General features: G+C 71.6%; 57 protein-coding genes, 1 other RNA gene and 1 pseudogene (1 of these 59 cut by a window edge). 18 read left to right on the top strand and 41 right to left on the bottom strand.

Annotation, left to right across the window (positions count from 1 at the left end; all coding sequences use genetic code 11):
* Window positions 1–114: 114 nt before the first annotated feature.
* Window positions 115–462 (bottom strand): ArsR/SmtB family transcription factor, encoded by a 348-nt coding sequence (locus tag IT780_RS39615; protein WP_199517035.1) that lies wholly within the window; start codon window positions 460–462, stop codon window positions 115–117.
* A 530-nt stretch (window positions 463–992) separates the two neighbouring features.
* Between IT780_RS39615 and IT780_RS39620 the strand changes: the two genes are divergently transcribed.
* On the top strand, window positions 993–1,316 hold the full coding sequence (locus IT780_RS39620) for a MerR family transcriptional regulator (RefSeq protein WP_199517036.1): 324 nt from the start codon (window positions 993–995) through the stop codon (window positions 1,314–1,316).
* A gap of 43 nt (window positions 1,317–1,359) precedes the next feature.
* On the opposite strand, the gene IT780_RS39625 is transcribed toward IT780_RS39620, so the two are convergent.
* A complete protein-coding gene (locus IT780_RS39625; RefSeq protein ID WP_199517037.1) occupies window positions 1,360–1,917 on the bottom strand; it encodes a hypothetical protein in 558 nt (185 codons plus the stop codon).
* A 120-nt stretch (window positions 1,918–2,037) separates the two neighbouring features.
* Here IT780_RS39625 and IT780_RS39630 point away from each other — a divergent pair, with 120 nt between their 5' ends.
* Window positions 2,038–2,760, top strand: a complete 723-nt coding sequence (locus tag IT780_RS39630; protein ID WP_199517038.1) for a hypothetical protein — start codon at window positions 2,038–2,040, stop codon at window positions 2,758–2,760.
* Between the two features lie 27 nt (window positions 2,761–2,787).
* Here the strand turns inward: IT780_RS39630 and IT780_RS39635 are convergent, their stop codons facing one another.
* Genes IT780_RS39635 through IT780_RS39645 form a run of 3 tightly spaced genes read right to left on the bottom strand, consistent with a single transcriptional unit; the run spans window position 2,788 to window position 4,487 of the window.
* Window positions 2,788–3,072, bottom strand: coding sequence for a hypothetical protein (locus IT780_RS39635; protein WP_199517039.1), 285 nt, complete (start codon window positions 3,070–3,072; stop codon window positions 2,788–2,790).
* Entirely contained in the window at window positions 3,069–3,368 is a 300-nt protein-coding gene (locus IT780_RS39640) for a hypothetical protein (protein WP_199517040.1), read from the bottom strand. The genes IT780_RS39635 and IT780_RS39640 overlap by 4 nt, the downstream gene beginning before the upstream one ends.
* Window positions 3,369–3,392: 24 nt before the next feature.
* Window positions 3,393–4,487: a hypothetical protein gene (locus IT780_RS39645; protein ID WP_199517041.1), complete on the bottom strand. Its 1,095-nt coding sequence runs from the start codon at window positions 4,485–4,487 to the stop codon at window positions 3,393–3,395.
* Window positions 4,488–4,677: 190 nt separating this feature from the next.
* On the opposite strand from IT780_RS39645, the gene IT780_RS39650 reads away from it, so the two are divergent.
* On the top strand, window positions 4,678–5,115 hold the full coding sequence (locus IT780_RS39650; RefSeq protein WP_199517042.1) for a hypothetical protein: 438 nt from the start codon (window positions 4,678–4,680) through the stop codon (window positions 5,113–5,115).
* A gap of 602 nt (window positions 5,116–5,717) precedes the next feature.
* On the opposite strand, the gene glnA is transcribed toward IT780_RS39650, so the two are convergent.
* Complete coding sequence (gene glnA, locus IT780_RS39655) at window positions 5,718–7,142, bottom strand: type I glutamate--ammonia ligase (protein WP_199517043.1); 1,425 nt, start codon at window positions 7,140–7,142, stop codon at window positions 5,718–5,720.
* A gap of 223 nt (window positions 7,143–7,365) precedes the next feature.
* Here glnA and IT780_RS39660 point away from each other — a divergent pair, with 223 nt between their 5' ends.
* Entirely contained in the window at window positions 7,366–7,758 is a 393-nt protein-coding gene (locus tag IT780_RS39660; protein WP_199517044.1) for an RDD family protein, read from the top strand.
* On the opposite strand, the gene IT780_RS39665 is transcribed toward IT780_RS39660, so the two are convergent.
* From IT780_RS39665 to IT780_RS39705, 9 genes are all read right to left on the bottom strand, one after another.
* On the bottom strand, window positions 7,657–8,856 hold the full coding sequence (locus IT780_RS39665; protein WP_199517102.1) for a glycosyltransferase 87 family protein: 1,200 nt from the start codon (window positions 8,854–8,856) through the stop codon (window positions 7,657–7,659). The two genes, IT780_RS39660 and IT780_RS39665, sit on opposite strands and share 102 nt — an antisense overlap.
* Window positions 8,857–8,867: 11 nt before the next feature.
* Entirely contained in the window at window positions 8,868–10,304 is a 1,437-nt protein-coding gene (mptB, locus tag IT780_RS39670; RefSeq protein ID WP_199517103.1) for a polyprenol phosphomannose-dependent alpha 1,6 mannosyltransferase MptB, read from the bottom strand.
* Window positions 10,301–11,770: a polyprenol phosphomannose-dependent alpha 1,6 mannosyltransferase MptB gene (mptB, locus tag IT780_RS39675; RefSeq protein WP_199517045.1), complete on the bottom strand. Its 1,470-nt coding sequence runs from the start codon at window positions 11,768–11,770 to the stop codon at window positions 10,301–10,303. Before mptB (IT780_RS39675) ends, mptB (IT780_RS39670) begins: the two co-directional genes overlap by 4 nt.
* The gene (locus IT780_RS39680) at window positions 11,767–13,188 is read right to left on the bottom strand and encodes an ArnT family glycosyltransferase (protein WP_199517046.1); all 1,422 of its coding nucleotides are present in this window, start codon (window positions 13,186–13,188) and stop codon (window positions 11,767–11,769) included. Before IT780_RS39680 ends, mptB (IT780_RS39675) begins: the two co-directional genes overlap by 4 nt.
* The gene (locus tag IT780_RS39685) at window positions 13,181–16,216 is read right to left on the bottom strand and encodes a bifunctional [glutamine synthetase] adenylyltransferase/[glutamine synthetase]-adenylyl-L-tyrosine phosphorylase (RefSeq protein ID WP_199517047.1); all 3,036 of its coding nucleotides are present in this window, start codon (window positions 16,214–16,216) and stop codon (window positions 13,181–13,183) included. Before IT780_RS39685 ends, IT780_RS39680 begins: the two co-directional genes overlap by 8 nt.
* A gap of 1 nt (window position 16,217) precedes the next feature.
* Window positions 16,218–17,003: a type 1 glutamine amidotransferase gene (locus IT780_RS39690; protein ID WP_199517048.1), complete on the bottom strand. Its 786-nt coding sequence runs from the start codon at window positions 17,001–17,003 to the stop codon at window positions 16,218–16,220.
* A 49-nt stretch (window positions 17,004–17,052) separates the two neighbouring features.
* On the bottom strand, window positions 17,053–17,499 hold the full coding sequence (locus IT780_RS39695; RefSeq protein WP_199517049.1) for a GNAT family N-acetyltransferase: 447 nt from the start codon (window positions 17,497–17,499) through the stop codon (window positions 17,053–17,055).
* 13 nt (window positions 17,500–17,512) lie between these two features.
* Window positions 17,513–17,938, bottom strand: coding sequence for a DUF350 domain-containing protein (locus IT780_RS39700; RefSeq protein WP_199517050.1), 426 nt, complete (start codon window positions 17,936–17,938; stop codon window positions 17,513–17,515).
* A 77-nt stretch (window positions 17,939–18,015) separates the two neighbouring features.
* Window positions 18,016–19,368: a glutamine synthetase family protein gene (locus IT780_RS39705; RefSeq protein WP_199517051.1), complete on the bottom strand. Its 1,353-nt coding sequence runs from the start codon at window positions 19,366–19,368 to the stop codon at window positions 18,016–18,018.
* A gap of 129 nt (window positions 19,369–19,497) precedes the next feature.
* Between IT780_RS39705 and IT780_RS39710 the strand changes: the two genes are divergently transcribed.
* The 3 genes from IT780_RS39710 to IT780_RS39720 all read left to right on the top strand — a co-directional run bounded on the left by IT780_RS39710 (window position 19,498) and on the right by IT780_RS39720 (window position 22,761).
* On the top strand, window positions 19,498–21,297 hold the full coding sequence (locus IT780_RS39710) for an NAD+ synthase (protein WP_199517052.1): 1,800 nt from the start codon (window positions 19,498–19,500) through the stop codon (window positions 21,295–21,297).
* A 110-nt stretch (window positions 21,298–21,407) separates the two neighbouring features.
* Complete coding sequence (gene panB / locus IT780_RS39715) at window positions 21,408–22,250, top strand: 3-methyl-2-oxobutanoate hydroxymethyltransferase (RefSeq protein WP_199517053.1); 843 nt, start codon at window positions 21,408–21,410, stop codon at window positions 22,248–22,250.
* A gap of 61 nt (window positions 22,251–22,311) precedes the next feature.
* The gene (locus tag IT780_RS39720) at window positions 22,312–22,761 is read left to right on the top strand and encodes a VOC family protein (RefSeq protein ID WP_199517054.1); all 450 of its coding nucleotides are present in this window, start codon (window positions 22,312–22,314) and stop codon (window positions 22,759–22,761) included.
* On the opposite strand, the gene IT780_RS39725 is transcribed toward IT780_RS39720, so the two are convergent.
* The 4 genes from IT780_RS39725 to IT780_RS39740 all read right to left on the bottom strand — a co-directional run bounded on the left by IT780_RS39725 (window position 22,758) and on the right by IT780_RS39740 (window position 26,793).
* Window positions 22,758–24,182 carry an RNB domain-containing ribonuclease gene (locus tag IT780_RS39725; protein WP_199517055.1) on the bottom strand — a complete coding sequence of 475 codons (1,425 nt, stop codon included), beginning with the start codon at window positions 24,180–24,182 and terminating at the stop codon, window positions 22,758–22,760. The two genes, IT780_RS39720 and IT780_RS39725, sit on opposite strands and share 4 nt — an antisense overlap.
* 66 nt (window positions 24,183–24,248) lie before the next feature.
* Window positions 24,249–25,328, bottom strand: coding sequence for a hypothetical protein (locus tag IT780_RS39730; RefSeq protein ID WP_199517056.1), 1,080 nt, complete (start codon window positions 25,326–25,328; stop codon window positions 24,249–24,251).
* An 87-nt stretch (window positions 25,329–25,415) separates the two neighbouring features.
* Complete coding sequence (locus tag IT780_RS39735; protein WP_199517057.1) at window positions 25,416–25,622, bottom strand: hypothetical protein; 207 nt, start codon at window positions 25,620–25,622, stop codon at window positions 25,416–25,418.
* 148 nt (window positions 25,623–25,770) lie between these two features.
* Window positions 25,771–26,793: an aspartate-semialdehyde dehydrogenase gene (locus tag IT780_RS39740; protein WP_199517058.1), complete on the bottom strand. Its 1,023-nt coding sequence runs from the start codon at window positions 26,791–26,793 to the stop codon at window positions 25,771–25,773.
* Window positions 26,794–26,904: 111 nt separating this feature from the next.
* Between IT780_RS39740 and IT780_RS39745 the strand changes: the two genes are divergently transcribed.
* Entirely contained in the window at window positions 26,905–27,705 is an 801-nt protein-coding gene (locus tag IT780_RS39745; protein ID WP_199517059.1) for a class I SAM-dependent methyltransferase, read from the top strand.
* A 177-nt stretch (window positions 27,706–27,882) separates the two neighbouring features.
* Here IT780_RS39745 and IT780_RS39750 read toward each other — a convergent pair whose 3' ends face one another.
* From IT780_RS39750 to IT780_RS39765, 4 genes are all read right to left on the bottom strand, one after another.
* Complete coding sequence (locus IT780_RS39750; RefSeq protein ID WP_199517060.1) at window positions 27,883–28,500, bottom strand: M15 family metallopeptidase; 618 nt, start codon at window positions 28,498–28,500, stop codon at window positions 27,883–27,885.
* 80 nt (window positions 28,501–28,580) lie between these two features.
* The gene (locus IT780_RS39755; RefSeq protein ID WP_199517061.1) at window positions 28,581–29,195 is read right to left on the bottom strand and encodes a GTP cyclohydrolase II; all 615 of its coding nucleotides are present in this window, start codon (window positions 29,193–29,195) and stop codon (window positions 28,581–28,583) included.
* Window positions 29,196–29,286: 91 nt separating this feature from the next.
* The gene (locus IT780_RS39760; RefSeq protein WP_233414290.1) at window positions 29,287–30,435 is read right to left on the bottom strand and encodes an ABC transporter permease; all 1,149 of its coding nucleotides are present in this window, start codon (window positions 30,433–30,435) and stop codon (window positions 29,287–29,289) included.
* Between the two features lie 46 nt (window positions 30,436–30,481).
* Window positions 30,482–31,378 carry a LysR family transcriptional regulator gene (locus tag IT780_RS39765; RefSeq protein ID WP_199517063.1) on the bottom strand — a complete coding sequence of 299 codons (897 nt, stop codon included), beginning with the start codon at window positions 31,376–31,378 and terminating at the stop codon, window positions 30,482–30,484.
* Between the two features lie 81 nt (window positions 31,379–31,459).
* Between IT780_RS39765 and IT780_RS39770 the strand changes: the two genes are divergently transcribed.
* Window positions 31,460–32,686, top strand: a complete 1,227-nt coding sequence (locus IT780_RS39770) for an MFS transporter (RefSeq protein ID WP_199517064.1) — start codon at window positions 31,460–31,462, stop codon at window positions 32,684–32,686.
* Here the strand turns inward: IT780_RS39770 and IT780_RS39775 are convergent.
* The 5 genes from IT780_RS39775 to IT780_RS39795 all read right to left on the bottom strand — a co-directional run bounded on the left by IT780_RS39775 (window position 32,675) and on the right by IT780_RS39795 (window position 36,630).
* On the bottom strand, window positions 32,675–33,385 hold the full coding sequence (locus IT780_RS39775) for a nucleotidyltransferase family protein (RefSeq protein WP_199517065.1): 711 nt from the start codon (window positions 33,383–33,385) through the stop codon (window positions 32,675–32,677). The genes IT780_RS39770 and IT780_RS39775 overlap by 12 nt on opposite strands.
* Entirely contained in the window at window positions 33,378–34,292 is a 915-nt protein-coding gene (locus IT780_RS39780; protein ID WP_199517066.1) for a serine/threonine dehydratase, read from the bottom strand. The genes IT780_RS39775 and IT780_RS39780 overlap by 8 nt, the downstream gene beginning before the upstream one ends.
* A 10-nt stretch (window positions 34,293–34,302) precedes the next feature.
* Complete coding sequence (locus IT780_RS39785; RefSeq protein WP_199517067.1) at window positions 34,303–35,364, bottom strand: type I glyceraldehyde-3-phosphate dehydrogenase; 1,062 nt, start codon at window positions 35,362–35,364, stop codon at window positions 34,303–34,305.
* A gap of 586 nt (window positions 35,365–35,950) precedes the next feature.
* On the bottom strand, window positions 35,951–36,307 hold the full coding sequence (locus IT780_RS39790) for a hypothetical protein (protein WP_199517068.1): 357 nt from the start codon (window positions 36,305–36,307) through the stop codon (window positions 35,951–35,953).
* Window positions 36,308–36,396: 89 nt separating this feature from the next.
* The gene (locus IT780_RS39795) at window positions 36,397–36,630 is read right to left on the bottom strand and encodes a hypothetical protein (protein WP_199517069.1); all 234 of its coding nucleotides are present in this window, start codon (window positions 36,628–36,630) and stop codon (window positions 36,397–36,399) included.
* Between the two features lie 89 nt (window positions 36,631–36,719).
* On the opposite strand from IT780_RS39795, the gene IT780_RS39800 reads away from it, so the two are divergent.
* Window positions 36,720–37,163, top strand: coding sequence for a MarR family winged helix-turn-helix transcriptional regulator (locus IT780_RS39800; protein WP_199517070.1), 444 nt, complete (start codon window positions 36,720–36,722; stop codon window positions 37,161–37,163).
* 6 nt (window positions 37,164–37,169) lie between these two features.
* Here IT780_RS39800 and IT780_RS39805 read toward each other — a convergent pair whose 3' ends face one another.
* Window positions 37,170–38,204, bottom strand: coding sequence for a methyltransferase (locus IT780_RS39805; protein WP_199517071.1), 1,035 nt, complete (start codon window positions 38,202–38,204; stop codon window positions 37,170–37,172).
* Window positions 38,205–38,413: 209 nt separating this feature from the next.
* On the opposite strand from IT780_RS39805, the gene IT780_RS42425 reads away from it, so the two are divergent.
* The gene (locus tag IT780_RS42425) at window positions 38,414–39,895 is read left to right on the top strand and encodes a phosphotransferase family protein (protein ID WP_233414291.1); all 1,482 of its coding nucleotides are present in this window, start codon (window positions 38,414–38,416) and stop codon (window positions 39,893–39,895) included.
* A gap of 9 nt (window positions 39,896–39,904) precedes the next feature.
* Here IT780_RS42425 and IT780_RS39815 read toward each other — a convergent pair whose 3' ends face one another.
* Window positions 39,905–40,393: a GbsR/MarR family transcriptional regulator gene (locus IT780_RS39815; protein WP_199517072.1), complete on the bottom strand. Its 489-nt coding sequence runs from the start codon at window positions 40,391–40,393 to the stop codon at window positions 39,905–39,907.
* Window positions 40,394–40,581: 188 nt separating this feature from the next.
* On the opposite strand from IT780_RS39815, the pseudogene IT780_RS43590 reads away from it, so the two are divergent.
* Both IT780_RS43590 and IT780_RS43595 read left to right on the top strand, forming a co-directional pair.
* Window positions 40,582–41,303 (top strand): annotated as a pseudogene (locus tag IT780_RS43590) (CocE/NonD family hydrolase); the annotation flags it as partial.
* 27 nt (window positions 41,304–41,330) lie between these two features.
* Complete coding sequence (locus tag IT780_RS43595; RefSeq protein WP_372443917.1) at window positions 41,331–42,134, top strand: CocE/NonD family hydrolase; 804 nt, start codon at window positions 41,331–41,333, stop codon at window positions 42,132–42,134.
* Here the strand turns inward: IT780_RS43595 and IT780_RS39830 are convergent.
* Both IT780_RS39830 and rnpB read right to left on the bottom strand, forming a co-directional pair.
* Window positions 42,075–42,722 carry a DUF6082 family protein gene (locus IT780_RS39830; RefSeq protein WP_199517075.1) on the bottom strand — a complete coding sequence of 216 codons (648 nt, stop codon included), beginning with the start codon at window positions 42,720–42,722 and terminating at the stop codon, window positions 42,075–42,077. The two genes, IT780_RS43595 and IT780_RS39830, sit on opposite strands and share 60 nt — an antisense overlap.
* Before the next feature lie 95 nt (window positions 42,723–42,817).
* Window positions 42,818–43,220: RNase P RNA component class A (gene rnpB / locus IT780_RS39835), an RNA gene on the bottom strand.
* A gap of 247 nt (window positions 43,221–43,467) precedes the next feature.
* On the opposite strand from rnpB, the gene IT780_RS39840 reads away from it, so the two are divergent.
* Window positions 43,468–44,220, top strand: coding sequence for a sulfite exporter TauE/SafE family protein (locus IT780_RS39840; RefSeq protein ID WP_199517105.1), 753 nt, complete (start codon window positions 43,468–43,470; stop codon window positions 44,218–44,220).
* Between the two features lie 41 nt (window positions 44,221–44,261).
* A complete protein-coding gene (locus IT780_RS39845) occupies window positions 44,262–44,723 on the top strand; it encodes a MarR family winged helix-turn-helix transcriptional regulator (protein WP_199517076.1) in 462 nt (153 codons plus the stop codon).
* 33 nt (window positions 44,724–44,756) lie between these two features.
* On the opposite strand, the gene mctP is transcribed toward IT780_RS39845, so the two are convergent.
* From mctP to IT780_RS39885, 8 genes are all read right to left on the bottom strand, one after another.
* The gene (gene mctP, locus IT780_RS39850; RefSeq protein WP_199517077.1) at window positions 44,757–46,409 is read right to left on the bottom strand and encodes a monocarboxylate uptake permease MctP; all 1,653 of its coding nucleotides are present in this window, start codon (window positions 46,407–46,409) and stop codon (window positions 44,757–44,759) included.
* Window positions 46,402–46,656 carry a DUF3311 domain-containing protein gene (locus IT780_RS39855; RefSeq protein WP_199517078.1) on the bottom strand — a complete coding sequence of 85 codons (255 nt, stop codon included), beginning with the start codon at window positions 46,654–46,656 and terminating at the stop codon, window positions 46,402–46,404. The genes mctP and IT780_RS39855 overlap by 8 nt, the downstream gene beginning before the upstream one ends.
* Window positions 46,657–46,801: 145 nt before the next feature.
* Window positions 46,802–48,100, bottom strand: coding sequence for a glycoside hydrolase family 18 protein (locus IT780_RS39860; RefSeq protein ID WP_199517079.1), 1,299 nt, complete (start codon window positions 48,098–48,100; stop codon window positions 46,802–46,804).
* Between the two features lie 84 nt (window positions 48,101–48,184).
* Window positions 48,185–49,303, bottom strand: coding sequence for a bifunctional RNase H/acid phosphatase (locus IT780_RS39865; RefSeq protein ID WP_307831636.1), 1,119 nt, complete (start codon window positions 49,301–49,303; stop codon window positions 48,185–48,187).
* A complete protein-coding gene (locus IT780_RS39870; protein WP_199517080.1) occupies window positions 49,300–50,034 on the bottom strand; it encodes a zinc ribbon domain-containing protein in 735 nt (244 codons plus the stop codon). Before IT780_RS39870 ends, IT780_RS39865 begins: the two co-directional genes overlap by 4 nt.
* On the bottom strand, window positions 50,031–50,891 hold the full coding sequence (locus tag IT780_RS39875; protein WP_199517081.1) for a Nif3-like dinuclear metal center hexameric protein: 861 nt from the start codon (window positions 50,889–50,891) through the stop codon (window positions 50,031–50,033). Before IT780_RS39875 ends, IT780_RS39870 begins: the two co-directional genes overlap by 4 nt.
* Before the next feature lie 18 nt (window positions 50,892–50,909).
* A complete protein-coding gene (locus IT780_RS39880) occupies window positions 50,910–51,497 on the bottom strand; it encodes a flavoprotein (RefSeq protein ID WP_199517082.1) in 588 nt (195 codons plus the stop codon).
* Window positions 51,498–51,510: 13 nt separating this feature from the next.
* A complete protein-coding gene (locus IT780_RS39885; protein WP_199517083.1) occupies window positions 51,511–52,740 on the bottom strand; it encodes a helix-turn-helix domain-containing protein in 1,230 nt (409 codons plus the stop codon).
* Between the two features lie 245 nt (window positions 52,741–52,985).
* Between IT780_RS39885 and IT780_RS39890 the strand changes: the two genes are divergently transcribed.
* Window positions 52,986–53,681: a bifunctional DNA primase/polymerase gene (locus tag IT780_RS39890; RefSeq protein WP_199517084.1), complete on the top strand. Its 696-nt coding sequence runs from the start codon at window positions 52,986–52,988 to the stop codon at window positions 53,679–53,681.
* A gap of 266 nt (window positions 53,682–53,947) precedes the next feature.
* On the top strand, window positions 53,948–54,418 hold the full coding sequence (locus tag IT780_RS39895) for a GNAT family N-acetyltransferase (protein ID WP_307831637.1): 471 nt from the start codon (window positions 53,948–53,950) through the stop codon (window positions 54,416–54,418).
* An 87-nt stretch (window positions 54,419–54,505) separates the two neighbouring features.
* Here IT780_RS39895 and IT780_RS39900 read toward each other — a convergent pair whose 3' ends face one another.
* Window positions 54,506–55,084 (bottom strand): helix-turn-helix domain-containing protein, encoded by a 579-nt coding sequence (locus IT780_RS39900; protein WP_199517085.1) that lies wholly within the window; start codon window positions 55,082–55,084, stop codon window positions 54,506–54,508.
* Window positions 55,085–55,134: 50 nt separating this feature from the next.
* Here IT780_RS39900 and IT780_RS39905 point away from each other — a divergent pair, with 50 nt between their 5' ends.
* Window positions 55,135–55,525 carry the start of an NAD(P)/FAD-dependent oxidoreductase gene (locus tag IT780_RS39905; protein WP_199517086.1) on the top strand. The gene runs 650 nt beyond the window's last position, so the window shows 391 of its 1,041 coding nt (coding positions 1–391); the start codon lies at window positions 55,135–55,137; its stop codon lies off the right edge, out of view.

Consider the following 55,525-nt stretch of genomic DNA (forward strand, 5'->3'; position numbering starts at 1 on the left):
CCAAGCGGTGATCGCCCTGGCCCGCCGCCTGATCGACGTTATTTGGGCCCTGCTGCGCGACGGCCGTGAGTTCCATCCCTCACCACCGCTCACCGCGAACGCGGCTTGACATGGTCATTGAAACTCCTCGTTCGGTGATTCGTTCGCTGATTCGGCCGGTTGCTCGGCGACGTCGCGGTAGTTGTCGAGCGCGCGGCTCCAGAAGGTGTCCAGCTGGTCGCGCAGGGCGGCCACGCCGGCCGGGTTGAGCCGGTAGACCCGCCGGGTGCCGGTCGCGTGATCCGTGACCAGGCCCGCCTCCTTGAGCACCTTCAGGTGCTGGGAGACGGCGGGGCGGCTGATGGGCAGCTCGTCGGCGAGCTCACCGACGGCGCGGGGGCGTTCGGCGAGGCAGGCGACGATGGCCCGGCGCGTGGGATCCCCGAGCGCGTTCCACCCGTCGTCGGATTGGTAAGTTGCCACGAACGGTAAGCTACGACTTACCGAGCACGGCGTCAAGGGGCATCCGGCGTCTCACCCGCGACTCGCAGAAAATCTTGTCGGCGGTTACTAGATTTCCTGCCCGTCGTCGACTAACGTTCCTCAGGTCGAGAACGAAGAACAAAGACGCGGACGGACCGCCCGAAAGTGGCGAAGGATCGGGGCCGAGCACGTTGCGGCCCCGGTCGCACCACCATCAGCAGGCCGGGCCGAGGTGATTTCCGGGGCTCGACCTGAAGCAGTGCGCAAACGATGAGAACGCAGAGGAAAGGGAGGGCCGTACACCGTTGGATCGCCCGCTCGCGACCGGGAGACCGGCCGGGCGGATACCGCAGTGTCCCTCGATTGCGAGGTGGTCTCCGGTCACGCTTATGCGATCCCCGCACCCTGAGCCGTCGTCAGCGGCCGGCGCGGAGAAGAATTGCCGGTACACATGCCGGTAGATGGTGTTTCAGACCCGTAACCCTGGGCCCCGGCGCTGTTGGCGCCGGGGCCCTCGACATGGAGGTGGCATGGCCCAACCCGACGACATGCTCGACGACGAGAACTACCCCGCCTACACGATGGGCCGCGCCGCGGAGATCGTCGGCGTCTCCCAGGACTTCCTCCGCCGGCTCGGCGAGGCGAAACTGATCGACCCGTTCCGCTCCGCGGGCGGCCACCGCCGCTACTCGCGCTACCAGCTGCGCCTCGCGGCCCGCGCCAGGGAACTCTGCGACGAAGGCACCGACATGGCCGCCGCGTGCCGGATCATCATCCTCGAGGACCAGCTCGAAGAGGCCCTCCGTCAGAACGAGCGCTACCGCACGGCATCACGTACGACCGAAACCCTCTAGCCGCCGCACCGGCCCTGCCGTCACCCCTCACGACCAGGGCCGGTCAATACTTCGAGGCGGCTACCTCACGCTCACAGTCGCCCGACGCGTCCAACGCCTTGGCGACGTTCTCGCTGTCATCGATCGAGTCACCGTCCATCTTGATCCCCTTGGCCTTGAGACACTTGTTCACGGCGCGCGCGAAGTCGGACGCCTTCGGATTGGCCGGATCCTTCTCCCACTCGGGCAGCGGCAGATACTTCTCCTCGCACTCCTTCAGCGCGGCGGCTTTCTTATCGTCGACGTGACGCCCACGAGCCGCCGCATCCTCGGCTTTCTTGGCATCCACCCGCGTATAGCCATGCGCCTTCAAGCACTTGTTGTACGGCGCCCACAAAGCGTCCTCATCCGCGGCGGTCATATCGAACCGATACCGCGGTCGGGTCGAGACAGGCCCGGCGCTCGCCGAAGGACTGGCGCCGGCGCTGATGCCGGTGCCGGCGCTGGCCAGCGTCGCCACTTTCGCCCCGGTGCTGTCGTCGTTCCCGGTTGTGGCCGGCGAGGTGCACGCCGAGAGTGCGGTGAATGCGATCGCGGCAACGACCGTACGGCTTCCACGCATGGCCTTCCTCCGTGTTCAGGCGGGCCGGACGGATTTCCGGCCGTCACGGAGTCAGGGTGGTCGCCGTACGTTTGAAACTTGTCAGGTTCGCGGTCCCTGGAAGGGCATATGGGTGGACGCATGATCCAGACTGCGGGGGTGCACGACACACCCGAAGCGAACGAGGCACTGCGCTGGCTGGCGGAGCAGGGCGTCACGCCCCTGGCTCCGGGACGATGGAAGCAGAGCACCAACGATCTCGCCCATGAGTGGGCGGCCGCGTTGCTGGATGACGATCGCCTGACCCCGATGCAGCGGCTGCGGTGGGGCTTCGGCCTCCTCGACCTGCTGGACGAGTACTGGGTGACCGTCGAGCTTCGCTGGTTCGTCACCGGACAGGCGGATCCGGCGATCAGCGCCGCCTTCTGGGCTGCCTGTCGGCAGCGCCTGGAGGCCGTCGAGGCAAGCGAGCAGCTGCAGTACTCGCTGTGGGTCGACTGGTTCGAAGATCAAGATTCGTCCGGTACGGCCTTCGCCGCGGTGCTCGGCGACGACGTACGGTCCAGGCCGGACCTGCGCGTGCTGGCCACCGGCCCGCTGCACCGCAGGGCCGCCCGGGTCCTCGAGATTTCGGGGCCGGTCCGCTGGGCCGACAAGCATGATGTGTACGAGGCCGTCGCAGCCGTGGAAGAGCTGCATCCGGCGTTGTTCAAGGGCCTGCGCACCAGCTACCACGACGTCTACGGCGACCTCGAACCGGCGGCCGCGCTCGGCCTGCTGGATCGGTTGGACCTGCCGCCGGAGACCGAGCACCTCGCCGAGCTTCGCGCGGTTCTGAAGACCGGCGCCCGCAGATCCGGCTAGAGGCTTCGGCGTAGCGCGGCATGGGCGCTACAGGGTGTCCCGCACCCAGCTGACGCCGCAGGCGAGCGCGATGAAGATGACGACGGTGCCGATGCGGAGCCAGGGGACGTCGTCGATGCGCCGGTCGACCCCGATGGAGATGCTGATGCCGAGGCAGGCGGCGAACATCAGGCAGAGGAAGGCGGTCAGGGCGTTTTCGGCTGCGCTGTCCTCGGACCAGTAGGCCCACGCACCGAGGACCGTGGCTCCGAGCAGCAGGGCGGAGAGGATGGCCAGCGGCACCGCGATGCGCCAGCGTCGGAATGCGTTCATGACTCCCTGCCGTCGATCCCACCGGAAGCATCTGCGCCGCGCTGGAGCTTGCGGGCCGCCGCGTCGATGTCGGCGCGTTCCTCAGGCGACATGCGGTCCTGCGACTGCTGGGCCTCCTGGGCTGCCGCAGCCAGGGCCTGGCTGTGCCACGGATTGTTCGCGGCCGACTGCAGACCGGCTTCGCCGTTGAGCACCGTACGTGCGAGCGATCCGAGCGCGTCGTCCTTGCCCCGGGTCGCGGCCAGGTGACGCAGCACCGAGCGGGCGAGCGGGTCCTGGGTGATGTCGCCGTTCATCGGCGGGTCGGGTCCTTCCTCGGGTCAGTAGCCGGCGGGGTGCTTGTAGGGCTGCACGGTGGGAAGATCCTTCACGGCGAGCGTGGCCTTGATACCGGTGATCGAGCCGCCGATCAGCTTCAGCAGGTCTTCCGCGTTGCCGAAGAAGCTGGAGATCTCCTTGTAGAGGTCGTACGCCTGCCAGGTGTAGTAGGCGGCGACACCGTACCCGGCGATCGGCCCGACCACGGTCTCGATGGTCGCGGTGCCGACCGCCGCCGAGGCGTTGATGATGATCAGGACGTCGAGCAGGTCGCTGATCAGGCCGCTGACCACGTCGAGCAGCTTCTTCACCGCCTCGGCCGCCTGCAGGTACAGCTCGTTGAAGTGCCGGCACGCGTTCTGCAGGTCCATCGCCGCGCCGCCGAGCGCGAGCTGGAACTCCTGCTCGGCCTCGGCGGCCTTGCCGCGCCACACGGCCGGTACGTCGGCGGCTGCCGCGGTGAGATTGCGGCCGATGTCGTACGCGGCAGCTCCGGCCAGGCCCATCGCGTTGCCGCAGTGGACGTACGCCTTCCAGTCGCCGCTGAACTGCGACGCCCAGCCTTCGAACGGGTCGTAGCTGAACAACCAGATGCTGACCTGCCGCAGCCACGCCGACGGACTGATCAGGTCAGCCAACGGGTTGATCGACCACATCTCAACGCCGATCGCGTACTCCGGGTTCTTCAGATGCGCGGTCGGCTCGGCCACGTCGGTGAAGCCCGAACGCCGGCCTCGCAGATCAGGCCGTCCCTGGCTCAGCGTGCCCCGCAACGAGATGGGGTCCTTCGCGCCGGGATACCCCGCGTCGAGGCGGGCGGCGGAACCTTCGTCGGTCCGGGCATAGTCCTTCTGCGCGGCGTTGATCTGGGTGCCGGCCCCTTGGGCGAGGTCTTTGAGTTGCGTCAGGGCGTCGGTGACCTCACCGTACGCATGCTTGTGCGGCGAGATGAGCCGCATGATCAGCCCAACCTCGGTGAAGCTCAGGTCGCAGTGCTGACGCGTGTAGTCGAGGCTGTCCGACGCATCGCCGCTGGCCCGCACGAAGACGTTGTACAGGCTGTTGAGCCCGGCAGCGTCAACGGAGAACTCGCTCATGATCCCCCCATCGGATCAGCGGACAGCACCGTCGCCCCAGAGACCGGTCAACGGCTCGACGTTATCCCGTCGACGCTCAACGAGTACGTGCACGCTCTGACCGCCGCTCACTACGGTGAGATCATGCGTTTCCTCAAGCGCTACCTTGCCCGCGAGACGTTCACAATGCTTACCGATCCAGGAGCCACCCGTGGCCATCAGCAGGAGTGCGAGGTTCTGGCACGGCCAGAATGACGAGGATCTTGCCACCTACCTCAGGGACTTCCGGGCCGGCGGCTACCCCGTCGAGCACGTCCGGCGGCTCGCCTGCGCACTGTGCGGCAACGCAACCTTCCTCGCGCTCGTCGACGACGAGCAGGGTGCCGCCGCCGCAGACTGCCTGGAGTGCGGTGCCAGAACTCTGGTAGCCGACAGCGCCGAGCACATCGACGACGCCGAGCTGGAAGGATGCGCCTGCCCCTGCGGCGGAGAGACCTTCACAGCCAGCGTCGGCTACGCCATGACGCAGGACGACGAGGTGCGTTGGATCAGCCTCGGACTTCGCTGCCTGAGCGACGGCACTCTCGGCGTCTACACCGACTGGAAGATCGACTACACCCCCACCGAGCACCTCTTCTCATCCAACTGATCGACGACTTGCGCGAAATGGGAGCGTCAGTCGATCAGACCGCAGCGGATGAGTTGGCCCAGCAATTGCTGGACCGCAGGGGCACAGCGGTTCGTGTCTGTGGCGGTGAACCACACAATCTCCGCGATCTCACCAGCGCTGGCGGGCACTGCGTTGCTCCGGCCGGTGAAGCAGACGAGCCGAACGTCAGTACCTGGTCGGCCGTAAGCGACGGTGATGACCTCGGCAAAGAGCGTCAGATCCGCGTGGATGCTCGCTTCACTGGCGTGCGTGGCGCTCCGCGGTCGCTGGCCCTCAATGCTGCGGATCGGTGGGGTGTTGGTGCGCCGGACGACTTTGACGTCGCCCTCGGACCACGCACCGGTGTTCGACGCCCGCCGCTGACGCTGCAGCGCTGCGTGAGCACCTGGACGGAGGCTGTGCGCCGGTGGAGGTGGACGACGATATCGAGCCGGTGAACGCCTCGACGTTATCCCGTTCACGCTCAACGACTACATGCACGCTCCGGGCGTACGCGAAGCGGCGGCCACGTCGGCTGGAAGCCGAGCGTGACCGCCGCTCACTACGGTGAGTCCGAGGCCAGGGTGGCGGCCTGTGGAACGTCAGACGTTGTAGTACATCTCGAACTCGTGCGGGGTCGGGCGGAGGCGGACCGGGTCGATCTCGTTGGCGCGCTTCCAGTCGATCCACGTCGAGATCAGGTCGTCGGTGAAGACGCCACCGGCGGTGAGGAAGTCGTGGTCCGCCTCGAGGGAGTTGAGGACCGCGTCCAGCGAGCCCGGGACCTGCTTGACCGAGCCCCACTCCTCCGGCGGCAGGTCGTACAGGTCCTTGTCGATCGGGGCCGGCGGCTCGATCTTGTTCTTGATGCCGTCGAGGCCGGCCATCATCTGGGCCGAGAACGACAGGTACGGGTTCGACGACGGGTCCGGCACGCGGAACTCGACGCGCTTGGCCTTCGGGTTGCTGCCGGTGACCGGGATGCGGGTGCAGGCCGAGCGGTTGCGCTGCGAGTAGACCAGGTTGACCGGGGCCTCGTAGCCGGGCACCAGGCGCCGGTACGAGTTGACCGTCGGGTTGGTGAACGCGAGCAGCGACGGCGCGTGGTGCAGGAGGCCGCCGATGTACCAGCGGGCCATGTCGGACAGGCCGGCGTACCCGGTCTCGTCGTAGAACAGCGGCTCGCCGCCCAGCCAGAGGCTCTGGTGGGTGTGCATGCCGGAACCGTTGTCGCCGAACAGCGGCTTCGGCATGAAGGTCGCGGTCTTGCCGTGCTCCCAGGCGGTGTTCTTGATGATGTACTTGAACATCTGCATCTGGTCGCCGGCGTGCAGCAGCGTCGAGAACTTGTAGTTGATCTCGGCCTGGCCCGCGGTGCCGACCTCGTGGTGCGAACGCTCGACGGTGAAGCCGACGTCGATGAGGCGGCGGACCATGGCGTCGCGCAGGTCGGAGTAGTGGTCGACGGGGGCGACCGGGAAGTAGCCGCCCTTGTACGCGGTCTTGTAGCCGCGGTTGCCGCCCTCCTCCTCCTTGCCGGAGTTCCAGGCGCCCTCGATCGAGTCGATGTAGTAGAACGACTCGTTCGCGGAGGTGGAGTGGCGGATCGAGTCGAAGATGTAGAACTCCGCCTCGGCGCCGAAGTACGCCGTGTCCGCGATGCCGCTGGAGGCCAGGTAGGTCTCGGCCTTCTTCGCGACGTTGCGCGGGTCACGCGAGTACGGCTCGCGCGTGAACGGGTCGTGGATGAAGAAGTTGAGCGCCAGCGTCTTCTGGATCCGGAAGGGGTCCACGAAGGCCGTGGTGACGTCCGGCAGCAGCATCATGTCGGACTCGTGGATGGCCTGGAACCCGCGGATCGACGATCCGTCGAAGGCGAGGCCGTCGGTGACGACGCTGTCGTCGAACGATTCCACCGGCATGTTGAAGTGCTGCATCACGCCGGGAAGGTCACAGAACCGTACGTCGACGAACTTGACGTCCTCGTCTTTGAGGTATCGCAGGAGTTCCTCGGGATTGGCGAACACACGTCCTCCTGGCACGATTTTTTGTACGCGGGGCGGCGCGGGCCGCCTCGTGGCTAGGCTGGTCGCGACGCTATGGGCTGGCCGTTGCCCGGGCGTATCCCTATTGTTTCCGCCGTGTTACGGAGCCTGTGAGTCGCGTGACCATGAGCGACCCTAGCGTCCGACCGGCACCCCGGGGGCCGGTTCACGGCACATCAGCCTCCGGCGATTACGCTGATCAACCGTGGCGACCCGCGCGATCGACCCGGCCCGTTTCGAGCCCTCCGACTTCGGCCGGCGCTTCGGCGCGCTCCTCATCGACTGGGCGTTGTGCCTGCTGGCCGCGAGCTTCTACGCGGACCCGCGGGTGGTGGCCTGGCCGCCGGTCGTCGTGCTGATCTTCCTGAACGCGTTCTTCATCGGCCTGTTCGGACAGACGCCCGGCATGGCGCTCGCCCGGCTGCGCTGCGTCTCGGTCACCGACGGCGGCGCGATCGGCATCCCGAAGGGCCTGCTCCGCGGGGTCCTGCTGGCGTTACTCGTGCCCGCGGTCATCATGGACGCCGACCGCCGCGGCCTGCACGACCGCGCCGCCGGCTCGATCGTCGTGAAGCTGCCCCGCCCCGGCACCGCCTGACCCGGCCGGAAGCCGCGCCGGCAACCACACCAGCAGCGCGAGGCCGAACAGCACGTACAGGTTCGCGCCGAGCACCGCGAGCGGCGGCTTGGGGCCACGCTCGTACAGGAAGACGATGTGGGCGCTGAGCAGGGCGTACGTGGCGACGCCGAGGGAGAGCACCCGCCGGTCGGCGCGGGCCACCTCCACGCAGCGGACCAGGGCCGGCAGCAGCCACACCCAGTGGTGCACCCACGTGACCGGGCTGATCAGGCAGCCGACGATCCCGGTGAGCGCCAGGCCGCCCAGCGGGTCCGCCCGGCGTACCCGCCAGGCCCAGAGCGCCAGGACGGCCAGCACGCAGAGCACCCACAGCTGGGATTCCCACGCGTCCACCGGCAGCCGGGCGAGCAGGCCGCGCAGCGACTGGTTGGAGACGTACTCGAGGTTGCCGACCCGGTTGGTGTCCCACAGCGCGGCCGTCCAGAACTCGCGCGAGGCGTCGGGCCAGACGGCGGCGGCACCCAGGGTGGTCACCGCGGCGGCCGCGACGGCGGTGCCGGCGGCACGCCAGCGCCGGGTGACCAGGAGGTACAGGATGAAGACGCCGGGAGTCAGCTTGATCGCGGTCGCGACCCCGATCCCGATCCCCGCCCACCGCCGGCCGCGTGCCACGCCGAACAGCACGTCGCCCGCGACAAGGGCGAGCAGCAGCAGGTTGACCTGGCCGAAGCCGAACGTCTCGCGGACCGGCTCGAAGATCAGCGCCAGGCAGGACGCGACGGCGACGGCGTACCAGGGGGTCCGGCCCTCGCGTTCGATCAGCGGCGTGACCAGCCATCGGACCACGACCACGGTCACGATCACGGTCGCGGCCGACGCCAGCGTCGCGATCGCCCAGAGCGGCAGGTACGCCATCGGGGCCATCAGGAGGCCGGCGAACGGCGGGTACGTGAAGCCGTACGGCGAGCCGGGCTTGAGGTAGTCGTACACCATGCCGCCGTCGCGGAACCAGTAGCGCACCGCCCCCGCGTAGACGGCCGAGTCGAAGTAGTAGTGCAGGATCGCGGCCCACACGAGCGTGCCGGCGGCGACGGCCCCCAGCGCGGCGACGGTCATGATCCGGCGGTTCACGCGACCACCCTACGGCGCCTGCGCACGGCCACGACCAGGAGCGTCACCAGGGCCGCCGTGACGATGAGGGCTCCCGGGAGGCGCGTGTAGAGCGCCCAGTTGTAGCCGGCCGGCGTGGTGAGCGTCGCGGCGAACGCGCACAAGCCGAGCAGCCACCGGTTCTCCGCGCGGGTGGCGGCCAGCACGGCGAGCGGCCACGTCGCGTACCAGGGATGGAAGACGGGGGCACAGAGCACGGTGGCCGCCAGGGCGAGGCCGGCGTGGCCGAGGGGGTCGTCGCGGCGCGCCCGCCACCACAGCACCACGAGCACGACAGCCAGGATCACCACCCCGATCAACCGCGTCACGGGTACGGCGGGCAGCCCCGTACCGAATTCGATCACGAGGCCGACGGCGGTGGACGGCGATCCCCACGTCACGCTGTCGCCGCTGCGCAGCAGCCCGGCGACCCAGCCGGCGCCGCGCCCGGACGCGACCGACAGGGCGGCCGTGGACAGCAGCAGCCCGCCACCGATCGCCCCGGCCGGGCGCCACAGGTCCCGCAGCGCGCGGCGGTCCGCGGGGAGCGCGGCGAGGACGGCGAACGGGACGACGACGATCGCGGTGGCCTTCACGCCGACCGCAAAGCCCAGCACCGCCCCGGCGACGGCCAGCCGCACCCAGAAGGCCCCGGCCGCCGGCAGCGGGACGGTACCGTCCGGCCGCCGCGGAGAGGGCGGCCGCGGCGCGGAGGCGCCGGCTGCCAGCGCGAGACCGGTCACGATCAGCCCGACCATCAGGGCGTCGTTGTGCGCGCCGGACACCAGGTGGACCAGGACGATCGGGCAGGCCAGCACCATCCACGTCGCGCGGGCCGGATCGATGCCGCAGCGGCGGGCCAGCGCCGGCACTCCGACGGCGATCAGTGCCACCCCGGCGACGGCGATCACCCGCAGCCCCGCCACCACCCCGGCGAGCGAGTCGCCGGCGATCGCCACCACGCGGGCGGCGAGCAGCAGGAACAGCGGGCCGTACGGGGCCGGCGAGTCCAGCCACGACGACGCGACCGAGCTCACCCACGGGCAGCCGAACTCACCGACCCCCGTCGCGTACGGGTCTCCCCCGGCGTACTGGACGTAGCCCTGGCACGCGTACGAGTAGACGTCCGCGCTGCCCAGCGGCAGGAACGGCAGCACCGGCAGGAACCACAGCCCGGCCGTGACCAGCGCCCACCGCGTCGAGGGCACCACATGCCGGCCGAACCACCACGCCGTGATGAGCGCCGCGGTGCCGAGCACCCAGAGGATCGGCAGCGCGACGCCACGCTGGCCGCTGAGCAAGGTCACCGGGTTGATGCTGGGCACCCGTTCGAAACCGGCGCCGCCGAGCCAGGCCGTGCCCGCCGTGGCCGCGCTGCCCGCCAGCCCACCCCAGCGGACGAGCCGGGGGGTCAGTCGCACGCGGGCACCTCCGCCGCGGGTGCGGGTGCCCGCAGCCAGCGCCACGAGCGCCGCGCCACCCAGATCACGCCGGCCGTGACCAGGAACGCGAAGGGCACCTGCAGCGGTTTCCAGGCGCCGTCGCCGTCGGGCAGGATCAGGAACATCGAGGCCACGACGGTGATCTCGAGCCGGCGCAGGCCGACCGTGGTCACGGCGAGCAGGGTGAGCGGCCAGAACAGGTACCAGGGCTGGGTGATCGGGGCCAGGAAGATGACCGCGAGGCAGGCGAGCCCGGCGCCGTGCAGCGGGTCGGCGCGCCGGAACCGCCACCAGATCACCACGAGCGCCACGAGCAGCAGGACCAGCGCGACGGTACGCAGCACCGGCACGACGTCGTAGCCCGCGCCGAACCACTTCCCGGCCGCGTTGACGGCGATGCCGACCGCGGTGGGCGGGGATGTCCAGCTGCGCGACTCGCCCGCGCCGGACAACGCGACCGCCCAGCCGAACCCGAGCCCCGAGACGACGGACAGGGCGGCCAGCAGCGCGACCGCTCCCCCGACCACGGCGCCGCCGCGGCGCAGGAACCGCAGCAGCCCGTCCCGGGTGAGCTCCAGGCCGCCGGCGGCGAGCAGGGCGGCGAACGGCAGGACCACCCCGACCGTGGTCTTGACCGCGATGGCGGCGCCCACCAGCGCACCCCCGGCGATCAGAACGGGTATCGGCCGCCGGCCCGCCACGAGCGCCAGACCGGCCGCGAGCAGCGCCATCGTCAGGGTGTCGTTGTGGCCGCCGCCGACGAAGTGCACCGGTACGAGCGGACAGCACAGCACCAGCCACAGGGCCTTCTCCGGCGCCACGCCCCGGCGGCGTGCGAGAGCCGGGACGGCTGCCGCGAGGGCGGCCACGGCGAGGACGGCGTACACCCGGAAGATGCCGAGCGCCACGGCCTGCGAGCCGAACGACGCGGCGAACCCGGTCAGCAGGATCCACAGCGGCCCGTACGGGGTGGGCGTGTCCCGCCACACCAGCGACACCGAGTCGAGCCACGGGCAGGGCTGGGCGGCGATCCCCACCTGCGACGGGTTGAAGCCCGCGTCGAACAGGGCGCCCTGGCAGGCGTACGCGTACATGTCCCGGCTGGCCAACGGCGGCACGGCGAGCAGCGGCACGATCCACAGCGCGGCCGTCACGAGGATCCAGCGGCGGGACAGCTCGAGGCGGCGGCCGTACCACCAGGCGGCGCACAGCGCGGTCAGGCCCGCGATCCACAGCAGCATGATCGCGACGCCGTCAGGGCCACGCAGGATGCTGACAACCGACACGCCCTGGCGGATCCACGGCGGCGCACCGAAGAGCACTGCGTCGGCCGCGCAGCACACCGCACCGAAGAAGCCCAGCCAGCGCACGCCGGCCGGACGCTGCAGCCACGAGCGGAGCCCGGCCGGGCCGGCCGCCCGGGAGCGCAGGCCGGTCACGGGTTCGCCCGCAGGATCGGCACACCCTCGACGGTCGTCTCGGGGTGGTAGTGGGCGGCCAGGTCGGCGGCGATCCCGCCGGACGGGTCGACCGCGGCCGGCGGGGTGTCGAGGACGACGAGCGCGGGCCGCTGCGGCGACGCCAGCATCGCGCGCAGCCGCGGCAGCGCGTCCGGGATCTTGTCGATCGGTTTACCCCACAGGTACGGATAGGAGGCCTCGCGGTCGGCCGCGAAGTACAGGTAGGCCTCGGACTCCAGCACGTAGATGCGGTCGTCCGGGCCGGTCGACGCCCTGATCACGGCCGCGATCCGGTCGTCGCGGGCCGCGAGCGCATCGTACGGGATCGTGTCGGCCCGGCCGCCCGGCGACATGGGTACGAGCGCCGCCAGCCACACCAGCGTCGGCAGGGTGGCGACGGCGGCGAGCGCCCAGCGCCACCGCACCGCCCGCACGCCGGCGACCGTCACGGCGGCGAGCACGACGAGCGCCGGCAGCGGCTGGACGAAGTAGTGCGGCCAGTACGAACCGCCGAGGTTGATGCCCACGAACCCGGCGAACAGCCACACCCCGAGCAGCCACCGTGCCCCGCGGTCCAGCACCCGCCAGCCAGGCAGCGACACCAGCAGGACCGGGACGACGCCGAGCGCGATGTCGCCCGCGTGCCGTCCGAGATCGGTCAGCCGGGTCGAGGTGTTCGAGCCCGTGCCGCCCAGGGCCGACAGCTGATAGCCGACGAGCGCCGTCCAGTACGCCGACCAGCCGACCGCCAGCCCGTGCAGCGCCGAGGCGAGCAGCGGCACCGCGACCCCGGCCAGGAACACCGGCACCGCCCGGCCGCGGCGGGCGAGGGCGAGGACCAGCACGCCGACGAGGACGCCGTCGATGCCGGACTGCTTCATGGTCAGCGCGACGCCGGCGAGCACCCCGGCGCCGGCGAGCCACCACAGCGACCGGCCCCGCCGCCACCACAACACGGTCAGCGCGATCGCCACCGTGGACGGGACGCTGGCGAGCAGCTCCCCGTTGAGCGTCATGCCCTCCAGGTGCGGGGCGACGCCGACGACCGCGTAGATCCAGGCCGCCACGGCACCGGCGGTCCGGCCCGCGAGCACCCCCGCGATCACCGCCACCGCGACGGTGATGATCGCGCCGGCCAGGACCACGCCGAGGCGGACCGCCCACCCGGACCCGTTGATCGCCAGCAGCGCCCGGTAGGTCAGCAGCAGCCCCTGCGGCCGGTCGAGCCACACGTCGGTGTAGAGCCGGTCGCCGCGCGCCCACTGCCGGGCCACGTACGCGTAGCCGCCCTCGTCGGTGGAGAGCCCGGTGAACAGGAACGGCACGCGCAGCAGCACCGCGACCAGCACGGCGCCGCCGATCGGCGCGACGGACCGGCGCGGCAGCGCCTCAGGCATCGAGGACGCGTTCCATCGCCGCGCGGGACCGCCGGGTGAGGCGCAGGTACCGGTCCACGAACTCGCCCGGGTCGCCGCCGCCGAGCAGCTGCACCACCCCGGCGAGCTCGACGCCGTGCCGGGGCAGCTGGTCGGTGGGGCGGCCGCGGACCAGGGTCAGCGCGTTGCGGACCTGAGCGGCCAGGGTCCAGCCGGCGGTCATCGCGGCGGCGTCGACGTTGTCGATCAGCTTGGCCTCCCGCTCCGCCGTGAGGGCCTCGAGGGTACGGGTGCGGCGCAGCCCCGGCAGCGCGTACGCGTGCCGCAACTGCAGCAGCTGCACGGCCCATTCGACGTCGGCGAGCCCGCCCCGGCCCAGCTTCGCGTGGGTGTTCGGGTCGGCGCCGCGCGGCATCCGCTCGGTCTCCACGCGCGCCTTGATGCGCCGGATCTCGATGACCTGCTCGCGGGTGAGGCCGCCGTCGGGGTACCGCATCGTGTCGGCGAGCCGCTCGAACTCGCGGCCCAGATCCTCGTCGCCGCAGACGAACCGTGCGCGCAGCAGCGCCTGCGACTCCCACACCTTCGACCAGCGGGCGTAATACTGCGCGTACGCGTTCAGGCTGCGGACCAGCGGACCCTGCCGTCCCTCGGGGCGCAGGTCGGCGTCCACCCCCAGCGGCGGGTCGGGGGCCGGCGCGCCGAGCGTGCGGCGCATCTCCTCGGCGATCGCCTGCGCGGTCGTGGCGGCCTGGCCCTCGGGGGCGCCCTCCGGCGGGTCGTAGACGAACAGCACGTCGGCGTCGGAGGGGTAGCTCAGCTCGTAGCCGCCGAGGCGCCCCATGCCGATCACCGCGAAGCGCAGGCCCTCCGGGCCCGGGTGGACCCGCCGGGCGGCGTGCAGCGCGGCGCCCAGCGTGGCGTCGGCGACGTCGGAGAGGGCGATGCCGATGGCGTGCACGTCGAGCGGGTTGGCGGGGGCGAGGTCGCCGGCCCGGCTCAGGATGTCGGCGCAGGCCAGCCGGAACAGCTCGCGGCGGCGCAGCGCGCGGACCGCGGCGATGGCCGGGCCCGGGTCGGTCGCGCCGTCGCGCAGGTGCCGGTCGGCGGCGGCCACGAACCCTTCGCGCAGCACCTCGCGCGGGCGGGGCTGCAGCTCGGCGTCGTTGGCGAGCAGGCGCAGCGCCTCCGGGTCGCGGATGAGCAGGTCCGTCGCGTACCGGGAGAGGCCGATGACGCGGGCCAGCCGGCGCGCGACCGGGCCACCGTCGCGCAGCAGCCGCAGATACCAGGGGGTGCTGCCGAGCTTGTCGGAGACCTGCCGGTAGTTGAGCAGCCCCCGGTCGGGCTCGGGCGCGTCGGCGAAGTCCTGCAGCAGCATCGGCAGCAGCGTGCGCTGGATCGCCGCGGTGCGGCTGACGCCGCCGGTCAGCGCCTGCAGGTGCCGCAGCGCGCCGGCGGGGTCGGCGAAGCCGAGGATTTCCAGGCGCCGCCCGGCCGACTCGGTGGTCATCCGCAGCGCCTCGGCCGGCACCCGGGCAACGGCCTCGAGCAGCGGTTGGTACAACAGTTTGACGTGCAGGCGGCGAACCTGCGCGGCGTGGCTCACCCAGTCGGACCGGAACGCCTCGACCGCGTCGCGCCCGCTGAGCGCCTTGTAGCCGAGGGCGGCCGCGAGCCAGCGCAACGCCTGCGGGTCGTCGGGCACGGTGTGCGTACGCCGCAGGTTCTGCAGCTGCAGCCGGTGCTCGACCGTACGCAGGAAGCGATAGCCCCGCAGCAGCGTCTCGCCGTCCTCGCGGCCCACGTACCCGCCCGCGACCAGGGCCCGCAGCGCCGGCAGCGTGCCGGGCTCCCGCAGGCTCTCGTCGACGCGGCCGTGCACGAGCTGGAGCAGCTGGACCGCGAACTCGATGTCGCGCAGGCCGCCGGGGCCGCGTTTGATCTCCCGGTCGACCTCCTTCGCCGGCACGTTGTCGATGATCTTCCGGCGCATGTCCCGGACGTCGGCGACGGCCTCGGGCCGCTCGGCGGCGTGCCAGACCAGCGGCGCGACGTCGTCGATCCACTCCTGGGCGAGCGCCAGGTCACCGGCGGCCGGGCGGGCCTTGAGCAGCGCCTGGAACTCCCACGTGCGCGCCCAGCGGCGGTAGTACGCCTGGTGGCTGGCGAGCGTGCGGACCAGCGGGCCCCGGTTGCCCTCGGGGCGCAGCGCGGCGTCGACCGGCCAGGCCACCAGCCCGCAGACCTCGATGAGGCGGGCGGCGACCGTGGTGCCGGCGCTCAGGTCCTCGTCGCCGGCCGCCACGAAGATGACGTCCACGTCGGACACGTAGTTGAGCTCGTTGCCACCGCACTTGCCCATGGCCACCACGGCGAGCCGAGGCGGCGGGGTCCGCTGCGGGAGCTCCGCCACGGCGATCGCGTACGCGGCGCACAGCGTTTCGTCGGCGAGCCGGGACAGCGCCGCCATGGTGGGCTCCAGGCCGCGACCGCCGGTGAGGTCGGCCGCCACGATGCGCAGCAGCGCCGTGCGGTACGCCGTGCGCAGCGCCGGCACGCTCGGCGGCCCCTCCCCCGCCGGGTCGTCGAACTCCAGGCGCCCCTCGGCGCTGGGCGGCAGCCCGGTCCGGGTGGTCGCGAGCACCCGCCACTGATCGGGGTTGGCCACGAGGTGGTCGCCCAGCGCGCTGGAGGCGCCGAGCACGGCGATGAGCCGGCGGCGCAGCCCGCCGTCCTCGGCGAGGGCCGCCACGATCGCGTCGGCGGCGGGGCTCGCCACGATCTCCCCGCCGGGCCCGGTCACCGGCCCGCCGTTGCCGCGCAGCGCCGCGCGGGCGGCCGCGTCGACCATCCGGTGCAGCTGGCGCAGCGCCAGGTTGGGGTCGGCGGCCCGGGACAGCGCCTGGATCAGCTCGGACGCGGGCGCGTCGACGGGCTCCTGCGCCTCGGTGTTCCACAGCCGCAGGCCGGCCGGCCCGAGCAGGTCGGCCACCCGGGCGCCGTCGTCGGCGAAGCCGTACCGGGCGAGCCGGCTGGGCCTGGTCATCTCACTGTCCCAGCAGCGGCAGCGTGCGCGGGGTGCCGGGGGCGGGGATGTCGGCGCCGGGCAGCTCGCCGCGGGCCAGCGCGGCGAACCGGGCGGTGAACGGCTGCCAGACCTCCTCGACGTCGGCGAGCACGTCGGCGGTGGCGGCGATGACGACCTCGGGGTCGTAGCCCAGCTCCTCGAGGACGGCCGCGTCCGACCGGGCCCAGGCGGCGATCATGCCGGCGTCGCACTCGATGTGGAACTGCAGGCCCCAGGCCCGGTCGCCGAGCCGGAACGCCTGGTGCGGGTAACGGCTCGAGGCGGCCAGCAGCACGGCCCCGATCGGCAGCTCGGTGATCTCGTCGGCGTGCCACTGCACCACGTCCGGCAGCAGCGGCACGTACTTGAACAGCGGGTCACCGTCCGCGGCGTCGCGGCGCCCCACCAGGCCCGGCCCGATCTCCGGGCCGGACGTGCTGCGCTCGACCAGCCCGCCGTGCGCCTGCGCCAGCAGTTGCGCGCCCAGGCAGACGCCGAGCGTCGGCACGTGGTGCCGGACCGCCTTGCGCAGCAGCCCTTCGAGCTCGGGGAACCAGGGCGCCCCGGGCCGGCCGTCGGCGTCGGCGAAGGCGCTCTGGTCGCCGCCGAGCACCACGAGGCCCAGGAACCCGTCCAGGTTCTCCGGGAGCGGCTCGCCCGCGTGCGGCCGTACGACCGTCAGCTCGAGCCCCGCCTCGGCGAACCAGTCGCCGAGCCGGCGCAGATCGTCGGACGGGTCGTTCTCGATCACCAGTGCTGTACCCACCCGTCGAGGCTATCGGGTGGGACCGACGGAAACCCCGCCCGCACCCCGTTCACGCGGCGTGGGACACGCTCCATCGGGCCACGACCTCGTCGCCCTCCGTCTCGCCCGTCTCGGCGAACCCGAGCGAGAGGTACAGCGCCCGGGCGGCCGCGTTGAGCGGCGAGTAACTGAGGGCGACGTTCGGGGTGCCCGGTTCGGCGGCGAGCCGGTCGCGCAGCGCGAGCACCAGCGCCCGGCCGATGCCCTGCCGCTGCCGCGACCGGTCCACGACGATCCCGCCGATCCACCGGCTGCGGTCGTCGTCCACGGCCCACATGCAGAACCCGGCGACCTGCCCGCCGACGGTGACGGCCAGCGGGTGCCACAGGCCGCCGTAGTGGCACAGGCAGAGGTAGTACGCGACGTCGCTGACGAACTCACGCTGCTCCGGCCGTACGGTCAGAGCGGCGCACGCACGCCAGTTGTCCGCGGTGACCGGCTCCAGGTCGATCTGCACGGCGCGGGCGGCGTCAGGCGATGCAGGCGCAGACGATCAGCGCGGCGCCGAAGTGCGAGGCCGCGCTGACCATGGCGCCCGGGTGCCGTTCCTGGGTGCAGATGACCTCGCCGAGCTTGCCCGGCGTCATCCAGTCGAGCACCAGGAACGCCAGGGCCATCACCGCGATGCCGAGCACGCCGAAGATGGCCGTGGAGGCCAGCCCTTCGCCGAAGTTCGAGTAGCTGGTGAAGATCGCCGTAAACACGATCGCCGCGATCCCCAGCTGGTTCGAGGCCAGGAGCAGGGCCGCGTTCGGGTTCTTGTCGACCCAGATCAGGTCACGCAGCTTGCCCGGGGTCAGCAGATCGACGAGCACGAAGCCCAGGGCCATCAGCCCGATGCCGACCGCGCCGAACACGATGCTGCGTCCGGCGCCCTCCAGCAGATTCTCCAGCACGGTGTCTCCCTCGCGATGACGTCAGAGGCACCGTATCGGACCAGCACAGGCGGGTGATCCACCGGCCGGGCGAAAGATCAGAGTGTCCCGAGGTAGCGCTGCCGCTCGTACGGCGTGACTTCGCGCCTGTACTGCTCCCACTCCTGCCGCTTGTTGCGCAGGAAGAAGTCGAACACGTGCTCCCCGAGGACCTCCGGGATCAGCTCCGACTTGGCCATCACGTCGATCGCCTCGGCCAGGTTCTCCGGCAGCGAGTCGTACCCCATGGCCTTGCGCTCCTGCGGCGACAGCGCCAGCACGTCGTCCTCGGCGCCCGGGGGCAGCTCGTACCCCTCCTCGATGCCCTTGAGCCCGGCGCCCAGCAGCACGGCGAAGGCGAGGTACGGGTTGGTCGCGGAGTCGATCGAGCGCACCTCGACGCGGGCCGAGTTGGGCTTGCCGAACGCGGGCACCCGGACCAGCGCGGAGCGGTTCAGGTGGCCCCAGCTGACGAACGCCGGCGACTCGGTGATCCGGTCCGGCAGCTGCAGCGGGAACAGCCGCTTGTACGAGTTGACCCACTGGTTGGTGACGGCCGTGTACTCCCGGGCGTGCACCAGCAGCCCGGCGATGAACGCGCGGGCGGTCTTGGAGAGCTTCAGCGGGTCCTCGGCGTCGTGGAAGGCGTTGCTCTCGCCCTCGAACAGCGACAGGTGCGTGTGCATGCCGCTGCCGGGCTGGTCCGTGTACGGCTTCGGCATGAAGGTCGCGCGCACGCCCTGCGACAGCGCCACCTCCTTGACCACGTGCCGGAACGTCATGATGTTGTCGGCGGTGGTGAGGGCGTCGGCGTACCGCAGGTCGATCTCCTGCTGGCCGGGCGCGACCTCGTGGTGGCTGAACTCGACCGAGATGCCGATGCGCTCGAGCGCGAGCACGGCCTGGCGGCGGAAGTCGCGCGCGACCGAGTGCGTGGTGTGGTCGAAGTAGCCGCCGCCGTCGACCGGGATCGGCACCGAGCCGTCCAGCGGGCCGTCCTGCACGAGGAAGAACTCGACCTCGGGGTGCGTGTAGAAGGTGAAGCCCTTCTCCGCCGCCTTGGCGAGCATGCGGCGCAGCACGTGGCGCGGGTCGGCCCAGGCGGCGCTGCCGTCGGGCAGCAGGATGTCGCAGAACATCCGGGCGCTCTCGCCGCTGGCCCCGCCCTCGAACGGGAAGACCTGGAAGGTGGTCGGGTCGGGCATGGCGACCATGTCGGACTCGGAGACCCGGGCGAAGCCCTCGATCGCCGAGCCGTCGATGCCGATGCCCTCCTCGAAGGCGGACTCGAGCTCGGCCGGCGCGACCGACACGCTCTTCAGGGTGCCGAGCACGTCGGTGAACCAGAGCCGGACAAAACGGATGTCCCGCTCTTCGAGCGTCCGGAGCACGAACTCCTGCTGTCGGTCCACGTCAACCCCTCGTACTCGCCCGGCGGCCAGTCTCCCCTTGTTCCGTTACGCCGAGATTACGCTGGCCATGAGGGCCCGGCGGCAGGGGACACCGACATGGGATCTCCCCACCTGGGGAAGAATAGTGGCATGCCCTCGTTGCGCATCGCCCTTGCCCAGGTGAACTCGACCGTCGGTGACATTCCCGGCAACGCCGCCGCGGTCCGCCGCTGGACCCGCCGGGCCGCCGACGCCGGCGCGCAGCTCGTCGCGTTCCCCGAGATGATGCTGACCGGGTATCCCATCGAGGACCTGGTGTTCCGGAACTCGTTCGTCAAGGCCTCGCAGGACGCGCTGCGGCAGCTCGCCACCGACCTCGCCGCGGACGGCCTCGGCGACGTCGCCGTGGTCGTCGGATACGTGGACGCCGACGGTCCCGCACCCACCAGCGCCGACGCGGTGCCGGGCAGCGGTCGCCGGGACGCCTCAGCGCTGCTGATCGGCGGCGAGGTGGCGGCCACGTACTTCAAGCACCACCTGCCCAACTACGGCGTCTTCGACGAGGACCGCTACTTCGAGCCGGGCACCTCGCTGACCGTGGTGCGCTTCGGCGAGGTCGACGTGGCGCTCACCGTCTGCGAGGACCTGTGGCAGGCCGGCGGCCCGTTCGCCGCCGCGCGCCGGGCCGGCGTCGGGCTGGTCGTCACCATCAACGCCTCGCCGTACGAACTCGACAAGGACGACGTGCGACTGCCGCTGGTCAAGCGCCGGGCCGCCGAGGCGGGCGCGACCGTGGCGTACGTGAACCTCGTCGGCGGGCAGGACGAGCTGGTCTTCGACGGCGACTCGATGATCGTGACCGCGACCGGCGAGCTGCTCACCCGGGCCGGGCAGTTCACCGAGGAGCTGCTCGTGCACGACGTGGAGGTCGAGTCCGCGCCGGTCGACGCGGCCACCCCGCCGGTGCCGCCCTCCTCCTCGGAGGCGCCGCACGGCGAGGACCAGGGCGACGACGACATGACGATCGAACGCGTACGCCTCACCGCCACGCCCCGCCCCCTGAGCGACGGACCGGCGGTCGGCGGCATCGCGGAGCGCGTCACCGACGAGGCGGAGATCTGGTCCGCGCTCACCCTCGGCCTGCGCGACTACGTGGAGAAGAACGGCTTCCGCTCGGTGGTGCTGGGCCTGTCCGGCGGCATCGACTCGGCGGTCGTCGCGGCGATCGCCGTGGACGCGCTCGGACCGGAACGCGTGGTCGGCGTCTCCATGCCCAGCGGTTACTCCTCGACCCACTCCCGCGACGACGCCGCCGACCTGGCCAAGCGCACCGCCCTGGACTACCGCAGCGAGCCGATCCAGCCGATGGTCGACGCGTTCCTGGCCAACATGTCGCTCTCCGGCCTCGCTGTCGAGAACCTGCAGGCCCGCGTCCGCGGCGTGATCCTCATGGCGCTGTCGAACCAGGAGGGCCACCTCGTGCTCACCACCGGCAACAAGAGCGAGCTGGCGGTCGGCTACTCGACGCTGTACGGCGACTCCGTCGGCGGCTTCAACCCGCTCAAGGACGTACCGAAGACGATGGTGTGGCGGCTGGCCAAGTGGCGCAACGAGGACGCGGCGCACCGCGGCGGCGAGCCCCCGATCCCGGAGAACTCCATCACCAAGCCGCCGTCGGCCGAGCTGCGCCCGGGCCAGGTGGACACCGATTCGCTGCCCGACTACGAGATCCTCGACGCGATCCTGTCCGGGTACATCGACGGTGACCTGGGCCGCGACGACCTCGTCGCCGCCGGCCACGACGCCGCGCTGGTGGACCGGGTGCTGCGGATGGTCGACATCGCCGAATACAAGCGCCGCCAGTCCGCGCCGGGGACGAAGATCTCCATCAAGGCGTTCGGCCGCGACCGCCGCCTGCCGATCACCAACCGGTTCCGGGAGAACGCCTGAGGTTCCTGTGACCGGCTCCACTCACCTCTGACCGCGGGGCCACCCCGGGTGCGACGATGCGAATCAGACCCGGGGACCGCACACCGCGGCCTCGAGGGAAGGAGACGACGATGTCCGAGACACCCGCCGAGGTGCCCACCCTGTACGGCGGCCCGCCCACGCGCCGCGTCCGCACCCGCGACCTGCTCGCCGCCAAGGAACGCGGCGACCGCTGGGCGATGCTGACCTCGTACGACCAGTACACTGCCGCGCTGTTCGACCGCTCCGGCATCCCGGTGCTGCTGGTCGGCGACTCCGCGGCCAACAACGTCTTCGGGTACGAGACGACGCTGCCCGTCACGACCGACGAGCTGCTGCCCCTCGTCCGCGCGGTCGTCCGCGCCACGACCACCGCGCTCATCGTGGCCGACCTGCCCTTCGGCTCGTACGAGGAGGGCCCGGTGCAGGGCCTGCGCACCGCCGTACGGTTCATGAAGGAGGGCGGCGCGCACGCCGTCAAGCTGGAGGGCGGCCGCCGCGTCGCCGAGCAGATCCGCGCGATCACCGGTGCCGGCATCCCGGTGATGGCGCACGTCGGTTTCACCCCGCAGAGCGAGCACGCCATCGGCGGCTACCGGGTGCAGGGCCGCGGCAGCGCCGCCGAGGAGGTCATCGCCGACGCCCGGGCGGTCGCCGAGGCGGGCGCCTTCGCGGTGGTGCTGGAGATGGTGCCCGGCGAGGTCGCCAAGCAGATCACCAAGGAGCTGCCGATCCCGACCGTGGGCATCGGCGCGGGCCCGGACACCGACGCGCAGGTGCTGGTCTGGCAGGACATGGCCGGGCTGCGCGAGGGCAGGGCGCCGCGCTTCGTGAAGCGGTACGCCGACCTCGCCGGCGTGCTGGGTGAGGCCGCCCGCCGCTACGCCGACGAGGTGCGCAACGGGGAGTTCCCGACCGCGGAGCACACCTTCTAGATCGAGGGCGAACCCGGGCAAGATCATCTATCGTGGCAGACTTCGTACCAGGAGGTGTCACGTGTCCGTTCCTGCCCGGGTCAGCCTCGCCACCCTCGGCGTGGCCGACGTCGTCCGCGCGACCGAGTTCTACGGCTCGCTCGGCTGGCGGCTGTCGCCCGCCTCGGTGCCCGGGGTGGTGAGCTTCTTCCACACCGCCGGCGGCCTGCTCTCGCTGGTGGCCACGGACGACATCTCGGCTGACGCGGGTCTGCCGACGCGTCCCACGCCCCCGAACCCGGCCACCGACTTCCGCGGCACGATGCTCGCGATCAACGTGGAGAGCCCCGCCGCGGTCGACGAGGCCCTGCGCACCGCCGTCCAGGCCGGCGCGACGCTGGTGAAGGCGGGCAGCCCGGCCGAGTGGGGCGGCTACCTCGGCTACTTCACCGACCCCGACGGGCACCTCTGGGAGATCACCCACAACCCCGCCTGGCCGCTGGACGCCGCCGGGGTCCCGCAACTGCCCTAGGGGCGCTCGAAGCGGACCGTACGCGTCTTCGGGTCGGCCTCGGCCAGGCGTACGGGAATCCGCTCGCCCAGCGGCAGCTCTCCGACGCAGCGGGACTGCACGGCCGGCTCGTCGATCGCCACCGTCCCGCCGGCCGGCCGTGGCTTCGCACCGGCCTCGGCGGGATCGTCCACGTCCAGCACGCCGGCCTCGAACGTCTCCCCCACCCGGTGCGCGAGCAGCACCGCCTCGGCGAGCGAGACGGCGCCCCGTTCCGCGGCCGAGGCGACCCGGTCCGTCGTGGCCATCGTCTTCGGCAGGCGCGGCAGGGCCTCGCGGACCCAGTCCGGCACCTCCCGGCCCTCGTGCAGGGCGAGGCAGACCTCGGTGGCGTACCGGTCGGCCAGGCGGCGCAGCGGCGCGGTGACATGCGCGTACGGCGCACCCACGCCGCCGTGCCCGGTCTGCTCCGGTCCCGCCCCGTCGAAGGCCGTGTACCCCGCCCCGCGCAGCAGCTCGGCCGCCTGCATGAGGAAAGCGGCACCTCGCGGAGCGGCCGGGTCCACCGACGAGACGACCGCGCCGACCGAGGCGCCGTCCGGCCACGTCACGCCCAGCGACGCCGCGGCGGCCCGCAGCTTCGCGACGGCCTCCGGCCGCGGCGGCGGCATCGTCCGCAGCAGCCCCACGCCGCCGTCCAGCATCAGCGTCGCGGCGGCCATGCCGGTGAGCAGCGAGATCTGGGCGTTGTGCTCCTCGACGGGCAGCGGGGCCCGCAGCGTCAGCTGCCACCCGTCGCCGGCGGGCTCGACCTCCTGCTCGGGCAGCGGCAGGTTCACCGCGCCCCGGGCGGCCGCCCGCGCGGCGAGCAACGCCCCGATCTCGGGAAGCAACGCGACGGCCTCCGCAGCCGTGCCCGCGTCGACGGCCTGCTGCACCCCGGCATAGTCGAGCTTGGCACGGCTGCGGACGCGGGCCCGTTCCAGCTCGACGGCCGCGATGGCCCCGTCGGCGTCCAGGTCGATCGTCCACAGGACGGCCGCACGGTCCACGTCCGGCAGCAGGCTCACGGCGTCCTCGCTCAGCACGGTCGGGTGCAGCGGGACTTTGCCGTCCGGCAGGTACACGGTCTGGCCGCGTACCCAGGTCTCGGCCTCCAGCGGACCGCCCGGCCGCACGTACGCGGCGACGTCGGCGATCGCGTACCGCACGCGGTAGCCGCCGGGCCGGCGGCTCAGGTGCAAAGCCTGATCGAGGTCCCGGGACGTGGGCGGGTCGACGGTCACGAACGGCACGTCGGTGCGATCGGTGGCGGGCAGCGGTGTTGCGGCCGCCTCCGCCGCCTCCGCCAGCGCCGCGTCCGGATACCCGTCCGGGAGGTGCAGCTCCCTCCGCAGCTCGGAGAAGTCGATGCGCGGAGCCACTACCCGTTTGATCGGCACGGGTCATTCCTAACACGCGACAGGGCCGCACCGACGACGGCACGGCCCTGAAGGTGTACGGCGGGATCAGCGCTTGGCGGTCGCCTTGCGTGCCGTGGTGGACGCCGCGCGCCCGTTGCTGGCCGCGGTGGCCTTGCGGGCGGCGGCGGGGCTCGCGGGCTGCTTGACCCGGCCGGCGTTGGTGGCCGAGGTCTTCATCATCGACGCGGGCTTGGCGTTGGCCGACTTGGCGTTGGCCGACTTGGCGGCGGGCCGCACCTTCGCGGCGGCGGCGTTACCGGACACTGCCTTCTTCGCCGGGGCCGGCTTGGCGGTCGCGGACTTCTTCGCCGGAGCCGCCTTCGCGGTCGACGCCTTCTTCGCGGGGACAGCCTTGGCGGTCGACGCCTTCTTCGCGGGAGCCGCCTTCGCGGTCGACGCCTTCTTCGCCGGGGCGGTCTTCGTCGCGGCCTTGGCCGGCGCCTTCTTGGCCATCGTGCTCTTGGCCGCGGCGGTCTTGGTCGTGGTGGCCCTGGCCGCGGCGGTCTTGGCAGTGGCCTTGGTCGCGGCGGTCTTGGCAGTGGCCTTGGTCGCGGTCTTGGCAGGCGCCTTCTTCGCGGCCGTCTGCTTGGCCGGGGCCGCCTTCTTGGTCGCCGACGCCGCCTTGGCCGCGGTCGACTTCACCGCGCCGGTCGCCTTGGCCGCGACCGACTTCACGGCCGACGTCGCCTTGGCCGCCGCGCCGCCCTTCGCCTTCCCGGCGGCCGGCTTCGAGGCCTTGCCCGCGGCCGGTTTGACCGCCGCGGTGGCCGGCTTCGGAGCCTTCGCGCCGGCCGAAGCCTTCGAGGCCTTCGCGGTCGACGCCTTGGCCGACGACGCGGACCTGGTGGCGGTCGCGGTCGCGGCGGACGTGCGCTTGGCGGCCGTCGGCGTGGCGGCGGAGGCGCGCTTCGGGGTGGCCGTTGCGGCGGTGGTGCGCTTGGTGGCGGCCGAGGAGGCCGCGGCGGTCCGCTTGGTGGCGGTCGCGGTGGTGGCGGCGCGCTTGCCGGCGGCCGAGGTGGCGGCGACGGCGCGCTTGCCGGCCGCGGGCTTCGGCGCGGCGGCCGGCCTGGCGGCGGGCTTCGTCGCGGCAGCCCGGGTCGGGGCGGCCTTCTTGGTCACGGCCATGGGGTCGTTCCTCCTAGCGAATGACTGCGGGCTAGTCTCCGCACGGAGACCGAAGATTCCGGCTTGGACACAGCGGTCGTGCCGGGTCTAGCTGACCTCCCCGGTCCAGCGGGCATCCTCGGCATCCCACGCCGCATTGCGCTTCTCGACGGTCTCGAGTGCCCGCGTGGCGTCGTCAGCGGAGGCGTACGGACCGAGCCGGAACTGGGCAGGACACACGTCGTCCCCGGACTCGACCCGGTCATGCCGGAGGCACCAGAAATAGCCGCCCCCGCCAGGCCCACTGTCGTTCATGACATCACTGTGCACCTCAAACCGACCATGCGCTACCGATTCAGGCAAAAAGCCCGGTTTTTCCATAGTGGAGCGTCGCGAAGACCCCCCGAAGGAACGACAAAACCCGCCCCACCGACGCGGTGGGACGGGCTTTACGGAGCGGCGATCAGAGCGACTTGGCAACCACTTCCGCCACCTGTACGGCGTTGAGCGCGGCACCCTTGCGCAGGTTGTCGTTCGACAGGAACAGGGCCAGGCCGTTGTCGGCGGTCTCGTCGGCGCGGATGCGGCCCACGTACGTCGGGTCCTGCCCGGCCGCCTGCAGCGGGGTGGGCACGTCCGACAGCTCCACGCCGGGCGCGGAGGCGAGCAGCTCGCGGGCGCGCTCCGGGCTGAGCGGCCGGGCGAAGCGGGCGTTCACCTGCAGCGAGTGGCCCGTGAAGACCGGTACGCGCACGCACGTGCCGGAGACCCTGAGGTCCGGGATCCCGAGGATCTTCCGGCTCTCGTTGCGCAGCTTCTGCTCCTCGTCGGTCTCGCCGAGGCCGTCGTCGACGATCGAGCCGGCGAGCGGGAGCACGTTGAACGCGATGGGCCGGGCGAACGAGCGCGGCGCCGGGAACTCGACCGCGGCGCCGTCGTGGGTGAGCTCGGTGGCCCGGTCGGCGACCTTCTTGATCTGCTCGTCGAGCTCGGCCACGCCGGCCAGCCCCGCGCCGGAGACGGCCTGGTACGTGGTGGCGACCATCGCGACCAGCTGGGCCTCGTCGTGCAGCGGGCGCAGCACCGGCATCGCGGCCATCGTGGTGCAGTTGGGGTTGGCGATGATGCCCTTGGGGCGCTGCGCGGCGGCGTCCGGGTTCACCTCGGCCACCACGAGCGGGACGCCGGGGTCCATCCGCCAGGCGGAGGAGTTGTCGATCACCACGGCGCCGGCTTCGGCGACGCGGGGCGCGTACTCCTTGGAGCTGCCCTTGCCGGCCGAGAACAGCACGATGTCGAGGCCGCGGAAGTCCGCCGTGGCGGCGTCCTCGACCGTGACTTCGCCGTTCTGCCAGGGCAGGGTGCGGCCCGCGGAGCGCGCGGAGGCGAAGAGCCGGAGCTGGTCCACTGGGAACTGGCGCTCGGCCAGGATGCGGCGCATGACGCCACCGACCTGTCCCGTCGCGCCGACGATGCCGATCCTCATGGCGACAAAAGTACGGCCCCATCTGCGCGTACGGAAATCAGGTATCCGTCACGATCTCACCTATCGGGATCGCTCTCCCGAAATACGAGACGCGGTCCTAGCGTCGGTGGCATGGCTGCTGTCTACACCCACGGGCATCACGAATCGGTCCTGCGCTCACACCGCTGGCGCACCGCAGAAAATTCGGCCGCGTACCTTCTCCCCCACCTGACCTCCGGCGCCACCGTGCTGGACGTCGGCTGCGGCCCCGGCACCATCACCGCCGACCTGGCGACGCGAATCACACCCGGCCGCATCACCGCCCTCGAGCAGACCGAGGACGCCCTGAACCTCGCCAGGGCGGAGATCGCCCGCCGCGACCTGACGAACGTCGACTTCGCCGTCGGCGACGTGCACGCCCTCGACTTCCCGGACGACACCTTCGACGTGGTCCACGCCCACCAGGTCCTGCAACACGTCGGCGACCCGGTCCAGGCCCTCCGCGAGATGCGCCGCGTCACCCGCCCCGGCGGCATCATCGCGGTCCGCGACAGCGACTACGCAGCCTTCACCTGGTATCCCGAACTACCCGAACTCACCGAATGGCTCGACCTCTACCAGCGCATAGCCCGCGCCAACGGAGGCGAACCCAACGCCGCCCGCCACCTCCTCGCCTGGGCCCACGCCGCCAACCTCACCGACGTAACTGCGACATCGAGCACCTGGTGCTTCGCAACAGAAGAAGACCGCGCCTGGTGGGGCACCCTCTGGGCAGACCGCATCACCAAATCCGCCATGGCCACCCAAGCCCTGAAGAGCAAAGCCGCCACAGAGGCAGAGCTTCAGCGCATCGCCGAAGGCTGGCAGAAGTGGGCCGCGGACAACGACGGCTGGCTGTCGATCCTCCACGGCGAGCTCATAGCCCGCGCCTGACCGAACAGGTGGACCACAACGGCTTCGGGGGCGGGGATCGCCTCACGCAGGGATCAAGCCTGACCGCCCGGAGTGAGGCGATCCCCGGGTGTCGCCTCCCCCCCTCTCGCCCCCCCCCCCCCGGCGCGGGCCGCCCCCCCCCCCCCCCCCCCCCCACCCCCCCACAGCAACCACAACCTAAGAAGAAGGCTTATAGGCCCAATGCCAAGGCTCCCGAGGAACGTTCTCGACGAACCCGTACTCGGAACCATGCGACCGCATCCAAGCCTGAGCCTTGGAGTTCAGGTCGAGATCGGTAGCCATCCCCCACCCGTGCTCACTGGTACCAGGCTTAGCGGCCAGCCCGCCCTGCGAGTACAGCCCCTTACGCCGAGCCACGTCGACCTGTTCGCCGTAGGACCGGTACGAGTCGGTGATCCCGATGTGCACCCCCTGAGCCTTGGCGTCCGCCATCATCCGGTTCAGCGACTCGGCCGCCGGCGCCCACAGCTTGTGCCCGGTTGCGCCCACCTTCGAAAGCGCCGACGCCGGGATCTTCCCGTTGCCGTACGCGGCCAGCTCCACCGGAATGCCTTTGCCGTTCAGCTTGTAGGTCTTCGCCGCGGCGGTGGAGCCGGACGCCTGGGTCCCCATCGCGTCGGCGAGTGCCGAGGCGAACGAGGCCCCCGAGGCGGAGGGGGCCGACGAAGGGGAGGCCGACGAGGCGGGCGCGGACTTGGCGGCCTGCTGGGTCTGCAGCGAGATGATGCGGCTCTGGATGTCCGCGATCCGGTTGTTGACGGCCTCGATCCCCACAGCGAAACCTCCGCGCGTTAGTCCGGCCTGACCCCTGTCCGTTCGGCGCGGTCCCGCGATGGCTGAGCGTGAGGAGGAACTCAGACGGCCAGCGGCAGGTCGATCGTGTGGGCGGTGTGCGACACCTTCGCCTGCAGGTAGCGCACGTTGGCGTCGGAGGCGTGCACGCCGGTCGGCACCACCGTCCGGACGTCGATGTCGTGCGCCCGCAGCTGCGCGGCCTTGTCCGGGTTGTTGGTCAGCAGGTCGACCGTGGTGGCGCCGAGCACCGTGAGCATCTGCGCCGCGGCGGTGTAGTCGCGTTCGTCGTCGGCGTGCCCGAGCGCCCGGTTGGCCTCGTACGTGTCCAGCCCCCGGTCCTGCAGCGCGTACGCGTCGAGCTTGGCGTACAGCCCGATGCCGCGGCCCTCCTGGCGCAGGTAGAGCAGGTAGCCGCCGGCAGTGGCGATGCGTTCCACGGCTTCGCGCAGTTGCGGCCCGCAGTCGCAGCGTTCGGAGCCGAACACGTCGCCGGTGAGGCATTCGGAGTGCGGCCGGACCAGCGGCACGCTCGCGCCGGCCACGTCGCCGAGCGCCAGGGCGAGGTGCTCTTTGCCGTCGGCGAGGCCGTCGAAGGTGATGACCTCCGCCGTGGTCGCGTACCCGTCCGCGAACTTGAGCGGGACGGTGACGCGGCTGCGAATACCCAAAGACATGGTGGCTCCCTCTGGCACTTGATGCTTCAAGTACGGATCGACCGTACTCCGCATCGGTCATGGGAATCCACGAGCTGAACGTCACAACGGATCAAGAAGCGGGCAGGGGAATCCGCGCCGGCTCCCGCACGTCGTTGCCCTCGATCCGGTCCCGCACCTCCAGATCGAGCTCCGAGGTGCGGTCGCTGCGGTTCGGCAACAGGTTCGTGACCAGCACCAGCGCGCAACCGATGCCCGCGTAGAGGCTCAGCACGAGCAGGTGCCCGCCGATGGGCGCGGCCGGGAAGTAGAGGTTGTCGCGGACCGCCTGCACGCCGGCACCCGTCGGCAGGTTCATGCCGAGCACCCGGCCGAACGCGGGCAGGAACTCGGGGAGGATGCTCGCGCCGCTGATGACCGTACCGACGGTGAAGTAGAGGCCGCCCAGCAGCGCGCCGCCGGGACCCAGCAGCGCCACCGCGCCCGCGGTCGACCCGGTGATCGCCAGCGAGACGAGCGCGAAGATCCCGAACATCTCCCCGCGGTCCGCGCCCGCGCCGACGCCGAACCAGCTCATCGACCAGAGCACCACGGCGGCCGAGCCCAGCGCGTACACGAGAAGGGTGGCCAGGTGGGCGAGCCCACGCCGCCAGGACCGGCGGGTCCTTGGGATGAGCCGGCCGAGCCCGACGGAGGCGATGGTGCCGCCGAGCGCGAGCGCCTGGGTGAGGAAGCCCAGCGAGGCGCCGTTGACGTCGTCGGCGGGCAGCGGCACCACGTCGGTCACCGGCGGTGGTGTGCCCAGCGCCTGCGCCTGCGCGATGGAGACCGTACCGCCCTGCTGGGCGAGGGCGGCGAGCTGCTGGCCGTTCTGCTGCGTGGTCACGGCGGTGTACGTGGTCCGCAGCAGGCTCGCGGCGGCCGTCCCCCCGGCGCCGGCCACGTACAGGTGCGGCTGCGCGGCGGTCACGTCGACACCGCCGTACACGTCGCGGCGCCGGATGGCGGCCTGCAGCTCGCCGGCGTCGCGGTACATCCGCACCTCGAAGACGCCGTCGCGCTCGAGCAGGTCGTTGATGGCGGCCTGCTTGCCCACCGGCGACACCAGGCCGACGGGTACGTGGTGCGGCGTCGCCTTGTGCCCCATGCCCAGGTAGTACGCCGTCAACGCGAGCTGTACGGCGGCCCCGGCGAGGCAGACCACCAGCGCGAACCGGCGGAACTGCCGCACCGACCGCACGCGGACGTCGTCAGCTGTCATGGTCCTCAGCATCGCGGAGATCACCCCGCGCCCGCAGACGGTTGGCTCAGCCCGCCGGCGGCCGCAGGTAATCGTCGATCATGCCGAGCAGGGCCCGGGCGGCAGCGCTCGGCGCGCGTACCGCCGAGGTGGCCACCCCGAGCGGCCAGTCCAGGTCCGCGCCGGCCAGCGGCCGGATGACGAGCTCCAGACCTTCCGGTACGGCGAACCGCGGCAGGATCGCCACGCCCAGCCCGTGCGCGACGAACCCCGCCGCGGTGGTGAGGTCGATGACCTCGAGCGACACCTGCCGCTCGATCCCGGCCGCGGCGAACGCGCGGTCGACCACCGTGCGGTTGCCGTACCCGATCGGGAAGTCCACGAACAGCTCGTCGGCGAGGTCCGCGACCGTGACCTCGGGCCGCCCGGCGAGCCGATGCCCGGCGGGCAGGACCAGTTCCAGGGGATGCCGGAGCAGCTGTCGCAGGTGGACACCGCCCGGCGCGCGCCCGGGTACGGACACCAGCGCCAGGTCGAGGCTGCCGTCGGTCAGCGCGTCGACGAGCCCGCCGGAGCCGCGCGTCGACACGGTGAGCCGCAGCGTGACAGCGGGGTGGGCCCGGTGGAACGCCCCGAGCAGGGCGGGCACGTCCACCAGCGCGATCGAGGTCAGGGTGCCGATCCGTACGGTGCCCCGCAGCCCGCCCCGCACCTCGTCGACGGCGTCGCGGGCGGCCCGCGCGGCGTCCAGGGCGGCCCGGGCCCGGGGCAGCAGCGCCTCCCCCGCGTCGGTCAGCGCGACCCGCTTCGACGTGCGTTCCAGCAGCGCGGCGCCCAGCTCCCGTTCCAGCGCCTTGATCGCGGCGGACACCCCGGACTGCACCACGTGCAGGCGCGCCGCCGCCCGGGTGAAGCTGCGCTCGTCCGCGACGGCGACGAAGTACGCGAGGTGGCGCAGCTCCATCGCCCAACTATCGCATCCGGTGATTGTCGTCAGCATCAATCTTCGTTGGACTTGATGCTTGAGCCGGCGCACCGTCGAGGCATGACAGTCACCGCCGTACCCGTCTCCACCCGGACCGCCGAGCCGCGCAGCTCCGCCCGCCACGGCGTGAGCTTCTGGCTGATCGGCGCGGTCTTCGCCATCTCGATGGCGTTCTCGACCGTGCCCACCCCGCTGTACCCGCTCTACCAGGCGCAGGACGGCTTCACCTCGTTCACGGTCACGGTCGTCTTCGCCGTGTACGCCCTCGGGGTCGTCACCAGCCTGCTGCTGGCCGGGCACATCTCCGACTGGACCGGCCGCCGCCGCATCCTGCTTCCCGCGCTCGGCCTGGAGGCGCTGGCGGCGGTGCTGTTCCTCGGGTGGCCCGCGCTGCCCGGACTGATCGTGGCCCGCTTCGTCACCGGTCTCGGCGTCGGCATGATCACCGCGACGGCCACCGCGTACCTGCTGGAGCTGCATGCCGCGCACCGGCCGGACGCGGGGCGGGGACGCTTCGAGCTCGTGTCCGCGGCCGCCAACCTCGGCGGGCTGGGGGCGGGGACGCTGGCCGCGGGGGCGCTGGCCCAGTTCGTGACGGCTCCGCTGCGTACCCCGTACGTCGTCTTCCTGGTTCTGCTCGCGCTCAGCGCGGTCGCCGTCGCTGCCGCGCCGGAGACGGTGGCCGCGCCGACCGCCCGGCCGCGCTACCGGCCGCAGCGCATCCGCGTGGCCGGGACCGACCGCCTGGCGTACGTGACCGCCGCGCTCGGCGCCTTCGCGGCGTTCGCCGTCTTCGGCCTGTTCACCTCGCTGGCGCCCACGTTCGTCGCGGGCGCGCTGCACCACCCGGGCCGGCTGCTCGCCGGGGTAGTCGTGTTCGTGGTGTTCGGGGCGGCGGCCGGCAGCCAGGCCGCGTCCGGCGCGCTGCCGGCCGGGCGCCGCTTCACCGCCGGGCTCACCGCCGAGGCCGCCGGGCTCGTCGTGCTCGCCGCGGGCATGGAACTGCCGTCGCTGCCGCTGTTCCTCGCCGGCGGCGCGATCGCCGGAGCGGGCGCGGGGCTGCTGTTCAAGTCGGCGATCGGCTCGGTCGCCGCGGCGGCGGCTCCGCACGCGCGGGGCGAGGCTCTCGCGGGCTTGTTCCTCATCGCCTACCTCGGCCTGATCGGCCCCGCGCTGGGCCTGGGCATCGCCACCCGCTACCTGCCGGCCACGACGGCGATGCTGTGGTTCACCGGTCTGCTGCTGGCGCTGCTCGGCGTGACGGCCGCGGCCCGGTCACGCGCCTAACGCCCGGTCCAGCTCGGCGAACAACTCCCCCGGCGGTGCGGGGTCGAGCTCCAGCCAGAGGGCGCGGCCCGCCCGCCACGCCGCGCCCACATCCTCATGGGTACGCCCCAGAGCGGCCAGAGTGGCGGCGCCGAGCTCCGCCTCCGCGCGCCGCGACGGCGTCAGCCAGTGCTCCGTGCGGCCCTCGGCGAGGCGGGACATCCACAGCAGATGCCGCTGCGCATGCGCCAGGGCGTCCAGCTGCCGCAACCGCTCGCCGCGCTCCCCCACGTGGTACGCCAGCAGCAACCAGTTGGCGAAGCGCCCGCACACGTCGGCTCCGGTGTCGAGCTCGCCGGCGGGTTCGGGCAGGAGACCGTGGCGGTCGACGATCGGCACGATGCGGCTCACCGGCCACTCGGCCACGGCGGCGATGTCGGCCACGCGCGCGAAGTGGAACTCGCCGCGGATCAGGCCGGGGAAGAAGGCGACGTGGCTGCCGAACTCGTTGCGGACGACGTACGTGACCGGGGCGATCCGCTCGATCCAGGCCCGCTCGTCGCCCGGATCCTCGGCGAAGAACAGCCAGAACTCGATGTCGCTGTGCTCGTCGCCCTCGCCGGTCGCGAAGGAGCCGTACATCAGCGCGGCGGCGAGCCGGTCGTCGGCGGCGCAGACCTCGCGGGTACGCGCGATGAGCCGCTCGTGCCGCTCAGGCAAGGGTCGACGGGTCGGTGTTGGCGCCGCACAGCAGCACGACGACGCGCTCGCCCGGCGCGGGGACGTACGCGCCCGTGGTCAGGGCGGCCTGGGCTGCGGCCGTACCGTGCTCGACGGCGAGGCGGTAGTCCTCCCACAGCCGGCGGCGGGCCTCGACGATGGCCTGGTCGTCGACGAGCACAGCCTCGATCCCGGCCTCCACCGCGGTCCGGAAGCCGATGTCGCCCACCCGGCGGGCGCCGAGCGAGTCGGCCGCCACCCCGGACACCGGAACATCCACCGGCTCGCCGGCCTCGAGCGCGGCGTGCAGGGCACGGGCGGTCCGCGGCTCGACCGCCACCACCTTCGCCCGCCCGTGCAGTGCCGCGCCGAGCCCGGCGACCAGCCCACCGCCGCCCACCGCCACCAGGACCGTGTCGAAGCCGCGGGGCAGCTGCTCCAGCAGCTCCAGGCCGAGGGTGCCGTTGCCGGCCACCATGTCCGGGTCGTCGTACGCGTGGCAGAACAGCGCGCCGGTCGATTCGGCGTGCACCACGGCCGCCGCGTACGCCTCCGCGTACTCCTCGCCGACCTGGCTGACCCGGGCGCCCAGCTTGCCGAGCTTCGCGACCTTGACCGGCGGCGCGGTGACCGGCACGTAGATCTCGGCCGGCACGCCCAGCTCCCGGGCCGCGTACGCGGCGGCCAGTCCGGCGTTGCCGCCCGACGCGGCGACCACCCCGGCTTCCGGCAGGCCGTGCTCGGCGGCCGCCAGGATCTTGTTGAGCATGCCCCGCGCCTTGAAGGACCCGGCGTGCTGGACGAGCTCGAGCTTGTAGGTCGTGGATCCGTCGGTCAGGACGGGCGTCCGCCGGGCCCGGCCGGCGATGCGGCGGGCGGCGGCCTCGATGGCGGCGGCAGGGATCACCAGATCCGTTCTACACCACGGCCGGGGTGTAGCGGGCGCCCGCCGGCACGGGCTCGCGTTCCCCCACCAGGCGGGCCAGGTCGAGCAGCCGGTGCGAGAAGCCCCACTCGTTGTCGAACCAGCCGCGCACCTTGACCCCGCCGTCCGCGGTGGTCTGCGTGCCGGACGGGTCGAACAGGCAGGACGCCGGGTTGTCCCGTACGTCGATCGACACGGTCGGGTCGGGCTCGTAGTCGATGAGGCCCCGCAGGGGACCGGCGGCGGCCTCGGCCATCGCCCGGTTGACCTCGTCGACGCCGACCGGGCGGTCTGTGTACCCGCCGAGCTCGGCGAGCGAGCCGATCGGCGTCGGCACACAGTAGTAGCTGTACCGGACGTCGCCGAGCTGCGGCAGCGCGACGCTGATCAGGTCACCGGCGACGTGGTCGTGCGGGATGATGCTCTCCGCGGTGGCGCGGCCCAGCCGCGGGTCGTCGCGCGAGGTGCCGCTCGTGGTGTCGTGGATCTTCTGCCAGCCCTGCGCCGCGAGCACCACCGACGTCTGGACGCCCCGCAGCCCGAACCGGTCGAGCAGCACCTTCGCCATCATCGACAGGGCGTTCACCCCGCACGAGGCCGGCGACACGACGTCGTGCCGGGCCGGGTCGTACGTGTGGTGGTTGGCGCCCCACACCAGGACGGCGTCGGGGTCGACGGCCGACGCGCTGATCACGACCTTGCGGGCGCCGCCGTGGGTGATGTGCGTCCGGGCGACGTCGCCGCTGCGGAACCGGCCGGTCGCCTCGATCACCACGTCCACGCCGGCGTCGGACCACGGGATCCGTCCCGGCTGCGACTCGCGGAATGCCCACACCGGACGGTCAGCGACGACGAGCCGCCCGCGCGCCGCCTCGACCGTGCCCGCGAACCGGCCGCGTAAGCTGTCGCGTTTCAACGCGTATGCCAATCGGTCCAGCGGCGCGATGTCATTTATGGCAGCAACGGTGATTCCTGCCTGCGGCGCGGCGGCGGCGATGCGCATAATGCTGCGCCCGATACGGCCGAAACCGTTGATGCCGATCCTGACACTCACAAAGAACTCCTCGCGCCGACCGAATTCCCTGCATACCGCGACGCGACCGCACCGGACATCCAGCGAACACTCGGCGTCACATATCAGACACTATGAGTGTGCAACTTGCACGTCAACCGGAGCGGCACGTGGAGAAGTTCACGATCATGCAGCACGGTGGCGCGTCACACCGTCGCCGGACTACTCACCCGGCCGTCCGCTCCGGACAGAGTTAACCACCAGCTATTTCACCCTATTCCGCGGGGGTACGCCGATGAGCGGAGTCGATCTGCGTGAGTAGTCACATCCGGACAGACCCGCCATGCCCGCCTCGGAGGGCTGCGCGGAGGGCCCGATCACCGGCCGTACCTCTCGGCCGATGGGACATCGTCGCAGCTAAATGGCATGCCACGGCCATTCCGGGCCCGCGGGGGCACCTACCGGCGGATCGGATCACCGGGCTTTCGGCGGCCCGACGGCGATGGCAATTCATTCACGTACCGTGCAGCTTTGCCGCGCCCGAAACCGCCGGGGCCGCGCCGGGCCGGGATTCCCGCTCCCCCGCTTTCCGTATCGCGACAACCGATTCCGTCGAACGGCGCCGGCCCTACACCAGGACGGTCAGCGACTCGACCCCGTCGCGGGTGAAGTAGTAGACGGCGTGCCCCTGGTGCCGGACCAGCAGGCGGCCGATCAGCTCCCGGTCGGCCCGTGACGCCGGGACCACCAGCAGCGAATGTCCCTTGTGGAGACCCTCGACGTACAGGTTCATGATCGTCGCGTCGCCGCCCCAGTCGCGCAGCCGGCAGCGCTCGGGGTGCCGCGGACGTACCTCGACGGGAGCGAAACCCGCGGCCTGCAGCGACGCCACCGCCGCCTGCGCGCCTCGCTGATCGGGGAAGAGGCCGGCGACGGCGTCGGCCGGCCGGGCCACGAACTCGGCGGTGTCCTGGGGGGTCTGCATGCTCGCCTCCTGGGGGAACGGCTTGCCCGCAGATTAGGTCGGCGGTTCGCTGTCGGGAACTCGGCAGCCGGATGCCCGACAGAAATGCATCACATAGGACGCCGTCCGGCCTCCCGTGCCAACCGCTTGCGTTCGCGCTGCTCGCGGGTGTACTGCTTGCGCGCCTCAAGGTCGCGCTTCCATCCGTCGCGCGCGTCCTGCTCGCAGCCGTGCACGGCATTCGACGTCTGGGCCGGGCCGATCAGCGATCGGAAGAACCAGTTGTCGAAGGTCGCGTGGAACCAGCGCAGGAACCGGCCCCGCTCCGGGCTCGACGTCGGCATGGCCGCCCCCAAGATCCAAAAATGATTAGTGCACAAATAGTTGGTACCCCAACCGTTGTAGTCTAGCGGGCGAACCGAGGAGATCAGCAGTGAGTGACCCGAGTGACATCACCGACCCGCTCGCCCTGGAGCAGCAGGTCTGTTTCGCCCTCTCCGTGGCGGCGCGCAGCGTGGTGGCGGTCTACCGTCCGCTCCTCGAGCCCATGGGCCTGACCCACCCGCAGTACCTGGTCATGCTGGCGCTGTGGCAGTACGCACCGCTGTCCGTACGCCGGCTCAGCGAACTGCTCGCCCTCGACCCCGGCACCCTCTCCCCGCTGCTGAAACGCCTCGAGGCGGTCGGCTATCTCGTCCGCGAACGGGACCAGTCCGACGAGCGCAGCCTCGCGATCACGCTCACCCCCAAGGGCCGGGAGCTGCGCACCGAGGCCGAGAAGATCCCCCCGGCCGTGGTGGAGCGGCTGGGCCTGCCGGTCGCCGACCTGCAGCACCTGCACGCGGCACTGACCCGGGTCATCGCCGCCTGCAGATGACGTCAGTCAGCGCGAACCATCGCCTTCGCCGGCACCCGCCAGGCGGCGGGGCACGGGACGCAACTCGATGATCATCCGCAGCCCGGCGACCCGCACCGGCCCGAGCTCCAGCCCGGCCGCCCGGCCGAGCACGCCGATCTGGTCGGGTGTCCGGTTGCGGCCGCGGACATAACAGAGCATCCGCAGGTCACCCTCGGTGTCCGGCGCGCCGCCGTCGCCGTCCTCGATGACGATGACCCTGCCGTCCGCGCCGGCCGCCTCCGCGCACCGCTCGAGGATCCGCACCGCACTCTCGTCGTCCCAATCGTGCAGCACGCCGGACAGCAGATAGCCGCCCGCGCCGGGGGGAAGCGGCTCGAAGAAACTCCCGGCCCGGGCCTCGGCCCGGCCACCCAGCTCCGCGAACGCCTCCTCGGCCCGCGCGGCGGCACCGGCCAGATCGACCACCGTGCCCCGCAGGCCCGCATGCGCCCGGAGCAGCGCGATCAACAGCGTGCCGTTGCCGCCACCCACGTCCACGACGTGCCCCAGCTCACCCCACGGATAAGCGGCGGCGACCCCGTCACCGTCGACCAGCCGGGAACCCATCAGCGCATCGAACGACGCGGCCAGGCGCGGATCGGCGGCCAGGTCATCCCAGTACGGCCGGCCGAACTGCCGCGGGTAGGCGGCCTCGCCGGTCCGCACCGTGTGCAGCAACTGGGTGAAACACAGGTCGGCTCGCCCGATGGCGCCCTCGAGGTCCAGCCAGGCCCGCATGCCCTCCGGGTGGTCGTCGCGCAGCTGCTCGCCGAGCTCGGTCAGGGCGTAGACGCCGTCGCCCGTACGGCTCAGGACACCGGCGGTCACCAGGTGGTTCATCACGCGGGCCAGGGCGTCCGGCTCGGCGTGCGCGGCGGGGGCCAGCGCTTCGACCGTACGCATGCCCGCGGCGATGTGATCCGCCAAGCGCAAGGTCGCCGCGACGCGGACGGCCATCGGGGTCAGCAGATCGGCCGCGGCCCAGATGCCGCCGCCCCAGCCGGGCTTGTCGTCCGTCATGGCCTCTCCCCCGATCAGCCGGTCCAGGTCGCCACCACCCAGACCATCCAGACGAAGAGTACGCAGAGAAGCACGACCAGGACGATGTCCACAGTGCGCGAAATCCGTCCCCACTTCCGCCGCCTCACCGCCCGATCCTCGCTCATCGCCGGGCCACGGGTCGGCGAAATCCGCTTTGCTCACCACCACGCGCCTTGCACGCTGAGCGGATGCATCGCGATCCGCTGACCGACGCGCGCGACCTCGTCGCGGAGCTGTTCCCCCGGAACCGGTGGGCCGTGCTCGCCGGCAGCGTCACCACCGCACAACGCACCACCGGCTCGGACCTCGACATCGTCGTCCTCCTGCCCGAGGGCGACGGGCAGGTTCCGCACCGCGACTCCCGCCACTTCCGCGGCTGGCCCGTCGAACTGTTCGTGCACGACGAGCAGTCCCTCAGCCACTACCTGGCCAAGGACCTCCCGGGCCGACGTCCGATCATGCATCGCATGGTCGCCACCGGCATCCCGGTCTCCGGCGACCCCCGCCGATGGCAGACCCACTGCGCGGCCGTCCTGGCAGCAGGACCGGCGCCGCTACCCGCACACCAGCGCGCCCAGGCCCGCTACCACCTCACCGACCTGCTCGACGACCTCCGCCACGCCACCGACCCCGGCGAACGTACCGTCATCGCCACCGCCGCCTGGACGTCGGCCGCTCAGCAGGCCCTCACCCTGGCCGACCACTGGACGGGCACAAGCAAGTGGCTGCTGCGCGAACTCCGCGACCTCGACGACGAGCTGGCCGGCCGATGGCTGCGCGCCCACGACGACCCCGCCGCGATCGAGAACCTCATCGAGGAAATCCTCGACCGGCACGGCGGTCCGCTCTTCGACGGCTTCCACGTCGCCGGGGAACACCCGGACTCCCGGCCCGGCCCCGGGTCCGGGTCCGGGTCCGGCGAATCTGCCGGCGTGGCAGAGGTGAAGGTGGTCGTCGCCCACGACGAGCGCGCGACGCTGCGGGTCGGGGACGTGTTCCTGAAGGTCGACGGCGATCAGAAACGTACGGATGTCGAGATCGAGGCGATGGCCCTGGCGCCGATCCCGACCCCCGACGTTCTCTGGCGCAAGCCGCCGGTGCTGGCGATCGCCGCGGTCCCGGGCACGCAACTGGGCCACCTCGGCCGGCCATCCATCGCGTCGCCGGCGGCGTGGGCCGCCGCCGGTGCCGCCGTACGGAAGCTCCACGACGCCCCGCTGCCGCCGTGGCAAGGTCCCCGGCTGGACGACATCACGGCGGACCTCGAGACCGAATGCGAGTGGCTCGTCGCGAACGCCGTCCTGCCCACCGAACTGATCACACGCAACCGCGAGATCGCCCAGGCGGCGCTCCGGCCCTGGACCCCGGTGTTCACGCACGGCGACCTCCAGACCAACCACGTGTTCATCGAGGACGACGAGGTCACCGGCGTGATCGACTGGTCCGAGGCGGCCCGCGGCGACGCCCTGTACGACCTCGCCGTCCTGACGCTCGGCTACGAGGACCACCTCGACGACGTCATCGCCGGCTACGGCACCGACGTCGACCGCGACGTGATCCGCGCCTGGTGGTCGATGCGGAGCCTGCTCGCGGTCCGGTGGCTGCTCGCGCACGGCTTCGACCCGTCCACGCCGGGCTGCGAGTTCGACGTCCTGAGAGCCCGGATGTGAGGGGCGCAGTCAGGGCTGCCGCGTACGCAGCGCCGCCTTGCGTTCCTGCCAGCGGAGCATCATCGCGCGCGTCTCTTCCCGGAGGAACTGGATGAGCTCGAGCGTCTCGGTGAGACGGTCGGCCGCCGGCGAATCGCCCAGGTTCGCGATGCCGTCGCGCAGATCGGCCTCGCCCCTTTCGAGGAACGGGTTCCCGGTGACAGTGGCCTCGTACCAGGAGTCGTCGACGACGTACGTGTGGCGGCGCGTTCCCGGCTCCCGCTCGGCGCGGATGAGCCGGACCTGGACCAGGTAGCGGACGGCGCCCGAGACCCCGCCGGCGCTGGCGTGCAGCCTTTCCGCGAGCTCGGCGGCGGTCATCCGCCCGCTCTGACTGACCAGGAGCGTCGCGAAGACGCGGGCGGCGAGACGGGGAAAGCCGGCGTCGGTGAGGGTCGATGCGAAACGCTCGACAAACCTGCCGACCTCATCCTGCGGCACGGAACTCCCCTCGGTCATGTCACCGGGGACGATACCGGGCCACCATGGGCTTTCAGAAAACATTGAAAGTTCATGTCGGAGGCGGCAGACTCTCCGACGTGAAGCGCACGCCTGGCGAACGGCTCGCGGACCGGCTGTGGACGAGGTACGCGCACCTACCGGCCGCCACGAGCGACTACACCGTCCGTCGCGGCGTACGGATCCCGATGAGGGACGGGGTCGGCCTGCTCGCGGACGTCCTGCTGCCGAAGGGCCCCGCGTCGGGAACAGTGCTCGTGACTTCCCCGTACGGGGTGAACACGGTCGGCTCCTCAATGACCGGCGGACTGTTCGCCCGGCGCGGCTACCGGGTCGTGCTGGTCCGATGCCGGGGCACGTTCGGCTCGGGCGGAACGTTCGAACCGTTCATGCGGGAAGTCGACGACGCGGCCGACATCGTCGCCTGGATGCGCGAACAGCCGTGGTTCGACGGGCGCTTCGCCACCCACGGCTACTCCTATCTCGGCTTCACCCAATGGGCGCTGCTGATGGACCGCCACCGGAACTGACCACCGCGATCGTCGCGTGCGCGCCGTACGACCTCGTCGCGGCCGTTCACCCCGGTGGGGCGTTCCTGCTCAGCACTTTCCTCGAATGGTCGTTCGTCACGACCAGACAGGAGCAGCCGATCCTGCCCCGCATGGCCTCGATCCTCGCCGCCCGGGGCCGGATCAGGCGAGCGCTGGCAGCCCTCCCGCTGGCCGACGCCGCGAAGGAGCTGTTGAACGGGAAGGCCCCCTGGTACGGCGAGTGGATCAGCCGGCGGGACATGGGCGACCCCTGGTGGGAACCCGCCGACCTGACGGAAGCGCTGGACCGGGTGCGTGTACCCGTTCTGCTTCAGGGCGGCTGGCAGGACGGCTTCCTCCGCCAGACGACGGCAGCCCACGCCCGGCTGACCGCCCGCGGCACCGGCGTGGCCCTCACCATCGGCCCCTGGACCCACGCCGAAGGCGGCGCGGCGGGTGCCCGCATCCTGCTCCCCGAAGCCCTGGCGTGGCTCGACGAACACCTGGCCGGCTCGTCCACCGGGCACCGCGCCGAGCCGGTCAAGGTCTTCGTGACCGGCGCCGGCTGGCGCAACCTTCCAGCCTGGCCGCCGCCGACGGTCGAACACACCCTCCACCCCGGCGCGGACAGACAACTGACCCCTCAGCCCGCCGGCCCCACGGCCGTCGACACGTTCACCTACGACCCCACCGACCCGACACCGACGTACGGCGGTGCGTTCGTCACGCAGGTCTCCCCGGGAATCACCGCCGGCTACGTGGACGACAGCGCCCTCGCCTCGCGGTCCGACGTACTCGCCTTCACCTCCAAGCCATTGACCACGCCGCTCGAAATCCTCGACAGCCCGGTCGTGGAGCTGGACCACCGCTCCGACAACCCTTTCGCGGACCTGTTCGTCCGGGTGTCGGAGGTGGACGCCAGGGGCCGATCGCGCAACGTCAGCGACGGATTCATCCGCCTCGGCCCTTCGGCACCGGCGGGCGTGGTCCGCATCGAACTCGAGCCGATTGCGCACCGGTTCGCGCGCGGCAACCGGATCCGGCTGATCGTCGCGGGGGGATCGCATCCGCGGTGGGAACGGAATCTGGGAACGGGCGACGATCCGGCCACATCGACCAGGCTCCTGCCATCACACCGAACGATCCACCTGTCAAACTCCCGGCTCATCCTCCCGGTCGCCGATATCGAGCGTCACGCCGACATCTTCTGAACGCCCGGCGGGACCGTTCCGCCTCGACTCAACGGCATCCGCGTAGGCCGCATGGGCTATCGCCACGAAAGCCCTGCGTCTCTTGTTGTGGCTGACGGTCCACGACGGCCCCCACTCTCCCCACCAGCGCAGCGCGCACTCGTCGCGGAAGAGCAGATCGAAGTGCCTCCGGACCTCCACCGGCCCCGCAGAGCCCACATCCCACAGTGCGGCCCAGAGAGACACCCACAAATTCGCGTACGCCCACTGCCTGAGGTCCTCCGTCTCCCCTTCCCGGGCGCCGGGAAAGCGGAGGCCGGCGTCCTCGAGACCGAGCTTCACCAGCTCGAAATGCCGCTCCCGCGTCGTCATCTCCTGCGTCACCCGGACCTGGCGCCATTGCAGAAGAAGCGAGGCAGCGATGCCACACAACGCCAACCCGGACAAAATCGCCGAGATACCGCCATAGGCCTGGCCGGCCTCGGACAACTCGCGCCAGTCCTCGACGCGGCCGACAACGGGCGACATCAACCACGGCGACGCCACAATGCCGGCCAGCATGCTCAGGACGAGGGCAACCACAACCACGGCGGAACGAACCATCTTCATGCGTCAATGGTTACTCGGCGTGTCCAGCTCCTGACTCACCGCGTCCGCCGGCCGCCGGCCGCCGGCGAGCTTTGCACATCCGACGAGGGGGGCGACGGACGAGTCGGCCTGTACGCCGGATTCTGTCCGCGGCGATTGCTCGCCGCTGGGCGGTCATCCATCTCGGCCTGCCGTTGCCGACAGGCTCTTGCGGCCTACCCGCAGGCTCGGGCGAGCAGCCCTCGGACGCCTGCGCCGGTCGCCGCCTTGCGGCGGCGGCCTTTCTTGGCCTTGCTCCGGGTGGGGTTTACCGAGCCACCCCGGTCGCCCGGGGTGCTGGTGGGCTCTTACCCCACCGTTTCACCCTTACCGGCCCGTGGGCCGGCGGTCTGTTCTCTGTGGCACTTTCCCGCGGGTCACCCCGGGTTGCCGTTAGCAACCACCCTGCTCTGCGGAGTCCGGACGTTCCTCGGCGGCATCCCGGTGAGGGGGTGCCGACGCGACCGCCCAGCCGACTCGTCCGTCGCGGTCATCCTACGGCAGCGGCCATTCCTCGATGGCAGGCGCCGCACCAGCCACCATGCGGCGAGCAGCCCCGGGCAGGAAGGAAGGAAGCGGGCCGTGGAGGAAGGCAACGAGCAGGGTGCGGAGGAAGGCAGCAAGCCGGGCCGGGGAAGGAAGCGGCAAGGCCGACGCAGCCACCCGGGCGGACCGCGCGGCCCGGCGCGGGATGTGCTCGGCCGATCACCGTAGATTCATTCGCATCATGGATGTCGGAGACGTTCTTCTGCTGCTCGCCGCCGGTCTGGTCGCGGGTGTCGTCAACGCGATGGCCGGTGGCGGGTCGCTGATCACCTTTCCGACGCTGATCGGGGTCGGGCTGCCGAGCGTTGCCGCGAACGTCACCAATTCGGTGGCGGTTTTTCCGGGGTACGTGTCCAGTGTCGTCGGGAGCCGGGCGGATCTTCGGGGGCAGTGGCGGCGGCTGGTGTCGCTGGTGCCGGTGTGTGTGGCCGGGTCGGCTGCCGGGTGTGCGTTGCTGCTCGGTACGCCCGCCCGCGCGTTCGACCTGATCGTGCCGTTCCTGGTGCTCGGGGCGGCCGCCGCGCTGGGGTTCCAGGATCGGTTGCGGGCGCTCGTGGGGCATGCGAGCCGGCGGCGGCGGGGGGTGTTGCCGGTTGTCGTGTTCGTGGGGGCCGTGTACGGGGGCTACTTCGGCGCCGCCCTCGGGGTGATGTACGTGGCCGCGCTCGCGCTGGTGCTGGACGAAACCCTGAACCGGATCAACGCGTTGAAGAATGTGCTGTCCGCCTGCGTCGGGCTGGTGACCGTGATCGTGTTCGCCGTGTTCGCGCCGATCCACTGGGGGGCCGTGCTGGTGGTGGCGCCCGCGACGGTGGTGGGCGGGTACGCGGGGGCGAAGCTGGCACGTCGTTTGCCGGCAAAGGTGTTGAAGGTTCTTATTGTCACGTTCGGCGCGGTGATCGGATTGGTCCTGCTGTGGCGCGCCTTCCGGTGAGAATGGTCGTCCCGGGCATTGTGATAGACGAGGAAGGGCACATGGCGAACGACGAGGCGGCGCTCGGCGTCATCGAGACGCAGGTCGCGATGCTCATCCGGCTGGGTGAGGCGACCCGGCGCAGTTCACCGCGGCCGCATCGGGCGCTGGACCGGGCGGCGTACGTGATCCTGCGGCTGCTCCAGGAGTCCGGCCCGCAGAACGTGTCGGCGGTGGCGCACCGGCTGAACCTCGACGGCTCGACGGTGACCCGGCAGGTGAGCGCGATGCACCGGGACGGGCTGGTCGAGCGGCATCCGGATCCGGACGACGGGCGGGGCACGGTCATCGCCGCCACCGAGCGGGGCCTCTCCCAGGTGGAGGCGGTCGCCAAGGCGCGGCGGGAGCTGTACGACGTGCTGCTCAAGGACTGGACGAGCCATGAGCGCAAGGAGCTGGCCGGCGTCCTCGAGCGGCTGACGCGTGACATGGACTCGTACATCAAAGGCCGCGGCCTCGGATAGGACATCCGAGGCCGCGGGAGGAAAGGGAGCGGGTCAGGTCGAGGAGGTGACGGCGTCCGCGTCGGGGGTCGTACGGGCCTTTTCGAGGCGCGGGTCGCCCTCGTCGGCGAAGTAGTCGTCCGGGCTGGTGTGGTCGATGCCGTCCGGGGTCTTCGCGGCCCGCAGGATGAGCGTCACGACGACCGCCACCAGCAGGTTGACCGCGACCGCCACGAAGCCCACGTAGATGGTCTTCGGGCTGTCGAAGCCGAGGTCGGACAGCGGGAACGCCGAGCCGCCGAAGTGTTTGCGGCCGGTCGTGGCGTTCGGGATGTTGTAGAGCATCCACATGCCCATGCCCATGCCCGCCGCCCAGCCGGCGATCAGCGCCCAGCGGTGCAGCCAGCGGGTGAACAGGCCGAGCGCCACCGCGGGCCCGGTCTGCAGGATGATGATGCCGCCGATGAGCTGCAGGTCGATGGAGAACTGCGGGTCGAGGAAGATGATGCAGGCGACCGCGCCGACCTTGACCACCAGCGACGTGATCTTGGAGACGTTCGCCTCCTGCGCCGGGGTCGCGTCCTTCTTCAGGTACTCCTTGTAGATGTTGCGGGTGAACAGGTTCGCCGCCGCGATCGACATGATGGCCGCCGGGACCAGCGCGCCGATGCCGATGGCCGCGAAGGCGACGCCCGCGAACCACGACGGGAACTGCTGGTCGAAGAGCAGCGGCACGACGGTGTTGCTGTCCACGCTGCCGGCCTTGGCGCCGGGCAGCGGCTTCACGCCCGCCGAGATCGCCATGTAGCCGAGCAGCGCGATCAGGCCGAGCAGGAAACTGTACGCGGGCAGCGCCGACATGTTCCGCTTGATGACGTTGCGGTTCTTGCTGGCCAGCACGCCCGTGATGCTGTGCGGGTACAGGAAAAGCGCCAGGGCCGAGCCGAGCGCCAGCGTGATGTATTGGATCTGGTTGTTGGCGTTCAGCGTGATGCCGTCGCCGGGCGCCTTCGACGCCTGGAACTTCGCGTTCGCGTCGTCGAAGATGCTGCCCCAGCCGCCCAGCTTGTACGGCAGGTAGAGCACCGCCACGATGATCACGATGTAGATCAGCGTGTCCTTGACGAACGCGATGAGCGCGGGCGCCCGCAGGCCGGACTGGTAGGTGTACGCGGCCAGGATCGCGAAGGCGATGATGATCGGCAGGTGCCGGGCGAGGGCGCTCTCCCCCGTCACGCCCATCGTCTTGAGCACCGCCTCGATGCCGACGAGCTGCAGCGCGATGTACGGCATGGTCGCCACGATGCCGGTGATCGCCACGAGCAGGGCGAGCAGCGGCGAGTCGAAGCGGGACCGGACGAAGTCGGCAGGGGTGACGAAGCCGTGCCGGTGCGACACCGACCAGAGCCGGATCAGGATCAGGAAGAACAGCGGGTAGATGACCACCGTGTACGGCACGGCGAAGAACCCGGCGGCGCCGGCTCCGAAGATCAGCGCCGGCACGGCGACGAACGTGTACGCCGTGTAGAGGTCGCCGCCGACGAGGAACCAGGTGATCCAGCCGCCGAAGCTGCGGCCGCCCAGCCCCCACTCGTCGAGGTGGGCCATGTCCTTCGGGGCGCGCCAGCGGGCCGCCACGAAACCCATGCCGCTGACCAGCAGGAAGAGCAGTGAGAAGACGACGATCTCGGTGATGTGGTCACTCATCGACGGCCTCCCGGGTCTCCGGCGCGGACGCCCGCGTGGGCCGCTTGGTCATCTGGTAGACCACCGAGGTCGTGGCGACGCCGACGAAGATGAAGAGGAACTGCAGCCAGTAGAACGCGGGGAACCCCCACAACCGCGGCGAGTCGCGGTTGAACAGCGGGGTCACCAGGGGCAGGACGACGGGGATGAGCAGCAGCCAGTACCAGGGGCTGCGATCACTGCGCGGGGACCGTACCGGTTCCGTCATGGGTGGGATCCTCCTGGTCGGAGTGAATGACGGTTATCGGCCGCACGTTACCGAGAGGTTTCACAGGGGACTCACAGTGGAGATCACCTTGCGCCGAACGGCAAGGGTGGTGCGCCGAACGGCACACCACCCTCGCGCACAGTGATTACCGCCGCCAGGGCGACCAGAGACCCGCCGAGATGGTACGGGTCAGCGACGCGTTCTCGTCGTCGCCGTCGAGCGACCACATCATCGCCCCGCCCAGCCCCTGCGCCCGGATGTACGCCGTCTTCTGCAGGATCTGCGCCGGGTCGTCGTACGTCCAGAAGGTGGTGCCGTCGAAGAGCCACGAGTGCCCGGCCCGCCAGTCCCGGTGCACCGTGTAGCCCTGGGCCGGCAGGTTCTTGAGGACCTTGTAGTCCTCGGTGCCGACCGCGAACGTGCCCGGCGCGCCGCCGGTGGCCGGGGCGAACAGGCCGCTGCCGCCGCCGGTCACGCCGGTCCAGCCCTGCCCGTAGTACGGGATGCCGAGAACGAGCTTGCCGCTCGGGGCGCCCCGGTCGCGCCACGCGCCGATCGCGCCCTCGACGGAGAAATCGGGGTTGTCCGGCGCTCCCTTCGGCACGCGCAGCGCGGACTGCTGGTTCGTGCGAGCCTCCCACGAGCCGTGGAAGTCGTAGCCCTGCACCGTACCGAAGTCGAGGTACTTGAAGATCTTCGTCTCGAAGCCCGCGTCGATCTTGGCGGGCGCGGCCGGCAGGAACGCCGTGAGGTCGTAGTGCTTCTTCGTCGTGCGCGACAGCTTGTCGAGCTGCTTGCGGAACTCGGCGGTCAGCAGCGTGAAGTTGTGCTTGTCCTCGGGCCGGATCACGTTGCCCGCGTTGCCCTCGGAGCCGGGCCACTCCCAGTCGAGGTCGATGCCGTCGAAGATGCCACCGGCGACGCCCGCGGCCAGGCCCGGCAGGTTGCCCTTGATCCACAGGTCCACGCAGGAGCCGACCAGCTTCTTGCGGGACTCGTCGGTGAGCGCGGCGTCGGAGAAGTGCGCCGAGCCGGTCCAGCCGCCGAGCGAGATCAGCACCCGCAGGTTCGGGTTCTTCGCCTTGAGCTCGGCGAGCTGGTTGAGGTTGCCGGCGATCGGCTGGCCCGCCACGTCGCCGACGCCGTCCACGCTCAGCTCCGCGGAGAACGGCGTCTGCCAGTCGGCCCACGGGTCGGCCGAGTCGCAGACGCCGGCCGCGGTGACCGGCCCGAACGCGTAGTTGAGGTGGGTGAGCCGGTCGGCCGCGCCCGACTTCTCCACCTTGGCGAGCTGAAAGCCACGGCCGTAGATCCCCCACTGGGTGAAGTACCCGACCTTGACGTACGGCTTCTTCCCGTGCGCCTGGGCCGTGCCCGGTGCGGCGGTGACGCCGACCAGGACGGCCGCGGCGACGGCGAGGAAGCGACGGGTGTATCCGCGCATGAAGCCCTCCAGGGGCGAAGCATTTAACAAACTTTCCTGATTGAGGAAGCTAAACGCCCTGATCTGGAGAAGCAAGAAGCCGATCTATCGAAGATGCGCCGTCTCGTTGACCGAACGCACCGCTATGCCCCCATCCGGCCACATGTCCATGGTGGAGACGCCCGCGGCGTCCAGGAACAGCCGGTGCAGGAAGGCGTCACCCGCGGCGAGCGCGTCGCGCAGGATCAGCTTGATCGGCGAGACGTGCGAGACCACCACGACCACCGAGGACGGGTACGCGGACTGCAGCGTCGCCAGCGCACCCCGGACCCGCTTGGACACCGCCTGGAACGACTCCCCGCCCGGCGGCGCCACGCTCGCCGAACCCAGCCACCGGTCCATCTCCGCCGGCCAGCGGTCGCGGACCTCACCGAACGTCAGGCCCTCCCAGTCGCCGAAGTCGCACTCGATCAGCTCCGGCATGACGGTGACCGAGACGCCGCCCACCTCTGAGGCGATCAGCTCGGCTGTGCGCGTACATCTGCTCAAGGGTGAGGAGACGACCGCCGCGACGTCGCGGCTGATGCCGGCCACCCGCCCGGCCGCGGCCATGGCCTGCGCCTCGCCCTCGTCGGTGAGCGGCACGTCGCCGCGGCCGGAATACCGGCCCTGCTGGGTGAACGCGGTCTCGCCGTGCCGCACGAGGATCAGCCGCGTCGCCGCCTCCAGCGACGGCGGCGCCCAGCTCCGCGGCGGCGCCTTCGCCTCGGGCTCGATCACCTCCGGCTCGATCCGGTCCCGGACCGGCTTGCCCGCGGCCTCGTCCATCGCGCGGTTGGCCAGCGCGTCGGCGAGCTTGTTGCGCTCGCGCGGGATCCAGTCGAAGGTCACCCCGGCGAAGCCGTTCACCAGCGTGGCGGCCTCGGCGGCGAGCGGGCGCAGGCCCGGGTTCTTGATCTGCCAGCGGCCGGACATCTGCTCGACGACCAGCTTCGAATCCATCCGTACGTCGACCCGCGCCGCACCGAGCTCGGCGGCGGCGCGCAGGCCCGCGATCAGCCCCTGGTACTCGGCGACGTTGTTCGTCGTGGTGCCCAGCGAGCCGTACCGCTCGAGCAGCACCTCGCCGGCGGCGTCGAGCACCACTGCGCCGTAGCCAGCCGGGCCGGGGTTGCCCCGCGACCCGCCGTCGGCCTCGACGATCACCCGGAGGTCACCGCTCACAGGCCGGACTCCGCCGTACGCACCATGATCCGGCGGCACTCCTCGCAGCGGACCACCTCGTCGGCGGGGGCGGACTTCACCCGCGCGAGGTCGGCGCCGTACAGCTCGATGCGGCAGCCGCCGCACCGGCCGGAGCGGAACAGCGCGGCGCCCAGCCCGGTCTCCTCACGGATCTTGTCGTAGAGCGTGACCAGGTCGGCCGGCAGATCGGCGGCGAGCGGGCCGCGCGACTGGGACTTGAACTCCTGCTCCTTGGCGATCTCCGCGTACGCCTCGTCGCGGCGCGCCTCGGCCGCGTCGCGGCGCTCGGCGGCCTCGGCGATCCGCTTCAGCACCTCGTTGAGCGTCTGCTCGGCGCTCTCCCGGCGCTCCATCAGCTCCAGCTCGGCGTCCTCCAGCTCCGACTGCCGGCGGTTGAGCGTCGCCAGCTCGTGCTGCAGCCCCTCGATCTCGCGCAGCGCGCCGCCGGCGTCGAGGCGGGCCTGGTCGCGCTGCTTGCGGGTACGGACCTGGTCGATGTCCTTCTCGTAGCGGGAGATGTCGCGGTCCAGGTCGTCGACGGCCACCTGGGCGCGGACCCGCTCGTCCTCCAGCGCGGAGAGCTCACGGGCGACGGTGTCGATCTCGGCGAGCTCGGGCAGCGACCGGCGGCGGTGCGCCAGCTGGTTGAGCGTGGTGTCGATCGCCTGCAGGTCGAGCAGGCGGCGCTGGGCTTCCGGGGCGGCCTTCACGGGTGGATCTCCTTGTCGTCGGCGACCGCGTGCACGGTCCAGGGGTCGGTGTCGAGGTCGGAGACGAGAACGGCGACGCCGAACTGCGCGCGCAGCCATCCGGCCACCTCGTCGAGCCAGGGGCGTTCGCTGGCCCAGTGCGCCACGTCGAGCAGGGCGGGGCCGCCCGCGGCGAGGTGCTCGCCGGCGGGGTGGTGGCGCAGGTCGGCACAGAGATACGCGTCGGCGCCGGCAGCCGTCGCCTCCCGCAGGAAGGAGTCGCCCGCGCCGCCGCAGACGGCCAGCGTACGCACGCGCAGATCGGGGTCACCGGCGGCCCGGACCCCCGCCGCGGTGGCCGGCAGCCGGCGGGCGGCGAACGAGGTCAGCTCGGCGAGCGTCATCGGGGCGGCCAGCTCACCCACCCGGCCGATCCCCCGGCCCTCACCGGCGGCCGGGCTGCCCGGGGCCGCGGGCGCCAACGGGCGCAGGTTGACCAGGTCCAGCCGGGCGGCCAGCGCGTCCGAGACGCCCGGGTTGGCGGTGTCGGCGTTGGTGTGCGCGACGTACAGGGCGATGTCGGCCTTGATCAGCCGGTGCACGATCCGGCCCTTGTACGTGTCCGGCGCCACCGACGAGACGCCCTTGAGCAGCAACGGGTGGTGCGCGACGATCAGGTCGGCGCCGACCGAGACCGCCTCCTCGACCGTCTCCGGGACGCAGTCGACGACACCCAGGATGCGCTCGACGGGCCGGTCGAAGTCGCCCAGCACGGGACCGACCCGGTCCCACTGCTCCGCCCACGACCGGGGATATCGCCGGTCGAGGGCGGCGATGACCGTACGGACGGTCGGTGGGGCGAGCGCGGAGTCGGTCACGGCCGCCAACTCTACTGGCTAGGAGCGGGCTCCCGGCTCGACCCGGCTGCCCGTCTCGAAGCGGGCGTACAGCGTCTGCAGCGCGCGCCGCCACGGGAACCGGCTGCGGAACCGGTCGTTCTGGCCGGGACCGCCCAGGCTCACGACGTCGTCGCCGTACAGCACCTCGACACCCCAGGTACGCAGCTTGGCGATGCTGTCGTGCAGCGCGGGATGCATCGCCATGACCTTGTTCGTGTACGGCACCACGACCGTCGGGATGCCGAAGCCGTACCCCTCGATCAGCAGCCCCAGCACGAGCGTGTCGGTGATACCGGCCGCCCACTTGTTCACGGTGTTGACCGTGGCCGGCGCGACGATCATCGCGTCGGCGGGCGGGAGCAGGTCGTCGTCGCCCGGGTTCTTGTAGTAGCTGCGGACGGCGTGCCCGGTCTGCGCCTGCAACGCCGCCGCGTCCACGAACTTGCGCCCGTCCGGCGTGGTGATCACGCAGACCTCCCAGCCGTCACGCTGGGCCAGGTCGACGAGCACGCCCACGTCCCGGGCGATCGGTGATCCGCACACCAGGATGTAGAGCACGCCGGGCGCGGGGTTGGCCGTGCTCACCGCAGAACCCACCTCATACGCCGACTCCCATCTGTTCGGCCAGCTCCGCGATGGGTGCCGGCGGGGTGCCCCGCGTGCGTCGCAGCACGTCGGAGATGACCTCGTGAGCCAGCGGGCGGCAGCGGATCTCGGACGGGGCGAGCCGGTCGCCCTCCAGCAGCATCTCGCTGGCCTTCTCCACATCGCCCAGCTGGGTGTATCCGCGCGCGATGTCGAGGAAGTGGTGCGCGCGCCGTTCCGGGAGCATCGCGGCGAAGTGCTCCGGGTCGATCCGGTTGTGCGTCTCGACCGCCTTGCCGCCGTCACCCAGCTCCACCGCGGCCGCGGCCCGGTGCAGCTCCACGTTGGTCGGCCCGAAGGACGTCCAGTAGTAGTTGAAGTCGCCACCGAGCGCGCCGGCCGCCTGCTCGGCGCCGGTGACCAGGTCACGGACGGTCGCGCTGTCGCCGATGCGCGCCGCCGCCATCGCGCCGGTGAGCAGCAGCAGGCCGTACACGCTCAGCCGCTCCGGCGTCGCCGAGTCCGGCGTCGTCGGTGCCAGCCGGTTCGCGATGTTGACGTTGACCTCGAGGGCCGAGCGGACCCGGCCGAGCGACAGCAGCGCCATGCCGACCCGGTGGCTCGCCATACCGGCCAGCAGCTGGTCGCCGGCGCGCTGCGAGACCGCGATGGACCGGTCCGCCGCCAGCCAGGACAGCTCGTGCTCGCCGACCTTGCGCAGCGCCGAGGAGGCGATCTGGTACACCTGCCCGAGCAGGTGCGCCGCGTCGCGTGCCTCGTCGCCGCTCGCGTGGGCGCTGTCCGCGGCCTGCGCGTCACGCAGCAGCTGCGGCAGCTTGCGGGCGAGCACGCCGTACTTCGCGTGCTGATAGGTCAGCCAGGCGTGGCTGACCGCCTTGCGCATCTCCGTCAGCGGCGGCGCCTGCGGTACGGGATGGAAGAACGCGCTCATCTGGTCGTAGCGCTCGAGCGCGGCGCGGATCTCCTCGACCTCGACCTGGTCGATGCAGTTCTGCGTCTCCGGCCGCCGCTCGACGTCCTTGCCCAGCAGCAGCTGGACGTCGATGGCGAGCACGTCGGCGATCTCGTAGACGACGGAGAACTTGTCGAGCCGGCGGACCCCCCGCTCCACCTTGTCGACCCAGCTCTTGGACTTGCCCAGCCGGTCCGCGAAGACCTGCTGGGACATCTTGCGCCGGCCGCGCCAGTAGGCGACTCGCCGGCCGATCGGCAGCTCGTCCACGGTGCCTCCCCAAACTCATCCGGCGACCCCCGCCGGTGAGCAACCCGGTGCTTCACGTGCAGTGTGGACCTCACTCGTCCGTGCTGGTCGCACAGGTTGTGTGATCGCCTGCCCACCGTTGCTCGTAGTTTCTCATGCAACTTGCAATGGGTGATCTGACCGAACCAACGACGCGTGTCGCGCTTGGTAACGGCAACCCCGCCTGATATAGCGGCAGCGAGTCCCGAACCGGGGGTAAACCGACCATGCAGTGGAGCAACCGAGAGCCGATCGGCCCACGGGCCCTCCTCGATCGGCTGCGCCTGCGCCGTGCGGCGCTGCGCTACGCCCGGCAGGGCTGGGCGGTGACACCGGGGGCGTACCTCAACGGCGACCGCTTCGCCTGCGGCCGGCCGGGCTGCCCGATCATGGGCTGCCATCCCGCCATCGAGTGCTGGGAGGACGACGCGTCCACGGATCCCGCGCGCATCGCCGCCTGGTGGCGCGACCGGCCGTACACGGTGCTGCTCGCCACCGGCGGCGCCTTCGACGTCCTCGAGGTGCCGGCCGCGGTGGGCCTGCGCGTCCTCGGCGCGGTCCGGCTGCACACCGGGGTGATCGGCCCGGAACGCGAGGACGCCCGCGGCCCGGTCGCGGTCGCACCCTCCGGACGCTGGATGTTCCTGGTACGCCCCGGCGAGGAACTGGGCCCCGAGCTGGGGTCCTGCCTGGACGTTCTGCGGCACGGCCGCGGCTCGTGGATCCCGGCCGCACCCAGCCGGACCCCCGACGGGCAGGTGCGCTGGGCGGTCACCCCGGAGGAGAACGGCTGGCGGCTGCCCGCGTCGGCGACCGTGCAGGCGATGCTGCTCGACGCGCTCGAGGCGCTGGGCCGCCGCCCGCAGCCGGGGGTGCCGCCGAGCGTGCCGCGGCAGATGTCCACGGCCCGCCGGGCCGCCTGAGTCGCCGCAGGCCGCCGACTTGCCGGAGCTTGACTTCCCGGCGCTCCGAGCTGGTCCTGGCTTTGCAGGCGGCGCGCACCCACCGTCCACCGGCTCTTCGGAGCCGGTGGCGGACGGTATGCGGGCGGTGCCGGGGAAGCGCATGTCCGAGTCACCGTATTGGTCTACCTTGCGGTAAGCAGTCACCCGAACGGGTGAACACATGATCACCCTCCGCGCATGAAATTCGCTCGTGGCCGGCGAACGGATCCTGGCACGATGCGGCCGTGGTCACCATCCGAGCGGTACCCGTGGACGCCCCGGACGCCGTCGCGCTCATCCGGTCCTACATGACCGAGGTCGTGGACCGCTACCACCGGCGCCCGATGCCCGCCTCCACCGTGGACGGGGCGCTGGCCGACGAACCCGCCGACGACGTCGCCGTCCTGCTGGTCGCCTACCGCGCCGGCGAACCGGTCGGTTGCGCCGGGCTGCGCGTCGCCGGGCCGCACACCGGCGAACTGACCAAGGTGTACGTCGCACCGCCGGCCCGCCGCTCGGGTGTGGCACGGCGGCTGCTGGCGTCCGTCGAGGAGGCGGCGCGCGAGCGGGGGCTGCGGCGGTTGCGGCTGGACACCCGTACCGATCTCATCGAGGCCCGGGCCCTCTACGCCGCGGTGGGATTCCGCGAGGTGCCGGCGTGGAAGCAGGCGCCGTTCGCCGACTGCTTCTTCGCCAAAGATCTCCTACCGGGTTGACCGCGTCTGCCGGCCGGCCTGCTTCGGTTTCCCTCGCCGGCCTGCTTCCGTTGTCCTCGCCGGCCGGCCTCCGCTTTCCTCGCCGGCCTACTTCCGGGTTGATCTGGCGCGGACGTGCATGCGTTCGCCCTGCGGTCCGAAGATCGACAAGAACTCCACGGCCTCACCGCCGGCGCTGCCGAACCAGTGCGGAACGCGGGTGTCGAACTCCGCCGCCTCCCCCGCCGGCAGGACCAGGTCATGCTCGCCGAGGACGACGCGGAGCCGGCCGCTGATCACGTACAGCCACTCGTACCCCTCATGGGTTTTCGGGTCCGGCGCCTCGACCGGGCCCGGCGGAATGAGGTGCTTGAAGGCCTGCAGGCCGGTGGACTGCCGGCTCAGCGGCAGGATCGTCTGGCCGCTGCTGTGCTTGATCGGCCGGGCGTAGATCCGCGGATCGCCGGTGGGCGGCGCCCCCACCAGGTCGTCGAGCGGCACCTGATATGCCCGGGCCAGCGGCAACAGCAGCTCGAGCGTGGCCTTGCGCTGCCCGGACTCGAGCCGCGACAGCGTGCTGACCGAGATGCCGGTGCTCTCGGAGAGCGCGGCGAGCGTGGTCGCCCGCTCCTGCCGCAACGCCCGCAACCGCGGCCCGACCGCCGCCAGCACCTCATCGTTTGCCATCACAGCAAATAACTTTGCCACTTCCGGCCGGGCGGGGCCACCGTGGTCCCATGACATACGACGTGATCGTGATCGGCGGCGGACCCGCCGGGTTGAGTGCGACGGTGGCGCTGAGCCGAGCGCTGCGCAAGGTCCTGCTGGTCGACGCGGCGGAGCCGCGCAACGCACCGGCCGAGGGCATCCACAACTACCTGACCCGCGACGGGGTCCCGCCGGCGGAGTACCGCGAGCTCGGACGGGCGGAAGCGGTCCGGTACGGCGCCGAGGTGATCGACGGAACGGTCACCGCGGCCGGGCGGCTCTCCCCGCCTGAGGCCACCCCGCTCTCCGCGCTCGCGGACGGCGGCGAACCGGCGTCCTCCGACGGCGAACCGGCGTCCTCCGGCGGCGGCCTGCTCTTCGTGACGCTTGCCGACGGGCGACGGTTCGAGGCGCGGCGGC

The organism is Nucisporomicrobium flavum (assembly GCF_016464385.1).
Taxonomy (GTDB): Bacteria; Actinomycetota; Actinomycetes; order Mycobacteriales; family Micromonosporaceae; genus Actinoplanes; species Actinoplanes flavus_A.

Excerpts from the sequence above, each read along its gene's own strand:
- IT780_RS39645 (WP_199517041.1), bottom strand. The coding sequence starts at position 4,487 with ATGAGCGAGTTCTCCGTTGACGCTGCCGGGCTCAACAGCCTGTACAAC.
- IT780_RS39805 (WP_199517071.1), bottom strand. The coding sequence starts at position 38,204 with ATGACGGACGACAAGCCCGGCTGGGGCGGCGGCATCTGGGCCGCGGCC.
- IT780_RS39685 (WP_199517047.1), bottom strand. The coding sequence starts at position 16,216 with ATGACCAGGCCCAGCCGGCTCGCCCGGTACGGCTTCGCCGACGACGGC.
- IT780_RS39620 (WP_199517036.1), top strand. The coding sequence starts at position 993 with ATGGCCCAACCCGACGACATGCTCGACGACGAGAACTACCCCGCCTAC.
- panB (WP_199517053.1), top strand. The coding sequence starts at position 21,408 with ATGTCCGAGACACCCGCCGAGGTGCCCACCCTGTACGGCGGCCCGCCC.
- mctP (WP_199517077.1), bottom strand. The coding sequence starts at position 46,409 with ATGAGTGACCACATCACCGAGATCGTCGTCTTCTCACTGCTCTTCCTG.
- IT780_RS39710 (WP_199517052.1), top strand. The coding sequence starts at position 19,498 with ATGCCCTCGTTGCGCATCGCCCTTGCCCAGGTGAACTCGACCGTCGGT.
- IT780_RS39845 (WP_199517076.1), top strand. The coding sequence starts at position 44,262 with ATGGCGAACGACGAGGCGGCGCTCGGCGTCATCGAGACGCAGGTCGCG.
- IT780_RS39815 (WP_199517072.1), bottom strand. The coding sequence starts at position 40,393 with ATGACCGAGGGGAGTTCCGTGCCGCAGGATGAGGTCGGCAGGTTTGTC.
- IT780_RS39640 (WP_199517040.1), bottom strand. The coding sequence starts at position 3,368 with ATGAACGGCGACATCACCCAGGACCCGCTCGCCCGCTCGGTGCTGCGT.
- IT780_RS39890 (WP_199517084.1), top strand. The coding sequence starts at position 52,986 with ATGCAGTGGAGCAACCGAGAGCCGATCGGCCCACGGGCCCTCCTCGAT.
- IT780_RS39760 (WP_233414290.1), bottom strand. The coding sequence starts at position 30,435 with ATGACAGCTGACGACGTCCGCGTGCGGTCGGTGCGGCAGTTCCGCCGG.
- IT780_RS39855 (WP_199517078.1), bottom strand. The coding sequence starts at position 46,656 with ATGACGGAACCGGTACGGTCCCCGCGCAGTGATCGCAGCCCCTGGTAC.
- IT780_RS39840 (WP_199517105.1), top strand. The coding sequence starts at position 43,468 with ATGGATGTCGGAGACGTTCTTCTGCTGCTCGCCGCCGGTCTGGTCGCG.
- IT780_RS42425 (WP_233414291.1), top strand. The coding sequence starts at position 38,414 with ATGCATCGCGATCCGCTGACCGACGCGCGCGACCTCGTCGCGGAGCTG.
- IT780_RS39730 (WP_199517056.1), bottom strand. The coding sequence starts at position 25,328 with ATGGCCGTGACCAAGAAGGCCGCCCCGACCCGGGCTGCCGCGACGAAG.
- IT780_RS39765 (WP_199517063.1), bottom strand. The coding sequence starts at position 31,378 with ATGGAGCTGCGCCACCTCGCGTACTTCGTCGCCGTCGCGGACGAGCGC.
- IT780_RS39680 (WP_199517046.1), bottom strand. The coding sequence starts at position 13,188 with ATGCCTGAGGCGCTGCCGCGCCGGTCCGTCGCGCCGATCGGCGGCGCC.
- IT780_RS39665 (WP_199517102.1), bottom strand. The coding sequence starts at position 8,856 with ATGACCGTCGCCGCGCTGGGGGCCGTCGCCGCCGGCACGCTCGTGTGG.
- IT780_RS39755 (WP_199517061.1), bottom strand. The coding sequence starts at position 29,195 with ATGTCTTTGGGTATTCGCAGCCGCGTCACCGTCCCGCTCAAGTTCGCG.
- IT780_RS39830 (WP_199517075.1), bottom strand. The coding sequence starts at position 42,722 with ATGAAGATGGTTCGTTCCGCCGTGGTTGTGGTTGCCCTCGTCCTGAGC.
- IT780_RS39745 (WP_199517059.1), top strand. The coding sequence starts at position 26,905 with ATGGCTGCTGTCTACACCCACGGGCATCACGAATCGGTCCTGCGCTCA.
- IT780_RS39630 (WP_199517038.1), top strand. The coding sequence starts at position 2,038 with ATGATCCAGACTGCGGGGGTGCACGACACACCCGAAGCGAACGAGGCA.
- IT780_RS39790 (WP_199517068.1), bottom strand. The coding sequence starts at position 36,307 with ATGCAGACCCCCCAGGACACCGCCGAGTTCGTGGCCCGGCCGGCCGAC.
- IT780_RS39735 (WP_199517057.1), bottom strand. The coding sequence starts at position 25,622 with ATGAACGACAGTGGGCCTGGCGGGGGCGGCTATTTCTGGTGCCTCCGG.
- IT780_RS39795 (WP_199517069.1), bottom strand. The coding sequence starts at position 36,630 with ATGCCGACGTCGAGCCCGGAGCGGGGCCGGTTCCTGCGCTGGTTCCAC.
- IT780_RS39635 (WP_199517039.1), bottom strand. The coding sequence starts at position 3,072 with ATGAACGCATTCCGACGCTGGCGCATCGCGGTGCCGCTGGCCATCCTC.
- IT780_RS39625 (WP_199517037.1), bottom strand. The coding sequence starts at position 1,917 with ATGCGTGGAAGCCGTACGGTCGTTGCCGCGATCGCATTCACCGCACTC.
- IT780_RS39770 (WP_199517064.1), top strand. The coding sequence starts at position 31,460 with ATGACAGTCACCGCCGTACCCGTCTCCACCCGGACCGCCGAGCCGCGC.
- IT780_RS39740 (WP_199517058.1), bottom strand. The coding sequence starts at position 26,793 with ATGAGGATCGGCATCGTCGGCGCGACGGGACAGGTCGGTGGCGTCATG.
- IT780_RS39900 (WP_199517085.1), bottom strand. The coding sequence starts at position 55,084 with ATGGCAAACGATGAGGTGCTGGCGGCGGTCGGGCCGCGGTTGCGGGCG.
- IT780_RS39860 (WP_199517079.1), bottom strand. The coding sequence starts at position 48,100 with ATGCGCGGATACACCCGTCGCTTCCTCGCCGTCGCCGCGGCCGTCCTG.